Origin of the sequence: Pseudomonas psychrophila (assembly GCF_001043005.1) — a bacterium.
Lineage (GTDB): Bacteria > Pseudomonadota > Gammaproteobacteria > Pseudomonadales > Pseudomonadaceae > Aquipseudomonas > Aquipseudomonas psychrophila.
Genome location: NZ_JYKZ01000011.1, coordinates 115,343 through 163,579, shown reverse-complemented (window position 1 = coordinate 163,579; position 48,237 = coordinate 115,343). Strand labels below are relative to the sequence as shown.

Annotated in this window: 32 protein-coding genes, 1 pseudogene and 1 riboswitch (1 of these 34 running past the window's edge); of the genes and pseudogenes, 11 read left to right on the top strand and 22 right to left on the bottom strand. The window is 59.0% G+C overall.

Going from position 1 to position 48,237, the window contains the following annotated elements; translation table 11 throughout:
- Positions 1-196 precede the first annotated feature (196 nt).
- The 9 genes from TU76_RS19995 to TU76_RS19955 all read right to left on the bottom strand — a co-directional run bounded on the left by TU76_RS19995 (position 197) and on the right by TU76_RS19955 (position 9,567).
- Positions 197-901, bottom strand: coding sequence for a PqiC family protein (locus tag TU76_RS19995; RefSeq protein ID WP_173667385.1), 705 nt, complete (start codon positions 899-901; stop codon positions 197-199).
- Positions 902-1,081: 180 nt separating this feature from the next.
- Positions 1,082-3,346 carry a DNA topoisomerase IV subunit A gene (parC, locus tag TU76_RS19990; protein WP_048352382.1) on the bottom strand — a complete coding sequence of 755 codons (2,265 nt, stop codon included), beginning with the start codon at positions 3,344-3,346 and terminating at the stop codon, positions 1,082-1,084.
- A gap of 11 nt (positions 3,347-3,357) precedes the next feature.
- Entirely contained in the window at positions 3,358-3,879 is a 522-nt protein-coding gene (locus TU76_RS19985; RefSeq protein WP_019826277.1) for a retropepsin-like aspartic protease family protein, read from the bottom strand.
- Positions 3,876-4,859 (bottom strand): esterase-like activity of phytase family protein, encoded by a 984-nt coding sequence (locus TU76_RS19980; RefSeq protein ID WP_403212531.1) that lies wholly within the window; start codon positions 4,857-4,859, stop codon positions 3,876-3,878. The genes TU76_RS19985 and TU76_RS19980 overlap by 4 nt, the downstream gene beginning before the upstream one ends.
- Positions 4,856-6,760, bottom strand: coding sequence for a DNA topoisomerase IV subunit B (gene parE / locus TU76_RS19975; protein ID WP_046809165.1), 1,905 nt, complete (start codon positions 6,758-6,760; stop codon positions 4,856-4,858). The genes TU76_RS19980 and parE overlap by 4 nt, the downstream gene beginning before the upstream one ends.
- A gap of 52 nt (positions 6,761-6,812) precedes the next feature.
- On the bottom strand, positions 6,813-7,421 hold the full coding sequence (locus tag TU76_RS19970; RefSeq protein ID WP_019826283.1) for a YqiA/YcfP family alpha/beta fold hydrolase: 609 nt from the start codon (positions 7,419-7,421) through the stop codon (positions 6,813-6,815).
- A 95-nt stretch (positions 7,422-7,516) separates the two neighbouring features.
- Entirely contained in the window at positions 7,517-8,332 is an 816-nt protein-coding gene (cpdA, locus tag TU76_RS19965) for a 3',5'-cyclic-AMP phosphodiesterase (RefSeq protein WP_048352381.1), read from the bottom strand.
- Positions 8,333-8,506: 174 nt separating this feature from the next.
- Complete coding sequence (locus TU76_RS19960; RefSeq protein WP_019826287.1) at positions 8,507-8,959, bottom strand: DUF1249 domain-containing protein; 453 nt, start codon at positions 8,957-8,959, stop codon at positions 8,507-8,509.
- Positions 8,950-9,567, bottom strand: a complete 618-nt coding sequence (locus TU76_RS19955; protein WP_046809191.1) for an NUDIX domain-containing protein — start codon at positions 9,565-9,567, stop codon at positions 8,950-8,952. Before TU76_RS19955 ends, TU76_RS19960 begins: the two co-directional genes overlap by 10 nt.
- Positions 9,568-9,787: 220 nt before the next feature.
- Between TU76_RS19955 and TU76_RS19950 the strand changes: the two genes are divergently transcribed.
- A complete protein-coding gene (locus tag TU76_RS19950; RefSeq protein WP_048352380.1) occupies positions 9,788-10,534 on the top strand; it encodes an RsiV family protein in 747 nt (248 codons plus the stop codon).
- 53 nt (positions 10,535-10,587) lie between these two features.
- On the opposite strand, the gene cytX is transcribed toward TU76_RS19950, so the two are convergent.
- The gene (gene cytX / locus TU76_RS19945) at positions 10,588-11,850 is read right to left on the bottom strand and encodes a putative hydroxymethylpyrimidine transporter CytX (protein ID WP_151121083.1); all 1,263 of its coding nucleotides are present in this window, start codon (positions 11,848-11,850) and stop codon (positions 10,588-10,590) included.
- Between the two features lie 192 nt (positions 11,851-12,042).
- Positions 12,043-13,932: a phosphomethylpyrimidine synthase ThiC gene (gene thiC, locus TU76_RS19940; protein WP_046809164.1), complete on the bottom strand. Its 1,890-nt coding sequence runs from the start codon at positions 13,930-13,932 to the stop codon at positions 12,043-12,045.
- A gap of 154 nt (positions 13,933-14,086) precedes the next feature.
- A riboswitch (TPP riboswitch) is annotated at positions 14,087-14,192 on the bottom strand.
- Between the two features lie 172 nt (positions 14,193-14,364).
- Here thiC and TU76_RS19935 point away from each other — a divergent pair.
- Positions 14,365-15,801, top strand: coding sequence for a TolC family outer membrane protein (locus TU76_RS19935; RefSeq protein ID WP_048352378.1), 1,437 nt, complete (start codon positions 14,365-14,367; stop codon positions 15,799-15,801).
- Positions 15,802-15,981: 180 nt separating this feature from the next.
- Positions 15,982-20,670 (top strand): dermonecrotic toxin domain-containing protein, encoded by a 4,689-nt coding sequence (locus TU76_RS19930; protein ID WP_048352377.1) that lies wholly within the window; start codon positions 15,982-15,984, stop codon positions 20,668-20,670.
- Between the two features lie 21 nt (positions 20,671-20,691).
- Here TU76_RS19930 and waaA read toward each other — a convergent pair whose 3' ends face one another.
- Positions 20,692-21,969 (bottom strand): lipid IV(A) 3-deoxy-D-manno-octulosonic acid transferase, encoded by a 1,278-nt coding sequence (gene waaA, locus TU76_RS19925; protein WP_048352386.1) that lies wholly within the window; start codon positions 21,967-21,969, stop codon positions 20,692-20,694.
- A gap of 168 nt (positions 21,970-22,137) precedes the next feature.
- Here waaA and TU76_RS19920 point away from each other — a divergent pair, with 168 nt between their 5' ends.
- The 4 genes from TU76_RS19920 to TU76_RS19905 all read left to right on the top strand — a co-directional run bounded on the left by TU76_RS19920 (position 22,138) and on the right by TU76_RS19905 (position 25,639).
- Entirely contained in the window at positions 22,138-22,470 is a 333-nt protein-coding gene (locus TU76_RS19920; protein ID WP_046809161.1) for a DMT family transporter, read from the top strand.
- Between the two features lie 186 nt (positions 22,471-22,656).
- Positions 22,657-23,832: an NAD(P)/FAD-dependent oxidoreductase gene (locus TU76_RS19915; RefSeq protein ID WP_019825399.1), complete on the top strand. Its 1,176-nt coding sequence runs from the start codon at positions 22,657-22,659 to the stop codon at positions 23,830-23,832.
- Complete coding sequence (locus tag TU76_RS19910; protein WP_048352376.1) at positions 23,829-24,641, top strand: aldo/keto reductase; 813 nt, start codon at positions 23,829-23,831, stop codon at positions 24,639-24,641. The genes TU76_RS19915 and TU76_RS19910 overlap by 4 nt, the downstream gene beginning before the upstream one ends.
- 41 nt (positions 24,642-24,682) lie before the next feature.
- Positions 24,683-25,639, top strand: coding sequence for a hypothetical protein (locus TU76_RS19905; protein WP_019825396.1), 957 nt, complete (start codon positions 24,683-24,685; stop codon positions 25,637-25,639).
- 121 nt (positions 25,640-25,760) lie between these two features.
- Here TU76_RS19905 and hldE read toward each other — a convergent pair whose 3' ends face one another.
- Complete coding sequence (gene hldE, locus TU76_RS19900; RefSeq protein ID WP_019825394.1) at positions 25,761-27,182, bottom strand: bifunctional D-glycero-beta-D-manno-heptose-7-phosphate kinase/D-glycero-beta-D-manno-heptose 1-phosphate adenylyltransferase HldE; 1,422 nt, start codon at positions 27,180-27,182, stop codon at positions 25,761-25,763.
- A 151-nt stretch (positions 27,183-27,333) separates the two neighbouring features.
- A complete protein-coding gene (gene msbA, locus TU76_RS19895) occupies positions 27,334-29,142 on the bottom strand; it encodes a lipid A export permease/ATP-binding protein MsbA (protein ID WP_019825392.1) in 1,809 nt (602 codons plus the stop codon).
- Positions 29,143-29,299: 157 nt separating this feature from the next.
- Between msbA and TU76_RS19890 the strand changes: the two genes are divergently transcribed.
- Entirely contained in the window at positions 29,300-31,150 is a 1,851-nt protein-coding gene (locus TU76_RS19890; RefSeq protein ID WP_048352375.1) for a bifunctional O-antigen ligase/aminoglycoside phosphotransferase family protein, read from the top strand.
- A gap of 228 nt (positions 31,151-31,378) precedes the next feature.
- Here the strand turns inward: TU76_RS19890 and TU76_RS19885 are convergent, their stop codons facing one another.
- From TU76_RS19885 to TU76_RS19855, 7 genes are all read right to left on the bottom strand, one after another.
- A complete protein-coding gene (locus TU76_RS19885; protein ID WP_019825388.1) occupies positions 31,379-32,263 on the bottom strand; it encodes a glycosyltransferase in 885 nt (294 codons plus the stop codon).
- A complete protein-coding gene (locus TU76_RS19880) occupies positions 32,260-33,411 on the bottom strand; it encodes a glycosyltransferase (protein ID WP_019825386.1) in 1,152 nt (383 codons plus the stop codon). The genes TU76_RS19885 and TU76_RS19880 overlap by 4 nt, the downstream gene beginning before the upstream one ends.
- Positions 33,408-34,292, bottom strand: coding sequence for a DUF6625 family protein (locus TU76_RS19875; RefSeq protein WP_173667386.1), 885 nt, complete (start codon positions 34,290-34,292; stop codon positions 33,408-33,410). The genes TU76_RS19880 and TU76_RS19875 overlap by 4 nt, the downstream gene beginning before the upstream one ends.
- Before the next feature lie 63 nt (positions 34,293-34,355).
- Complete coding sequence (locus tag TU76_RS19870; RefSeq protein ID WP_048352384.1) at positions 34,356-35,762, bottom strand: PIG-L deacetylase family protein; 1,407 nt, start codon at positions 35,760-35,762, stop codon at positions 34,356-34,358.
- Positions 35,763-35,903: 141 nt separating this feature from the next.
- Positions 35,904-36,800, bottom strand: coding sequence for an antimicrobial resistance protein Mig-14 (locus TU76_RS19865; RefSeq protein WP_046809154.1), 897 nt, complete (start codon positions 36,798-36,800; stop codon positions 35,904-35,906).
- Entirely contained in the window at positions 36,800-37,930 is a 1,131-nt protein-coding gene (locus tag TU76_RS19860; RefSeq protein ID WP_019825378.1) for a glycosyltransferase, read from the bottom strand. The genes TU76_RS19865 and TU76_RS19860 overlap by 1 nt, the downstream gene beginning before the upstream one ends.
- Positions 37,914-39,671, bottom strand: coding sequence for a carbamoyltransferase family protein (locus tag TU76_RS19855; protein ID WP_019825376.1), 1,758 nt, complete (start codon positions 39,669-39,671; stop codon positions 37,914-37,916). The genes TU76_RS19860 and TU76_RS19855 overlap by 17 nt, the downstream gene beginning before the upstream one ends.
- Before the next feature lie 251 nt (positions 39,672-39,922).
- Here TU76_RS19855 and TU76_RS19850 point away from each other — a divergent pair, with 251 nt between their 5' ends.
- The 3 genes and pseudogenes from TU76_RS19850 to TU76_RS19840 all read left to right on the top strand — a co-directional run.
- A complete protein-coding gene (locus TU76_RS19850; protein ID WP_048352374.1) occupies positions 39,923-44,209 on the top strand; it encodes a membrane-targeted effector domain-containing toxin in 4,287 nt (1,428 codons plus the stop codon).
- 164 nt (positions 44,210-44,373) lie between these two features.
- Positions 44,374-46,449: a TonB-dependent receptor family protein gene (locus tag TU76_RS19845; RefSeq protein WP_046809152.1), complete on the top strand. Its 2,076-nt coding sequence runs from the start codon at positions 44,374-44,376 to the stop codon at positions 46,447-46,449.
- A 95-nt stretch (positions 46,450-46,544) separates the two neighbouring features.
- Positions 46,545-46,835: pseudogene (locus TU76_RS19840) on the top strand (TonB-dependent receptor); the annotation flags it as partial.
- Positions 46,836-46,938: 103 nt separating this feature from the next.
- Here the strand turns inward: TU76_RS19840 and TU76_RS19835 are convergent.
- Positions 46,939-48,237: the 3' portion of a lipopolysaccharide kinase InaA family protein gene (locus TU76_RS19835; protein WP_019825371.1), read on the bottom strand. It continues 144 nt past the right edge of the window; 1,299 of the gene's 1,443 nt are visible here — the last part of the coding sequence; its start codon lies off the right edge, out of view; its stop codon occupies positions 46,939-46,941.

Below are 48,237 nucleotides of genomic sequence, written 5' to 3'. Positions count from 1 at the left end.
GTGGGATCTGTACCTTTGCAGCTACCCTTTGGGCAGGCTTGAGCGCGGTGCAAAACGCGTCTCAAGCCTGTAAATGTGTAAACGATGTACCCGGTTAGATGTGTAAAGGATGTACCGGTCTCTACAGTGAGGGGCTTTTGACCTTCCATAAAAAATCCCGCACACATAGGCGGGATTTTTTGTTTTTTGTCAGGGTTTAGAAGCGGAACACTTCCATATCCGTACGAATCGGTGCAGCCATCGGGATCCGGGGCTTCTCGGCGCTCTGTTTGGGTGCAGCCTTGGTCTCGGGCTTGCGCATCTCAACCAGCGGCGGCTGATTGGCCAATGGCTTGAGCGCCACCGCCAACTGCTCACTCAACTGTTGCAGCAGTTGCCCTTGAGCCTTGACCTGATCAGCCGTGGAGCCCGAGTGTGGCTGCTCCAGGTGAACAATGCGGTTGTCACGCACCTGACCGCGACGATCGATCAAACGCCATTGCGCATCCAGTACCGCAGGCAGATTCTTGCCCGAGTCCAGGCGAGTGATCGACAACAGCACCTGCACATCCGGACTGAAGCCCGCAGTGGCCGGCGACAGGACGACACGCTGGCTGTCCAGACGCCACGCCAGCTGGCGCACCAGCAGTTGGTCGATGTCTGAAGACAGGCTGCCAGCCCATCGACCATCGGTGGCTGCACTCAGGCTGCCATCGGGTTGACGTTGCAGCAGTGTTTCACGTTGCAGGTAGTCGGCCACGCTGATCGGGCCAAGCACCACGGCCATGCCGGCGCTTTGCGCGGGCTGGCCTGGGGCGCCGCTGTCCAGCTGGTACAAGGCCGCTGGCTGGTGCGTTGTGCACCCCGCCAGACCCAGCACACCGGTCAGCAACGCAATTATAGGAAGGCGTAGAACGTTCATCATTCCATCCAGGTGGCCGCCATAGGGCCAGCCGCAGTGTGATTCTCGAAAGGTTCGCAAAGCACATTGCCATTAAGCCGTGCCGCAAACGCGGCATATCATCCGCGAATATTGGACCTGACTCCAGCGCTGTCGCGCCGATCTGCGCGTAAAAACGCAGATCGGGCACGCTAAACAGCCTTAATTGGGCGTTTCTACCAACAAGGCATCCACACGCTGGAAGCCACGGGGCAGTTTATTACCCCGACGACCGCGCTCACCCTTGTAGTGTTCCAGGTCATCCGCCTTGAGTGACAGTGTGCGCTTGCCCGCCTGCAATACCAGCGTGGCGTTGTCTGGCAGCACGGCGAGGTCGGTCACGTACTCTTCGCGGTTCGCCACTCGGTCGCCGGGAATGCCGATGATCTTGTTGCCCTTGCCCTTGCCCAGTTGCGGCAAGTCGCTGACTTTGAAAATCAGCAGACGACCTTCAGTGGTCACCGCCGCCAGCCAGTTGTGCTCACGATCCGACACCGGCCGCGGTTGCATCACCTGAGCGCCTTTCGGCAGGCTGAGCAGCGCTTTACCGGCCTTGTTTTTGGCTTGCAGGTCTTCACCCTTGACCACAAAACCGTAACCGGCATCGGAGGCGATAACGTACAGCGCATCGTCTTCAGGCAACAGCACGCATTCGAAGGTCGCGCCCGGCGGCGGGGTCAAGCGTCCGGTCAGCGGCTCGCCCTGGCCACGGGCCGAAGGCAAGGTGTGCGCTGCCACCGAATAGCTTCGCCCCGTGGAGTCGATAAACACCGCAAACTGGTTGGAACGCCCTGCAGCGGCAGTCTTGTAACCATCCCCTGCTTTATAGGACAGGCCGGTAGCGTCAAGGTCGTGGCCTTTACCGCAACGAACCCAGCCTTTTTCCGACAGTACAACAGTGACCGCTTCGGTAGGAACCAACTCGTTTTCCGACAAGGCCTTGGCTTCAGCACGGGACACGATTGGCGAGCGACGGTCGTCGCCATAGGTTTCGGCATCGGCCAGTAACTCGGTACGTACCAGCTTTTTCAGCTTGGTTTCGCTGCCCAGCAAGGTTTGCAGCTTGGCTTGTTCTTTACGCAACGCATCCTGCTCGGTGCGCAGCTTCATCTCTTCAAGGCGGGCCAATTGGCGCAGGCGCGTGTCGAGGATGTAGTCAGCCTGGATTTCGCTTAGGGCAAAGCGTGCAATCAGCTCGGCCTTGGGGTGTTCCTCGGTACGGATGATATGAATCACTTCGTCGAGGTTCAGGTAGGCGGTGAGCAAACCGTCCAACAGGTGCAGGCGGCGCTCGACCTTATCGAGGCGGAACTGCAAGCGGCGGCGTACGACATTGATCCGGAACTCCAGCCACTCCACCAGCAAGGCGCGCAGATTTTTCAGCTGCGGCTTGCCGTCCAGACCAATGATGTTGATGTTGACCCGGAACGTGGACTCAAGCTCAGTCACGGCGAACAAGTGCTGCATCAGTTCGTCGAGGTCGACCTTGTTGTTGCGCGGAATGATCACGATACGGCACGGGTTTTCGTGGTCAGATTCGTCGCGCAGGTCGGTGACCATTGCCAGCTTGGTAGGCTTGGCCTGCATGAGAGCAGCGATCTGCTCCAGTACCTTGGCGCCCGAGACCTGATGCGGCAACGCGGTGACCACAATGTCGCCGTCTTCAACGTGATACAGGGCCCGCATGCGCACCGAGCCACGACCCGTCTGATAGATCTTCAGCAGGTCGGCACGCGGAGTGATGATTTCGGCCTCGGTCGGGTAGTCCGGGCCCTGGATGTGCTCGCACAGCTGTTCAACCGTGGCCTTGGGCTCATCGAGCAAGCGCACGCACGCACTGGCGACTTCACGCAGGTTGTGCGGCGGCACGTCAGTGGCCATGCCCACGGCAATACCGGTGGTGCCATTGAGCAGGATGTTTGGTAAACGCGCAGGCAAAACCGCCGGTTCGTCGAGGGTGCCGTCAAAGTTGGGAACCCAGTCCGCCGTGCCCTGGCCCAGCTCGCTGAGCAAGACTTCGGAATAACGCGACAAACGTGCTTCGGTGTAACGCATGGCCGCGAACGACTTGGGATCGTCCGGCGCACCCCAGTTGCCCTGACCGTCGACCAGGGTGTAGCGGTAGCTGAACGGCTGAGCCATCAGCACCATCGCCTCGTAGCACGCCGAGTCGCCGTGGGGGTGGAACTTGCCGAGTACGTCACCGACGGTACGCGCCGATTTCTTGTGCTTGGAGTCAGCGTCCAGCCCCAACTCGCTCATGGCGTAAACAATGCGCCGCTGTACGGGCTTGAGGCCGTCGCCGATGTGCGGCAAGGCCCGGTCCATGATTACGTACATGGAGTAGTTGAGGTAGGCCTGTTCGGTGAAGTCGGCCAATGACCGGCGTTCTACGCCGTCCAGGCTGAGATCAAGGGAGTCGCTCATGCGGACCTCATTCAATTCGTTGTCTGGCGCAGCAGCATGGTGCCGCCGCGCTGGGTAAATTCAAGTTTTTTGAGCGCACTCATGCCCAACAGCACCTGCTCGCCTTCAAGCCCTGGAGCAGCCACTGCACGCACGTCGCGCAACACAATGGCACCCAGTTGCAGGCGGTCGATGCGGGTCTGATAGCCCTGAGTGCGACCATTGGCGGTGTTGAGTGTCACCGCCAGCCCCTTGGGCAAGGCCAGTTGTCTGGCCAGTTCCATCGGCACCGCCACATCGGTGGCGCCGGTATCGAGTAAAAATTCCACTGGCACGTTGTTAATCCGGCCGCTGGCAACAAAGTGACCCTGCGCGTTACCGAGCAGTTTGACTTCGATGTAACCCTCGCCCTGTTGCGAGGAGACTTCGGTATTGGGGTTTTCCTGACGCTGTTCCCAGCGCCCGAAAAATTGCGCGGCCAGGTACAAACCGGCGCACCAGGCCACAATCATAAAGACTCGACCCACACCTTTACCCGGCGCTTGCTCGCTCATGATTTGGCACTCCAGCCACCTTGCGGGGCAGCAAAGCGCCAGACGATGGGGCGTTTCTCGCCATCGGCGCGTATATGGTTACCGTTATCGACACCGATCCAGGCACCTTGGGCATCCAGGCTCAAGGCCTCGGTATTGCCATAGCCGCTGTTATATAGCCGCGCGTCGGCCAATGCATCATTGGCAAACGACCAGCAACGTTCAATTTCACCTGTGTCCAGGGTACGACGACAAATGCGGTAGGCCATGCGCTCAAGGGTAAACAGCTTGCCCTCAAACAGCGCCAGGTCGGCAAAGTCCTTTTGCTGCGCCTTGGCCTTGAGTTGAGGCGGTGCCTGCTCCAAGCCACCTTCACTCATCAATACACAACCGTTCTCGCAGTCCCACACGCTTTGCTTTTTACGGATGGTCAGCAAACCGCGGCGCTCGCGTTCAGCCGCCAGCCAGATCTGGTTGCCCTGCGGGTTGACGGCGATGCCTTCAAACAGCGCATTGAAATGCAGCAACATGCCGCTGGCTCGGGCCTGACGCACCAATGAAGGGTCGATCTTGAGCCACGCCGGTGCACCCGCCGGTGGGATTTGCAACACCGCCGCATGGGCCTCACTCACCACGTAACGGTTGCCCGCGTCGTCGCAACTGATGCCTTCAAAATCCAGATCGCCACCGCGCAACGGGCTGATGGCTTTACCCATCATGCGCACACCCCACGGCAAACCGCTTTCGGGTGGTGGCGGAGCATCAATGTTCAGAGCCTCGGCTTGCCACTCGGCGTAGCGCTGGTCAAGGCGGTAGATCTGATCATCATCACGATCAGAGACCGCCAACAACTCACCCGAACACAGCGCGAGGCCGGACAGATTGCCACCTCGCATGCCTTCTACCGGATGCTCTGACTGCATGACCAATGCTGGCCACGTATTAGCCATTACTGGCGCAGTACCCAGGCAGAGCAAGCCCAGCAAGGCACTGCGCATCAGGCCAGCACCTGCGCCAGGTTACCTTTGGATTCAAGCCAGGTCTTGCGGTCACCAGCGCGCTTCTTGGCCAGTAGCATGTCCATCATTTCGGAGGTCGCGGCAAAATCGTCCAGGGTCAGTTGCACCAGACGACGGGTGTTTGGGTCCATCGTTGTTTCGCGCAGTTGCGGCGGGTTCATCTCACCCAGACCCTTGAATCGCGTGACCTGTGGCTTGCCGCGTTTTTTCTCGGCGACCAGTCGGTCAAGGATGCCATCACGCTCGGCTTCATCGAGGGCGTAAAAAATCTCTTTGCCCAGGTCAATGCGGTACAACGGCGGCATCGCCACGTAAACGTGACCGGCGTCCACCAGCGGACGGAAGTGCTGAACAAACAACGCGCACAGCAAGGTGGCGATGTGCAGACCGTCCGAGTCGGCGTCGGCAAGGATGCAGATTTTGCCGTAACGCAATTGGCTCATGTCGGCCGCGCCCGGATCGACACCGATGGCGACGGCGATGTTGTGTACCTCCTGGCTGGCCAGGACTTCGCTGCCGTCGACTTCCCAGGTGTTGAGGATCTTGCCGCGCAACGGCAGGATCGCCTGGAATTCCTTGTCTCGCGCCTGCTTGGCCGAGCCGCCTGCGGAGTCACCTTCCACCAGAAACAGTTCAGAACGCATCGGGTCCTGCCCGGCGCAGTCGGCCAGCTTGCCCGGCAAGGCCGGCCCCTGGGTAATCCGCTTGCGCTCGACCTTCTTGCTGGCCTTGAGCCTGCGCCCGGCGTTGTTGATTGCCAGCTCAGCCAGTTGCATGCCCAGCTCGGGGTTGGCATTGAGCCACAGGCTGAAGGAGTCCTTGATTACGCCCGATACAAATGCCGCCGCTTCACGGGAGGACAGACGTTCTTTGGTCTGCCCCGAGAACTGCGGTTCCTGCATTTTCATCGACAGCACGAACGCAATGCGCTCCCACACGTCTTCGGGGGCCAGCTTGACACCACGAGGCAGCAGGCTGCGGAACTCGCAGAACTCGCGCATCGCATCGAGCAAGCCCTGACGCAGACCGTTGACGTGAGTACCGCCTTGAGCCGTAGGGATCAGGTTGACGTAGCTTTCCTGAACGCTGTCGCCGCCTTCAGGCAGCCACAGCAACGCCCAGTCGATGGCTTCTTTATTACCGGCAAGACTGCCGCAGAACGGTTCATTCGGCAGGCGTTCAAACTCGCTGACTGCGTCGACCAGGTAGGAGCGCAGACCGTCTTCGTAATGCCACTCGACCTTTTCGCCGGTGTTTTTGTCTTCAAAACTGACCAGCAGCCCCGGGCACAGTACGGCCTTGGCCTTGAGCACATGCTTGAGGCGGCTGACGGAGAACTTTGGCGAATCGAAGTATTTCGGGTCCGGCGCGAAGTACACGCTGGTGCCGGTATTGCGCTTGCCGACCGTACCGATGACTTCCAGATCGGTCGCTTTATAGCCATCGGCGAAGGTCATCTGGTATTCGTTGCCGTCACGCTTGACCTTGACCCGAACCAGTGTCGACAGCGCGTTGACCACCGAAATCCCCACGCCGTGCAGGCCGCCGGAGAACTGATAGTTTTTGTTGGAGAACTTGCCACCCGCGTGGAGCTTGGTGAGGATCAGCTCGACACCTGACACGCCCTCTTCAGGGTGGATGTCCACAGGCATGCCGCGCCCGTCATCGCTGACTTCCAGCGAGTGATCGGCGTGCAGGATAACTTGCACCGACTTGGCGTGACCGGCCAGGGCTTCGTCAACGCTGTTGTCGATGACTTCCTGGGCAAGGTGGTTGGGCCGACTGGTGTCGGTGTACATGCCGGGGCGTTTGCGCACCGGGTCGAGGCCCGAGAGGACTTCGATGGCGTCGGCGTTATAAGAGCTAGCGCTGGGAGTGGCCATAGGGTCTCGTCGTTAGTCGTAAGTGAAAAATAAGGGCCATTCGACGGGCGCCTTAGAGGGCCGCAAAGTCGATGGTTTGAAACTGTTCGGTGCCAATCCCGGCAAAATTCAGTAGATCAGGCAACTGCTGCGCAAAACCTTGATAACTGTGATCACCGCCCGCCTGAATACGCAATGTACACGCTGCGTAGTACTTTTCAGCGTAGCGGTAGTCCAGGGTTTCATCGCCCGTTTGCAACCACACCTGATACCGCTGAGGGTCTTGGGGTGCTGCCACTTCGAGATCGGCCAGGGCTTGAACGTGATCGTGGGTCAATTCCCAGGTTTGGCCGCTGTAGTGGTTGGTTTGCATGCCCAGATAACCGTCGAACATCCGATGCGGGCTGACGGCCGGGTTGACCAGCAAGGCATTGAGGCCATGTTGTTCGGCCAACCAGGTCGCATAGTAGCCGCCGAGCGAGCTTCCGACCAGCAATGGGCGGCCCAGCTCACTGATTGCGGCCTGCAATTGGGCCATGGCCTCCCGCGGATGATGGTGCAGGGCTGGCACGCGCAGCTGGTCGGCAAGCCCCATGCGCTGCATCACCGAGATCAACTGTGTGGCCTTCTTGGACTCGGGGGCACTGTTGAACCCGTGGATATACAAGATGGAACCCGACATGCAATGACCCCCGAAGACACATTAAGCTGAACACAGCATCAAGAAAGACGCGCAGTTTAGCCTGACTCAAGGGCAATGACTCGCTTCAAGATATTTCAGTAATTGTTGGCGCTGTAATCCGGCTCGAACGTGAAATCAGCCAGGCGCGACACGCCGGTTTGCAACGTGCCATCCGGCTGCAGGCGCAACCAGCGATAACCCGGCGCCTCGTTGCTGACTTTGAACTCAGGACTGGCGACTGCAAACTGGATGCACGTCGAGGGCGATGCCAGCAACCTGACCTCATTGCGCTGCTGATCGAACGCCTGATGAACATGCCCCCAAAGCACCGCCCGGGCCTGCGGATAACGGTCCAGCACCGACCAGAAATCCTTGGCGTTGCGCAGACCTATCGGCTCAAGCCACTGGCAACCCACCGAGACCGGATGATGGTGCAAGCACACCAGGTGATGGCGTTCGGGAGCCTCGCTCAAGGATTGCGCCAGCAGTTGCAGCTGATCCTCTTCCAGATAACCGGGTGTTGAATGGGGCACTGCCGAGTTGAGCAACGTAATGCGCCAATTGCCGACATCAACCACAGGTTCCAGCAGACGGCTTTGCACAGCAGCCTCGCGCATCTGTGGCACTTGATCGTGGTTGCCGGGCAGCCAGCGGGCAAACGGGGCCAGTTGCGCGGTCATCCTGCGAAAGTGCTGATAAGCCTCGACGCTGCCATCCTGGGTGAGGTCGCCGGTGGCCAGCACACCATCGACCCGGGGGTGTTCGGTGCGCACCAGATCAATCACCTGTTGCAGGCTTTGCGCGGTCTTGAGCCCGAGCAGGGAACCGTCTGCATCAGCAAACAAATGGCTGTCAGACAGCTGCACCAGCAGCACCGGATCTTCGGTGGTCAGCGTGGATACATTAGGCAAGGCGACTCTCCCGCAGAGGGCTCAGTGAAGGGCACGATTATGCCACCAGACACTTCAAGTGTAGTGGCAGCTGTATCTATGTCGGTCTATCGGCACAGCTTTCTGTGAGCGTTGGCGTGCTCGCGATTCAGACGACGCGACCGGCCAGGCGGGCAAGCACGGTTTCGACAGATTTCAGCGCACTTCTGCGTACTCATGCCCGCACGCCAGGCAGTGACTGAGCCACTCACCCAGGAACACATTGAGCTGAGCTTTTTCATCGGGCTGGTGCATGGCGATGTTGGGGTAAGGGTAGATACTGCGAAAACGCCGGGCATGCTCGGCGGCGACCACTTCAGCCATGCGGGCATCGTGATACACCTGCACCTGCAACTCGGGCACCGGCAACCAGGGCAAGCTGTGCTCCTGGCGTATGCGAAGGGTGCTGGTGTACGGACAATCGAGGATCACCTCAAGCGTCAGCACGCCCAACATCTGGTCACCCTGAGTCACGGCAATCCGACGCGGGCCGGGTTGCTCGCGCATGTCAGGCAACAAACGCATCAGACGCGCATAGTTGGCCTCGCAGGCAGCCTGCAAACCGATCAGGTCGACTCGATAACGATCGCGAACCCCATTTACGACCATAACCCCCTCACTTCAGCGCGATTAAGCGCCAGCCATTGCAGGGCAATAATGCTCGCTGCATTGGAAATACGTCCATCACGTACAGCTTGCAGCGCATCTTCGTACGCCCATACCGTTACACGAATATCTTCTGCCTCTTCTTCCAGGCCATGCAAGCCCCCCACACCCACGGTGCTGCAACGCCCCAGAAACAAGTGAACAAACTCGGTGCTGCCACCCGGCGAAGGGAAATAGCGGGTGATGGGCCACAGTGACGAAAACGTAATCCCTGCTTCTTCTTCGCCTTCACGGTGAGCGACCTCTTCAGGCACTTCGGCCTTGTCGATCAGCCCGGCGACCAGTTCGATCAACCAAGGTGTTTCGGTCTTGCCCATGGCCCCGACCCGGAACTGCTCGATCAGCACCACTTCATCGCGCTGCGGGTCATAAGGCAGCACACAGACCGCGTCATGACGCACAAACACTTCGCGACTGATCTCACGGCTCATGCCACCGGCAAAGAGTTCGTGACGCAGATGCACTCGATCAAGTTTGTAAAAACCCTGATAACCGTTCTCGCGTTTTACGATCTCAACGGCACTTGGCATGGCCTTGGTGATGTCAGTCATTGCAAACCCCTTACTGGCGAATTTCACCGGGGTGGCCCTCGGCATCGCGCATCCTAACGCGCCTGCGCCTGCGGATGCAGCCTCTTTTATGACGCGGGGATAGACGGATCGCCTGCAAAACAACTCTAATTGACTCTATTGAGCTTAGTGGCGAACCGATGCCTATGCTGGCAGTCGAACCACCATAATTTTCTCTTTCTTTCGACAATGAAGGACGACCATGTCGCTTTTAAAGTTTGCCTCCATGACTTGCATCGCCCTGACCCTGGGCGCTTGCCAAAGCGTGTTTCAACCTTCGGCCCAAAAGCCGCTGGCGTTTACCAATGACGCTTCGGAGCAGGTCAAATCCGGCTGCACCGGCCAGGACTGCCCGCTGGTGAATATCGACACCCTGCACTTTGCCGATGCTCCCAACCTTGACGCGCTGATCGAAAACCGTCTGCTGAAAATGACCGTTAACTCGCCCGACGACAAACTGGCGCCATCGCTCAACGCGTATCGCGAGCAATTCCTGCGCACGGCAGACAGCCGCAACAGCACCTACTTGCAGGCCAAGGTACGCGAGGAGCATGACGGTCTGTTGATTGTCGAACTGTCCAGCTACCTGGACACCGGCGGCGCTCATGGCATGCCGGGGCGCGGTTTTATCAACTACTCGCGCAAGGAACAGAGAGAAGTGACCTTGCAGGACATGCTGTTGCCGGGTCAGGAGCAAGCCTTTTGGGGCGCCGCAAAAGTGGCCCACAACAACTGGCTGATCAACAGCCATTACAGCAGCGATCCGGAATACGTTAAAAACTGGCCGTTCCAGAAAACCCCGCATGTGGCATTGCTCAAGGACAACGTGGTCCTTAAGTACGACGTGTACAGCATTGCGCCGTACTCTGAAGGTCATGTTGAACTGAAGATCCCGTACTCGCGCCTTAACGGGATTCTGAAACCTGAGTGGTTCCCGGCTAAGGGCTAAACCAGAGCGGCCCTCACCCCAACCCTCTCCCAGAGGGTTGGGGTGAGGGGCTTTTAGCGTTTACGTCCCAACACCCACTGCAACACCCCGGCCAGCAGCAACGCCGGCAACGTCGCGCCCACATCGGGCATAAAGTTCGCCAGCAGGTGATAGGTCACCACCCCGCCCAACCAGGCCAGCAAGGTTGGCCAGCGCAGCAGGGTGGGCGCCACCTGAGCACTGCGCTTGCGCAAAATAAAGTGATCCACCAGGACCACCCCGAACAATGGCGCGAACACCGAGCCAATCAGCAGCAAGAAGTTCTGGTACTGCGCCAGCGGCGCAAAGCAGGCAATCAAGGTGCAAAGCACACCGATAGCCAAGGCCAGATGCTCGACTTTCAAACCCAGCAACATCCCACCGGATACCGCCGCCGAGTGAATGTCGGCAAATGCGTTTTCGGACTCGTCGAGCAAGATCAGCAGCAGTGGAATGCCCAGCCCCGCACCCGCCAGCGCCAACAACAGCGCATTGACTTCGCCACTCGGTGCAAATGCCAGGGTGTAGGCCACGCCCAGGCTCATCAACCATACGTTGCCAATAAAGAAGCCCAGCGCCGTGCCGCCGAACACGCTTTTAGCGCGTTTGCCGAAGCGTGAATAATCCGCAATCAACGGCAGCCACGACAGCGGCATGGCAATGGCAATGTCAAACCCCACAGCAAATGGCAGAGAGCCATCGCCCTTTTGGGCCCACAACGCGGGCAGATCGGCCCTGGCCAAGAGGTTCCAGGTCAACCAGATGCACGCCGCCAGCAGCAGCCAGATGCCCCATTTGCGCAAGACCTTGCGCACAAAGGTCAGCGGCCCGCTGACCGCAAGCAAGGTGGCCAGGGCGCCGAAAAACAGCGTCCACACCCAGGGATTACTCAGCACACTGCCTTCGCTGAAAGCCCGGGCACCCAGCAAGCTGGCCGCATCGCGCATCACAATGATTTCGAACGAGCCCCAGCCGATCAGCTGCAACACGTTGAGTACGGCCGGGAGCATGGCGCCCCGGCTGCCGAGGGTAAGTTTCAGCGCAGCCATGGACGACAGCCCGGTATCGCTGCCAATCACACCGACCGAAGCCAACAACGACACGCCCACCAGCGTGCCGAGAAAAATCGCCAGCAACGAACCCGAAAGCCCCAGCCCCGGCGCAAGCAACGCACCGGTCTGCAACACCATCAGGCCAATGCCGAGGGAGAACCACAGGGAAAACAAATCTCGACCGCCGAACGCGCGCCTGTCCTGAGGGACAGCACGGTCGGGGGAATAGGTGCCGGGTGTGTTCAAGGGTTGAATCTCAAAGAGAAGGACAAACACTGACCCGTAGCAGCTGCCGCAGGCTGCGTTCGATTGCGAAGCGATCGTAATTCCTGAGTGCAAGGTGTGCCTGACACACCGTGGTTTCGGGGTTTACGACGGCTACGCCGCCGGACGCAGCCTCGTTCCTTCGGCAGCTGCTACGAGGGATTTCGGTTCACATCACACTTTTTTGTACAGCTGGCTGCCTTCCTGCTTGAAGCGCTCGGCCTGTTCGGCAAGGCCCTTGGCAACCTCCACGTCGATGGCATCGATGCGCTGGTTGGCGGCGTAGATGCGCACTTCCTGAGTGATCTTCATCGAGCAGAATTTCGGCCCGCACATGGAGCAGAAATGCGCGACCTTGGCCGAGTCCTTGGGCAAGGTTTCATCGTGGTACGAACGCGCGGTGTCCGGGTCCAGGCCAAGGTTGAACTGATCTTCCCAGCGGAACTCGAACCGCGCCTTGCTCAAGGCGTTATCACGGATTTGTGCGCCCGGATGGCCCTTGGCCAAGTCGGCGGCGTGGGCTGCAATCTTGTAAGTGATGATCCCGGTCTTCACGTCATCCTTGTTCGGCAACCCCAGGTGCTCCTTGGGGGTCACATAGCAAAGCATGGCGCAACCGAACCAGCCGATCATGGCCGCCCCGATGCCCGAGGTGATGTGGTCGTAACCGGGTGCAATGTCGGTGGTCAGCGGGCCAAGGGTGTAGAACGGCGCCTCGTCGCAGCACTCCAGCTGCTTGTCCATGTTTTCCTTGATCAACTGCATCGGCACGTGACCCGGACCTTCGATCATGCATTGCACGTCGTGTTTCCAGGCAATCTTGGTCAGCTCACCCAGGGTTTCCAGTTCACCGAATTGGGCGGCATCGTTGGCGTCGGCAATCGAGCCCGGACGCAGGCCGTCGCCCAGCGAGAAGCTGACGTCGTAGGCCTTCATGATTTCGCAGATTTCGTCGAAATGGGTGTAGAGGAAGTTCTCTTTGTGATGCGCCAGGCACCACTTGGCCATGATCGAACCGCCACGGGACACAATGCCGGTCACACGTTTGGCGGTCAGCGGCACGTAGCGCAGCAACACGCCGGCGTGGATGGTGAAGTAATCAACGCCCTGCTCGGCCTGTTCGATCAGCGTGTCGCGAAACAGCTCCCAGGTCAGGTCCTCGGCCACGCCGTTGACCTTCTCCAGTGCCTGATAAATAGGCACGGTGCCGATCGGGACCGGCGAGTTGCGGATGATCCACTCGCGGGTTTCGTGGATGTGCTTGCCGGTGGACAGGTCCATGACCGTGTCCGAACCCCAGCGAATACCCCAGGTCAGTTTGGCCACTTCTTCTTCAATCGAAGAGCCCAGTGCGCTGTTGCCGATGTTGCCGTTGATCTTCACCAGGAAGTTACGGCCGATGATCATCGGCTCCAGCTCAACGTGGTTGATGTTGGCCGGGATGATGGCGCGACCGCGAGCGATTTCTTCGCGTACGAATTCGGCAGTGATTTCTTTGGGAATGCTGGCGCCGAAGCTGTGGCCAGGGTGCTGCTGATCCAGCAGACCTGCCGCCCGGGCTTCCTGCAGCTTCATGTTTTCGCGGATGGCGACGTATTCCATCTCGGCGGTGATGATGCCCTGACGCGCATAGTGCATCTGGGTGACGTTGGCACCGGCCTTGGCCCGACGCGGGTTTTTAACGTGGGCAAAACGCAGTTTGGTCAGCTCGGCATCGTCCAGGCGCATTTGCCCGAAGTTCGAGCTCAGGCCCGGCAGGCGCTCGGTGTCGTCACGGTCATCGATCCAGGCCGAACGCACATCGCCCAGGCCTTTGCGCACGTCAATTTGAACAGACGGGTCGGTATACGGACCCGAGGTGTCGTAGATCAATACCGGGGCGTTCACTTCGCCGCCAAAATCGGTGGGGGTGATATCCAGGCTGACTTCACGCATCGGCACCAGAATGTCCGGGCGCGAACCCTGTACGTAGACTTTTTGCGAGCGGGTAAACGGCTTGACCGACTGCTCATCGACCTTGGCCGAATCACTGAGGTTGATCGCGTTTTTTGGTTTTGTACTCATCACGGCTCTCCAGACTGCATCCAGGCGGATTGTCGGAGGGAGAACCTGAAAAATGTACGGATGCACCCAAGGACTGGGTGCTGAGTGGCGGCCTCGAACAACTGATCATTTTTTGACCAATTGATCCCGGACAGCACTCAAGAGGACTCGCCGGGAGACGAGAAATCTTGTTCCCTACGCAGGCGTTAACCTGATCAGGTTCAACGGGATCCGAAATTATTCGATCTCAGCCTCATAGCAAGGCACCCCGACAAGAACCCGGCCAGTCTAGACAAGAGTGAGACAGAACGCCAATCCCACAATTAATGCAGTGATGAAAGGCGCAACAATGGCATTGTTGCAAGGTGCCACCACTACTACACTCGCTACGGCTTGAAACCGCGAATCGGGCTCGGGCACTTATTTTTCGCAACCTTGAACTAGGGATCGCTCATGCTGCGCAAACTATCACTGGCTATAGCCGTGTCTTGGGCGACCAGCGCAATGGCTCTGGATACAACCGCCCCACTGTCCAACCAAAACGGGCTGCTCAGCGTTTACCACGAAGCGGTAGACAACAACGCTGATCTGGCTGCTGCCCGCGCCAATTACGCGGCCCAAAAGGAAGTGGTGCCCCAGGCCCGCGCCGGTTTGCTGCCCAACCTGTCCGGCGGCGCCGAGTCGACCAGCGTGCGCACTGCCATCGACCAGCCGTCATTGACCACGACCCGCAGCGCCATGGTGTATCAGGCCACGCTGGCACAACCGATTTTCCGCATTGACCGCTGGTTCCAGTTAAAAGCCGCCGAATCGGTCAACGAACAAGCCGCGCTACAACTCTCGGCCACCGAGCAAAATTTGATCCTGCAAAGCGCCAACGCCTATTTCTCGGTACTGCGTGCCCAGGACACACTGGCCGCGACAAAAGCTGAAGAAGCCGCATTCAAGCGCCAGCTGGACCAGTCACGCGAGCGCTTTGACGTGGGCCTGTCGGACAAGACCGACGTGCTGCAATCCCAGGCCAGTTACGACACGGCTCGGGCCAACCGGATGCTGGCCCAGCGTCAGGTAGAAGACGCCTTTGAAGCGCTGGTGACCCTGACCAACCGTCAATACAACGCGATTGAAGGCATGCGCCACACCTTGCCGATCTTGCCGCCGATGCCCAATGACGCCAAATCCTGGGTCGACACGGCCGCGCAGCAGAACCTCAACCTGCTGGCCAGCAATTACGCGGTGGATGCCGCCCAAGAAACCCTCAAGCAGCGCAAGGCTGGCCACGCGCCAACCCTGGATGCCGTTGCGCAGTACAAGACCGGGGACAACGATGCCTTTGGCCTGAGCAACCCCAACGCCCTCAACCAACGCTATGGCGGCGACGTATCGCAGCGCAGCATTGGCGTGCAGCTGAACATTCCCATCTACAGCGGTGGGCTGACCAGCTCGCAGGTGCGTGAATCGTACTCGCGCCTGGACCAGACCGAGCAGCAGCGCGAGGCCTTGCGTCGCCAGGTGGTCGAAAACACCCGCAACCTGCACCGTGCAGTGAACACCGACGTTGAGCAGGTGCAAGCGCGCAAACAGTCGATCATCTCCAACCAGAGCGCACTGGAAGCCACGGAAATCGGCTACCAGGTGGGCACGCGCAACATCGTCGACGTGCTCGACGCCCAGCGCCAGCTCTACAACTCGGTGCGTGACTACAACAACAGCCGTTATGACTACATCCTCGACAACCTGCGTCTCAAGCAGGCAGCGGGCACCTTGAACCCAGGTGATCTGGAAGCGCTCTCGCGCTACCTCAAAGCCGACTACAACCCGGACAAGGACTTCCTGCCGCCGGATCTGGCAAAGGCCGCCGAAGCCAATTTGCGCTCACCGGGCAATTGAATAACCCCACACTCCTGCACGCGGTCTCTCAAGTAGACCGCGGCGCACCAAGCGCCACCAAGTGCGCTGCCACAGCGGTGTGATCCACTGATATATCCAGTTAGCACCGTTCCTTGAGAGCACCAGAAGTTAATACGGCATCGGTCGTGTGACCTTTTGGAACTCAACACAGGAACGTTTATGCCTACAGTCCCGGCTCTACGCCTCGCCCCTGCCGAAAACGCAGTACGGGCACAGTTCGCCCACCCACCCGCGCTCGAAGCGAGCGCCCGGCACATGCTCGCCGAGGCCATTGCGCAGCGCTATCCCTCACTCCAGATCGACCTCGAACGCACCCGGCTGGCCGTGCCCAGGCCAGGGGGCGGCTGGACGCTGGAGCCGTTGATGCCCAAGGTGCTGGATTACCTTGGCAGCGCTGCGCAACTTGATTTAAGCCCCGTCAACACACAGCCCTTCTACCTGACCGATAACGCCCCCGAATGGCTCAAGCCAGAGGATGGCGAGCTGGATATGCAGGTCATCGAGACGCTGATAAAGGAGCTCAGCTGGCGCCTGCCCATCGGCCTGCAAGATGCCTTGAACACGTATTGGACACAGAATGCCGATACCGGAATCAGTCGTTGGCAGTGGCTCAGTGATGTACTCAAGGACACTCTGACGATTGGCTCACTCCAGCAAACAGACCTGACACCCAGCGCCCTTGCGGCACTTAATCAGGTCATCACCACCCCGGACCATGAAGAGCGAGTCCGCCTGTTCGCAGAAAACGCCGTTCGCGCCTATTGGCTCCAAGCCACTTTGCTCACTGCGGGCGTGGTCCACTCGGGGCTCAGCTCACGGATTGTTCTGGCAACCCGGGATCAAGTGCTGCTGTGCAGGCCTGATGGCAAGACGCTCCCCTACAAAAATCTGGGCGCATTGAGCCGCGCCTGGGCCAGGCAGATCAGTCGCGCCTTCACCGTCAAGGAAATCCGTTTCAAGCATTTTGAGCTTGAGGGCAATGTTTTCGACGCTGGGGCCGCTGCCATTTTGAACCGGCAACTGGAGCGCACAGGCGCGCTGAAGTTGCCTGCCCATATCGGCTGGCAGGCACTGGAAACGGTTTACCAGGCGATCACCGATACCTCGCAGTTCTTTGTCGGGAGCACTCAAACCGACCTGCACAGCCTTCAAACCCTTCACAGACATCTGCCTACCTGGCTAAGCAACGCTGGCGCTGGCGACAAAGCCCGCTACCGCCAATACAGCCTGGCCCTGTCTACCGCCAAAAAAATCGGCAAAGGTCAGACCTACCTCTCTGGCATCAACGATATTCACGGGTACGCCGTCGATGCGCTGCAGCGACAGATGCGCATCGACCAGCAGCGTTTCGAGCCGGGCGTTCCTGTCCAGGCCAGCGAGGATCTCTTCAATCCCGACGCTATTGAGCTGACTTTTCTGACGGCTGCAGGATTGCCAGGCGCTGCGGGCATTGTGGAGCCCGTCACCATGAGCCTGACCGAACTGGCCCTGAAGAACCTGTTCGGTCGACCCACAGGCAGACTCAGCCTGCGCCATCGTCAGGGCCTTGAGTTGCCCGCCTGGTTGACACGTGACTACATCACCCAACGCGGCGGACTGATCGAAAAAGTGGATATCGGCAAGATGTACCCCAGGCATCTTGAAGACAGGCTGCTGAGCAACACAACCGAGGCGCAAACTCGCGAAAAACTGTTTGCCGTCCACCTCAGCGGGCAGCTTGCGCTGGAAGCGCTGGAGCTGAGCCTCAAACAAGAGAATGGCATGACCGCGCTCGGCGCACGCTATGTGGCAGCAGTGCTGCAGACCAGCGTGGACGCGCAAAAGGTCGAGGGCACGGCGGTGGTCATTCGGCACTTGGCGCTGGTGCGCCACCCGCAAGCGCTGCCTGATAGGGCGAGCAACATGTTCATCATCGAACCTGCCGATGCCGAGCGTGGCCCCCATGTGTTGTACCGTCCGTTTTACTCACCCTCATTGCTGGAATTCACGACCCGCACAGCCCTGCTGGACGCGATCGCCGAACCCTCGCCACTGCAATCCAGCGTACTGACCTGGTTGAGCGACCTTGCCCGCCCGATCTACGACAACGGTGGTTTCAAAGAGCCTCATTACGTGCGCTTTGGCCTGGGCAGTGACTTCGCCCCGATTCAAACACCCGCCCCTGCACAACTGGCAATCAACGCCAGCAGCGACGAATTGCTGCAATACCTGCATAACGGTCGTTTGATGCAGTTTCTGTATGGCAGCAATGCCCGAGCGCTGGTGGAACAGGCGAACATCGACTCGGTGTCCAATCAGGAAAGCCGCTGGCGCGTATTGATCGAAGGGGGCGGCCTGGTTTTCAACGCCTTGTTGCTACTACCTGGCGGGCCTCCCGCCGTCATGCTTACCGCCGGGTTAATGAGCCTGGCCAGCCTTGCCAGCAAGGACATCCCCGCACTCACCAGCAGTGACCCGGCGACCCGCGAACTGGCAGCAGCCGATGTGCTGTTCAATCTGTGCCTGTTGCTGCTCCACCAGTCCCTGACCGTTGTGCAGCCGCTTGCACCTTTGCCCGAAGGGCTGATGGCGCAAGTGCTGAGGCCACGGGCCCCAATCCGTATCCGGGAGGTCTGGCCGGAGCCTTCACCGCCCAATGTTGTTACGGGCATCGCCGCCCTGCCCGGCGAATACCCCGATGCGGACAGCACAGTGCTGGACTTCAGCTTTGCCAACGCCCATGACCGCCTCACCCCCAGCCAGCGCAAGCAGCTGGCGACCTTTGAAGTATTGCAGCCAGCGATCCTGCCTCCCCCTCAGGCCAGTGGCCCGAGCAAAGGCCTCTACCGCATTGGGCAGACTTGGCATGCGTTGATCGAACAGGGCCTGTACCCCGTTGATGTCGCCCCCCCAGGCGTGGCGGTTATCGTTTCAGCTGCCGATATCAACCATCACGGCCCAGGCCTCAAGTCGGACAGCCACGGCAACTGGTCACTGGATCTGCGCCTGCGCTTGCTCGGGGGGATGCCGCCCAAACGGATCGCGGCATTGCAGCAGCACAAAGCGCAGCGCATTCGCGAACTGGAGGCCCAAATGAGTGATTTTTTTCCCCGTGAGGCTCCGCTGCAAAAAACTGTTGAGATTACCCATGCAGCGCTCAAAAGGGCGATGGCGGAGCCTCGCTTCAGTGCTGAGCAAGTCGCCGCCTTTCGCGACAGGCTTGGCACCGCCCTGCATGCTGAATTGAGCGAGTACCAGGCACTGCTGGCCACGGCTCAGGAACGCATCGAGCTGAAAATACCGTTTCACGAAACGATCATAGTTTCGATGCTGGAGAAGGCCTTCTACAACCGCTCAATTTCCTTGTCCATTTCGGCAAGTGAACAGGCGGCGCAGATTGCAAAGTGGCCGCAGTTCACCACTCCGGGGCCGGACCTTGAGGCGGCAGCGGTTGAAGACCCGCAAGGGTTTATAGCGTCCATCCGGGAACAAATAGCCCTCAACGAACACACCATCGAACGTATAGAGCAAAGAGATGGCTATCTGGATCAGTTGTTCAGCCTCGGCGACGCGGGGGTTGCAACTGCCACCGAGCTGGTCCGGGGGCTACCCGTCGGCGGGCACACAAGCCTGACCCTCAAGGGTTTCCAGCTCGACTGCCTGAAACTCGCCAGCTCAAGGCTTGCGGCAGGCAGCCTCATCGAAGACAGCCTCGACAACGCCATCGACCCTCTCAAGGAGCACATCTACACCCACAACCAGCTCAACACCCTAGAGTTCGAGGCCAGCAAACGCCTGGAGATACTGGGTAGCCTCGCTGAGCAGTACGGCCAGGCCCTGGATACGGTGCAGGGCATCGGCCTGCTGTATGCCGATGAACTGGAGCCCGAGTACTTCAATCAACTGCACACGCTCCTGACAGATCTGTACCAGGAGGCGACTAAGCAACTGGCTACCGAGATCAGGCCTCCTGCTAAACCCAGTGGAAAAAACCCCCGTAAACGCATGCCGTCAGCAGCCGGCATGCGTCCAAAAAAGATGATCAGCGTACGCGGCAAGGGCAAATTGATTGGTGAACTAAGACCCGCAGACAGCGAATGGCAAAATGAGGTGATCGAAGTCCGCTCCGATTACGACCGGCAACTGCTGTCGACCTACCTGCAACACGGGGACGAATGGGTCCAGATCAAGACCGAACGTCCTTCGCCGCCTGCCAGTACTCGAGCGCTCAATGTCATCAAGGGGGACGCTCGCAAACTGCTGGCCACGTTCGCGGGGTATCTGGACAAAGCCCGGCAGTACAAGACCCTTTCCCGGCACCCCCAGGAAGTCGAAGAACTACTCACTTACCAGGCTCGCAAGCTCGACAACCTGGCAACCGAACTGCACCTAAGCCTTCAGACCCTGCCCCCGGCCTCACGACTGGCGGACGATCAAACCCTGATGGACACCCTGCGCAGGGCTGCCCGGCAAATGATCGACGAAGGCCGGGCAATGCGCATTCAATTGAGCCTGCAACTACCACCCACACACGGCAACCTGCACTACCTGATTGATCAGGAACGGGTCCAGATCGCCGCTCTCGGCAGGCGCATCCAGTTAACGGGCGAACGTCGGGACTTTATCCAGGAATATGCCATCAACGACCGCAAGGGTTATCCGCTGTGGTATGCCCATTTTCACTATGCCGAGGCAGACACTGCGAAGCAGGACTACACCGTCGCCCACTTGAAAACCAAAGCACAGCGCACGCTCAGTTATTGGTCGCAGCTGGCCAACGCTAAAAGCGGGCAGGCCATTGTCAACGTCCACCGTGGCCAAATCGGCCGGTCACTGGCAGAACGCTGGTTTCTGCCAGTGGCCCAATAACCCGCAGGCTAGAGGGGCCGCTCAGCGCGCTATCAGGCGCGCCAGGCCGTCGAGCAAACGCTGCAAGGCGCCCTGGTTGAGCTGCATCACCTTGAGGCCCGCCTGCGCCATGCGCTGCGCGTCTTGCGGCAACTCAAACAGGCGCTGCACTGCGACGGCCAGACCTTGAGCATCATCAACTTCTTCCAGGGCTGCGGCATCGCGCAGTTTGGCGGCAATTTCGAGGAAGTTGAACAGATGCGGCCCGCTCAGCACGGGCTTGGCCAGCGCAGCCGGCTCCAGCAGATTATGCCCGCCGTTGGGTACCAGGCTGCCGCCAACAAAGGCGCTGTCTGCCAAGGCATATAAAAACAGCAACTCGCCCATGGTGTCGCCCAGCAGCACTTGGGTTTGAGCTTCAACCGACTCGCCACTTGAGCGGCGCACGGTGGCAAACCCTTCGCGCCGACACAGCTCGAATACCGAATTGAAACGTTCAGGATGACGCGGCACCAGAATCAGCAGCGCATTGGGGTAACTGGCCAGCAATTGACGATGGGCCGCCAACACGATCTCGTCTTCGCCCTCGTGGGTGCTGGCTGCGATCCATACCGGACGCTCTTGCGCCTGCCATTGCTCGCGCAGCTCACGGGCCTTGATCAATAGCTGAGGGTCAATGCTCAAGTCGAACTTGATCGATCCAGTGACCTCAACACATTCAGGTCGCGCGCCCAGGAGCCGAAAACGTTCGGCCTCGGCCTCGGTCTGCACGGCGATCAGGCTCATTTCTTCAAGCATTGGCCGGGTCAGCCCGGCAAACCGCGCATAGCCTTTGGCCGAACGTTCGGACAACCGGGCATTGGCCAGCGCCACCGGGATACCGCGCTTGGCGCACTGGTGGATATGGTTGGGCCACAACTCGGTTTCCATGATGACGCCAAGCTTGGGCTTGACCCGCTCCAGAAACCGCGCCGCCGCCCACGGCAAATCGTAGGGCAGGTAGCAATGCTGAATTCGCGGCTCGTTGGCGAACAGGGCCTGGATCCGTTCCGAACCGGTCGGCGTCATGCAGGTCACGGTGATCGGCAACTGTGGATAACGCTTGAGCAGCTCGCGAATCATGGGTGCGGCGGCAATGCTCTCACCCACCGAAACGGCATGCACCCAAATCCCGCCCGGCTGCATGGCCGGCAAGTTCATGGCGAAACGTTCGCCAATGCGCCGGGCATACGCGGGTGCCTTGCGTGCCCGTAACCACAAGCGAATCGCCACCAGCGGCAGCCCCAGATGAAACAGCAAGGTGTAGAGAGTTCTATTCATGGGCACGGAGTTTACTTGAAAACGGTAATCACGATGATGGCACTGCATCACGCCTGCGGTGTCGAAATACCCCCGGCACCTGTCGTAATCGAAACGTACTACACACTTTTACATTCACTAGAATGCCTTACTGTTAAATTGCCCCGCACCACACTCAGGACTCCACCCATGAACGCCTACTACTACTTGGCCATCGCCATTTGCGCCGAAGTGATTGCAACCGTCTCCATGAAGGCGATCAAAGGCTTCAGTACTCCACTGCCACTGATTCTGGTCATTGCTGGCTACGCCACGGCGTTCTGGATGCTGACACTGGTCGTGCGCACCATCCCCGTAGGCGTGGCTTACGCCGTATGGGCGGGCATGGGGATTGTGATGGTGAGCATCGCTGCACTGTTTATCTACGGGCAGAAACTCGACATTCCGGCAATGATCGGCATGGGCCTGATTGTGCTGGGCGTGGTCGTTATCCAGCTGTTTTCCAAAACTGTGGGGCACTAACCCTTCCACCTGTAGGAGCGGGCTTGCTCGCGATAAAATCAACACTGCCTGTCAGGTAAACCGCGTCGCCCGCATCGCGAGCAAGCCCGCTCCCACAGTGCGCAGCCAAGTGAGTGCCTCTACAAGGCCAGTTTGAAGATCAGACTGTATACTTGCGGTCTTTGTCTTTAAACGCTGAGGTCGCTCATGCCATCTGTTATTTCCACCGACGTGCTGATTGTCGGCGCTGGTGTTGCCGGCCTCTGGCTCAATGCCCGTCTTCGACGTCAGGGGTTCTCCACGATTGTGGTTGAACGTGAAAGCCTGGGCGGCGGTCAGAGCGTGAAATCACAGGGCATTATTCATGGCGGCGCCAAATACGCGCTACATGGGGCCCTGACCGGCGCCTCGGAAGCCATCGCCGATATGCCCAGGCGCTGGCGTGAAGCCTTGGCCGGTAATGGCGAGCTGGATCTGAGCGGCGTGCGCCTGCTCTCCGAAGCCCATTACCTGTGGTCGCCCGGTACCCTGGCGGGCAATCTCACCAGCTTCTTTGCCAGCAAGGCCGTACGTGGCCGGGTCGATCAGGTCAAAGGCGACCAATTGCCCCCTGCTCTGCAAGATCCGCGCTTCAAGGGCAAGGTCTATCGCCTGGCAGAGCTGGTGGTCGATGTTCCGAGCCTGATCGAGCGTCTGGCGGAGTTGGCGGGTGACGGCCTGCTGGCTGGCCAGAACATTGAACCCCTGTTTGAAAACAACGAACTGATCGGCCTGCGGGTCGACGGACGCGACATTCATGCCCAGCGCATCGTATTGAGTGCGGGCGCAGGCAATGCCGAGCTATTGGCCAGCGCCGGCATCAGTGTTCCAGCCCAACAGTTGCGCCCGTTGCACATGGTGATGGTCAAGGGCCCAAGCCTCAAGCCGCTGTACGCCCATTGCCTGGGCGGTGGCCCCAAGCCGCGCGTTACCGTGACCACACACCCGGCAGCAGATGGCGAGTGGGTGTGGTACCTGGGCGGTGACATCGCCGAAGCCGATGGGGTTGCCCGCGAACCTGCCGAGCAAATTGCCGTTGCGCAAAAGGAACTGGGCAATTTGCTCCCTTGGGTCGACCTGAGCCAGGCGCAATGGGCCACGTTGCGGGTCAACCGCGCCGAGCCTGCGCAGTCGGGCCTTGTACGCCCGGACAACGCCTACCTTGCGGATCAAGGCCGCCTGATGGTGGGCTGGCCGACCAAGCTGGCATTGGCGCCTGACTTCTCGGATCGTGTGATGCAGGCACTGGAGAACGACGGTATCAAGCCGGGCAATACCCCGGCCTTGCCTGAGTTACCGCGCCCGCCTTTGGGCAAAACAGCCTGGGAGCAACTGTTGTCATGAGCCAGCCAACCCTGCACGCATTTCATCGCCCGCTGGGCAGTACCGGCCTGTTGGTTTCGCCACTGGGCCTTGGCACCGTCAAGCTGGGCCGCGACCAAGGGGTCAAGTATCCCAGCGGTTTTCAGATCCCGGATGATGACGAAGCGCGGATGCTGCTCAAGCTCAGCCGTGATTTGGGCATCAATCTGATCGACACTGCGCCCGCCTACGGCCGCAGTGAAGAACGCCTGGGCCCGCTCTTGCGCGGCCAGCGTCAAGACTGGGTGATTGTCAGCAAAGTGGGCGAAGAGTTCGTCGACGGCCAGTCGAGCCACGATTTCAGCGCGGCTCATACACGGCGCTCGGTGGAGCGCAGCCTGCAACGTTTGGAAACGGATTTCATCGACCTGGTGCTGGTTCACTCTGATGGCAATGACCTTGCGATTCTCAATGAGTGCGAGGTTTACGAGACCCTGTCCGAACTGAAAAGCGAAGGTAAGATTCGCGGCTTCGGCCTGTCAGGTAAAACCGTCGAAGGCGGGCTGAAGGCCTTGGAAACAGGCGACTGCGCGATGGTCACCTTCAACCTCAATGAGCAAGCCGAACTGCCGGTTATCGATTACGCCGCAGCCCACGGCAAGGCCATTCTGGTTAAGAAGGCCTTGGCCAGTGGACATGTGTGCTTGAGCCCGGGGGTTGATCCGGTGCGCGCCAGCTTCGAATTGGTATTTGGCCATCACGGAGTTGCCAGTGCTATTGTCGGTACCATCAATCCGCTGCACCTGGCCCATAACGTGGCGACTGTTGCGCAGGTACTGCGTAAAACCTGAAGCCGCCGATGTGGCCGACCCCGACGCAAGAAGGAGCCGAGATGCCGCGCATGCTGATCCGCAAGAACCCCAGCGACTTCAAAACCCTGCCGTTGTTTGTCGAGGCCACGCCTGAAGGCTTGAGCTATCAAAGCGTCGGGATGCCGCTGAACTTCACGCAAACCCTGCAAAAACGCCGACCGGTGAAAGTGGCTAACAGTGAGCGTTTTTCACTGGAACTGGCGAATCTTGGCGTATCGGTACGCCTGACCTTGCATTGGCAAGGCCGCGATTACTGGGTGTTGGTGCGCCAACGCCGTCAGGATCGGGGCGATGTGGTGCTCAAGCTGATCTCGGGCTATGTCCCCGCCCATGAGGTCAACCTGCCCCTGCACACCGCCATCCAGGAAATTGCCGAAGAATGCTTGCTGGAAACCCCCGAGGGTTGGCTTAGCGGACGCTTCAACGAAACATGGCTACCGGCGCCCTATGCCGCCGCCCTGCATTACCGTGAAGCCCTGCCCTTTCGCCTCACGCCGCTGTCTGGCGCAGCGCGGCCCGTACGCTGTGGCAGCCAGCCCCTGCTCGAGCGGCCACGAACCTACGTGCATTTACCGACGGCGTCACTGCAGCTGATATACGACCTGCGCCTGGAAGTGCCAAAGGAGGCCAAGTCCCTGAGCCTGTTTCATGTCGATGAGCGACTGGAAGGTGATCAACTGGTCGCGCGCCTTGATCGCAAGCGCCCGGACCTGTACCTGATCCCGCTGACCGATGGCCAGCCCTGCGCCGAACTGTACACACTCACCAAAGACCAACTGCACCCCGCAAGTACCCGGGGCGTGCGTCTGGCCGAGAGCTTTGCGCCTCAAGACGGCTGGGTGGTACACGACGAACGGATTCACTGGAAAGATTGGGTCAAGCAGCAAGGCCTGAGCCCGCCGACACCGGAGTCCAGGCTCAAGCGCCTGACCGGTAAGGCGCGGCAGATTTTCAGGAAGGTCGTGAAGAAGGCTTGAGCGCAGCGCTCTGCACATGTGGGAACGGGCTTGCTTGCGATACAGGCGGCTCGGTCTGTCAGAAGAACCGAGTCGATCTCATCGCGAGCAAGCCCGCTCCCACAGTGCATCTGCCGGGTAATTACTGACCGCGGATTTTCTCGACAATCGCCGTGGTCGAGCTGTTTTCAACCAGCCCCAGCACTTTTACCGTACCGCCATAAGCCGCCACGATATCGGCACCGACCACCTGATCGATCCCGTAATCGCCGCCCTTGACCAGCACATCCGGCTTGACCTGGGCTAGCAGGTTTTCCGGAGTCGCTTCAGGGAAGCTGATCACCCAATCCACCGCGCCCAAGCCAGCCAGTACGGCCATGCGCCGGTCAACGCTGTTGATCGGGCGCCCCGGGCCTTTCAGGCGACTCACGGAAGCGTCATCGTTGACCGCCACGATCAAGCGATCGCCCTGGGCCCGCGCTTGTTCCAGGTAGGTCACATGACCGGCATGCAGGATGTCGAAGCAACCATTGGTGAAGACGATTTTCTCGTTGTGGGCCCGCGCATCTTCGATGGCCTGCAACAGCTGATCGAGACTCAGCACACCACGCTCCGAACCTTCGGAACGCTGAATCGCCCGGCGCAGTTCCGGCGCACTGATAGCGGCCGTACCCAGCTTGCCGACCACAATACCGGCCGCCAGATTGGCCAGCGCCACGGCGTGGGGCAGTTCTTCGCCGGCAGCAATGGCTGCGGCCAGGGTCGAAATGACGGTATCGCCAGCGCCTGTCACATCAAACACTTCACGAGCCCGAGCGGGCAAGTGCATGGCCGCAAAGCCCGGACGCAACAAGGTCATGCCATGTTCGCCACGGGTGACCAGCAGGGCCCCCAGATCCAGATCTGCCATCAGCTTGGCGCCTTTGGCCACCAGATCGGCCTCATCGGTACAGCCACCGACGATAGCTTCGAACTCGCTGAGATTGGGCGTGATCAGGCTTGCGCCACGATAGATCGAGAAGTCCTTGCCCTTGGGATCAGCCAGCACCGGAATGCCTCGGGCACGTGCGGCCTGGATCAACACCTGATGGTTTTTCAAGGCGCCCTTGCCATAGTCGGACAGCACCAGCACCTTGATACCTTCGAGCAGGTTTTCAACTTCAGCGCCCAACGCCAGGGCGTCGGTGGCGAACGGCTCTTCGAAATCGATACGCAGCAGTTGCTGGTGACGGCTCATGACCCGCAACTTAACGATGGTCGGCTGATGCGCGATACGCTGGAACAGTGCACGAACACCGGCGCCTTCAAGCCGATTGGCCAGGCTGTCGGCGGCTTCATCGTCGCCGGTCACACCGACCAGTGAGGCAGGCGCACCCAGTGCGGCAATGTTGAGCGCAACGTTGGCAGCGCCGCCTGGACGGTCTTCGATTTGCTCGACCTTGACCACCGGCACCGGCGCCTCAGGGGAAATCCGTGAGGTCCCGCCATGCCAATAACGGTCGAGCATGACATCGCCTACCACCAAGACAGGGGCTTGATCGAATCGCGGCATGGACAACTTCATGGAGATCCCACATACAAAATGAACAGGGGCGCGATATTAACACAGGGTGAACGCAGGTCAGTTCACGGTATTAATCGCAGCGAATGAGAATCAGGCAAAGCGAAAGTGTTGTGTAGCCGCTGCCGAAGTATTCGCCAGCGGCTACACAATGCTAGGCGATATCGCCAGAGGTTTGCGGGGCATCAAGGCCCATTGAGTGAAGACGCGCGTAGTAGCCGTTTAACGCCATCAACTCGGCATGGGTGCCGCGCTCGACAATCTGGCCCTGATCCATGACCAGGATCAGGTCGGCTTTCTCGATGGTTGTCAGGCGGTGAGCGATCACCAGGGTAGTACGACCCTTCATGACGTGGTCGAGGGCTGCCTGGATATGACGCTCAGACTCGGTATCCAGCGCCGAGGTGGCCTCATCGAGGATCAGCAACGGCGCGTTTTTGAGCAACGCCCGGGCAATCGCCAGACGCTGGCGTTGACCGCCGGAAAGCAGCACGCCGTTCTCGCCGACCTGAGTGTCCAGGCCTTGCGGTAATTGCTCGATAAAGTCCATCGCGTAGGCATCACGCGCGGCTTTTTCGATATCGGCACGGGGAGCACCTGCCAGATCGCCATAGGCGATGTTGTTGGCCACGGTGTCGCTGAACAGGGTCACATGCTGAGTCACCTGGGCAATATGTCGACGCAGGTTAAGCAGGCGGTAATCTTCGATATCAACGCCATCGAGCAGAATTTCGCCCGACGTGTGGTGATAGAAGCGCGGGATCAGGTTCGCCAGTGTCGACTTGCCGCTGCCGGAACGCCCCACCAGCGCCACCATTTGCCCCGGCTCGGCCGTGAAAGTCACGTCCTTGAGCACCTGACGGTCTGTGTCAGGGTAGGTGAAGTTGAGGTTACGCACGTCAAGACGACCGCTGACGTGGTCGCGCTCAACAGTGCCGGTGTCGACTTCAGGTTGTTCGTCCAGTTGCTCAAAGATGCTTTCAGCGCCGGCCACACCCTTCTGGATTGTCGAGCTGACTTCAGACAGCTGACGAATCGGCTTGGGCAGCAAACCTGCCAGGGTGATGTAGGCAATCATGTCGCCTGCCGAGGCATCGCCGCGGAGGTACAGCACCAGGAACATCAGGACGCCCATGGCCACGTAGATGACCAGTTGCAACATCGGGGTATAAATCGCCCCGGTGCGGGTCATGCGCAGTTGCTTGTCAGTGTTGCTCTGACTGGCTTCCAGAAAGCGTTTTTGCTCGTAGGCTTCACCACCAAAGCTGCGTACAACGCGATAACCCTGGATGGTTTCCGAGGCGACGTGTGTCACGTCGCCCATCGCCACCTGGATTTTCTTGCTTTGCTTGCGGAATTTCTTGCTGGCCGTACTCACCATGACTGCAATCAGCGGCAGGATCGCAACCATCACCAGCGTCAGGCGCCAGTTCATCCACAGCAACGAGCCAAACAGGAACACAACGGTCATGCCTTCACGGATAACGACCTTGATCGCATCGGTGGCAGCGCCAGTAACCATGGTCACGTTGAAGGTGATACGGGAGATCAGATGGCCGGAGTTGTGCTTGTCAAAGTAGCGATTGGGCAGTACCAGCAGGTTGTTGAACAGCTGGACCCGCAAGTCATGCACCAGGCCCAATGACACCTTGGCCAGGAAGTAGTTGCCCAGGAAGGAGCCCAGGCCCTGCCATGCGGCGATCAATACGATCAGTATCGGCACGACCTGCAACAGGCGCAGATCACGCAAATAAGGAATAGTGGGAAACAGCACTGCGTCCGGATTGGACAGGCCATCGACGAAATACTTGAGGATGTAACCAAGCATTGGCTGGGTCGAAGCGAAAATAAGAAACCCGAGGATGCTCAGCAGGAACAGGCCGACATAAGGCCGGACATAGCTGAGCAGGCGCAGATATATCTTCAAGCTCGATTCGCTTGTGCTGGGGCTGGATTCGGTCATATCACGCGGCGGTTAGTAAAAAAGGAAGCTGACTTTATCACAGCTTCTCTGGTGTACTGACTGCCGCTTGAAGCCCGGCCTCGCAGGGCAGTAAAAACGACACTTCAGGGCCAGTACGCTAGTATGGCCGTCCAAAACCTGGAATGAACCTTTCAGCATGCAATTCAGTTACTTAAATTATTCAAAGCAGCGGGTGTTTGATTTCATCTGCCTGTGGCTACTCCCTGTCGGCCTTTTATTACTCCTCTCCGACCTTTATTTCCTGCCCGGGCGCAGTCTGCATCACAAGTTGTATTACGGCCTGTTCAGTATTCCGACCCTTATTGCGATTATCTTGCGGCCCAGGGAGCTGAAAGAAATCCTGCGTGACCCGATAGTCCTCGGCTTCATGCTATTTGCCGCCTGGGCGATGGCCAGCCTGATGTGGACTAACGGCGAAGAAGACTTCCTGGGCTCGCTCAAGCCGGCCCTGCACCTGCTGATGCTGTTCTGGGGCTGCACGCTGCTGACCCGATACCGCAGTGAAAGCCTGCAGCCGGTGTTCTTCGCGGCGGCGATCATCGCCTTGGTCGCGACCGTCTATAACCTGTACATGTTTATCAGCCATTTCGCCCCGCAAGATCGGATGGTGGGGGCGGGAGCGTTCGACAATCCACTGCTGAGCTCCCACGCTTTCGGCTTTTTCTGCATTTACTGGCTCACCCTGGGCATGACCTGCAAACGCCCGCAGATCCTGTTTATCGCGATCCCTGCTTTTACCATCATGTTCGCAGCACTGCTGGCCACCGGTTCCAGAACCCCCCTGGTGGCAGTGGTCATGGCCATGGTGTGGTTGAGCTTTATCTGCTGGAACCGTCGCTCATTGGCGTTGATGAGCATGCTCATCGCGGGTGGAGTCGTGGTGATAGCACTGTTCTCCGAGATGATTATGAGCCGCGGCAGCTCATTCCGTTTTGAGCTGTGGCAACTGGTGCTTGAGCAGATCAAGCTGATGCCCTGGATCGGGCATGGTTACGAATCGACTCTGAGCCTGGATCCGGGTGCGGGCTTACTGTTGAGCGAACCTCACAACTTCGCCCTGGGTGTGCTTTATTACACCGGCATTCTGGGCTTCACGCCCTGGCTGTTCATGCAGGTCTGGGGGCTGTACAGCAGTTGGCGCCATCGCGTGCAACCGCTGTTCATCCTGGCGTCTGCCTGGCTGGTGTACGGCATCGGGGCCGGCCTGACTGAAGGCGGCGGCATATTGCCAAGGCCCAAAGAACACTGGTACCTGCTGTGGATTCCGCTGGCCCTGATTGCTGCACTGAGCATCAACCAGCGCTTCAAGACCCTGCGTGACCGGCCTGTTCGCAGCCTCTCCCGGGCAGCTCTGGACACCCTTCAGGCCCATGCACACGTCATTGAAGAAGATGGTCTGGGGCCAAAAGTCCTGCGCCTGGAAAACGGTAACTTCCTCAAGCTGTTCCGCGGGCGTCGCTGCTACACGTCCGGCAGCTTTAACCCGTACTCCGAGCGCTTTGCCGTAAACAGCGAGCGCTTGCAGGACATGGGGATTGCAGCACCTAAAATCCTGGACCTGTATCAACTGACTGACGGCAGCACTGCTGTGCTCTATCAGCCGCTACCGGGCCAAACCCTGCGTCAGGTGATGCAATCGATGGGATCGCCTGCGGTTCGCCAGGCACTGGTTGAGCGTTTCGGCAAGTTCCTGGCGGTCCTGCATGGCAAGGGCGTTTACTTCCGCTCGCTGCACTTGGGTAATGTGTTGCTGATGGACGATGGTGAATTCGCCCTGATCGATATCGCCGACATGCACATCTACCCTTCATCGCTCCGGATCGCCTTGCGCAAGCGCAACCTGCGCCACATGCAGCGCTATCCTGAAGATCGTCGCTGGTTGTTCGAAGAACAGCTGCAGGCGCTACTCGACGGCTATGCCAGCTTGGCTGATCCTGTGGCCGTTAACAGCCTTAGCCAGCAGATCAAGGTACAAGCGGCAACCTGATGCATCAGGGGGAGCACCTTCAGGTGCTCCTGACCAGAACCGTATACAGCTCTACATCATGCGTGACCCATCGTTACACCCGACAGCAAGATCCTGTTGGAGCACAGCCACCCATCACTGCCCACCACCCCATCCCCACGGATGCCGTTCTAAACGGTTAGGTCATGGACAGATCGCACGCTTCGCCCAACATCGTTCAATCCAGCCCTAGACGCACGCCCTCCCGTCTCAGTCTTTTTCCAGCGGCGAAAAATACAACCGTCCCAAGCCTCGCCAGGTCTTACCCGTCCAGTGCTTGAACGGAATCTGGGCCAACAACTCACGGGCCAGCGCACGATTGCGATTGGCCGTTTTCAGGAACATGGAGTTGAGAAACTTGTAGCGCACCTCGTCATACAGCGGGTGATCACTGAACAGTGCATAGATACGCAAAATACTGTCGATCATGAAGCGATGGTTCTTGTAGGAGTTGGTGGCGTGCTTGCGATAGCGCGCCATCACCACGTTCAGACCGTCGATAAAGTACCCGGCATGGGTAATCTTCAGCTCGATGTACAGGTCTTCAAGGCGAATGCTCGGGTCAAACCCCCCCACCTTGTCCAGCGCTTCGCGGCGGATCATCAGGGTGGGCGCTGGCGGATACGGTTTGCGCTCAAGGAACATGTCATCGAAATCCAGACGCCTGAACGGCACATCCCGGCGCTGGCGCTTCTCCGGGAAGGGGTTGCCCTGGGCATCGATCAACTCGATATTGCCCGCGCAAATACCCACCTCGGGCTTGCCATCCATATACGCGACCTGCACCGCAATGCGGTCCGGCATCATGATGTCATCGGAGCCGAACGGCACAATCAGACTGCCCTTGGCGCGGGCAATAGCGCCGTTAAGGGTATTGGTCAGCCCCTGATTCTGCTGTACCCGAAAGTCGAAACCATGCACCGCCTGCAAGCGCTCAATGCGCTCCACGCTGTCATCGGGCGAGCCGTCATCGATCACCAACAACTCAATATTGGGATAGGTCTGGTCCAGAACACTCTGGATGCTCTGCTCGATATAAGGCCCGTGGTTATAAGAGGCGATGATCACCGTTACCAAGGGTTGCGAATCTGTCATGGGTGCTCCTTGCGTGCCTGGCTCAAGCCAGAGTCGATCAAATCCAGATACTGTTGACGGAACACTTCAATGTCGTGGTGCTCCTGCAAGTAGCGATATGCCTGTTCGCCCTTGGCCTGCAGTGCCTGATCCGACAAGGCCAGGTATTCATCCAGCGCGGCGGTCAGTGTTGCCACATCGCTGGGCTTCACGGCCAGGCCACCGGCGCCTTCAATCAGCGGCAACATCGCCGGCACATGGGTTGCGATCACCGGCAAATGCCCGCTCATGCCTTCAAGCAATGCCAACCCCAGGCCTTCAGCCAGCGAAGGCATGGTCCAGATGTCAAAGGCGCGCACGTACTGCAGTGCGTTCTCTTGAAAACCCAGAAGATGCGCACGGCCATTGAGGCCCAACTGCTCGATCTGGTCGCGCAAGCGCGACTCTTCACGCCCGGCGCCGATGATTGCCAGCTGCGCGGTCGGGTATTTGTCTTTCAGGGCGGCGAAGGCTTGCAGCAAGAAACGATGGCCCTTGATCGGGACCAACCGTCCAAGTGCCCCAATCATCCGGGCATCCTGGTCCAGACCGAGTTTTTCACGGGCCTGCTGGCGTGGCAGTTGCAGGGCTTCAGCTTGTTCAATGTCGATAGCATTGGTGATGGCCACGGTATTTTGCTCGGTGAAACCGCACTTGCAGTCGAGCAGATACTGTTTGACCGCAGGCGACACGCCGACAAAGCGCCATGCCTTGTCGATCAGGCGCTTGGCCTGGCTGCGACGATAGAAGCGGTCGTACTCACCAAAGCCGTGTGAAATGCCCACGCACAACGGGATCTTCAGCCAGCGGTTGAGTTGCAGCATCATATTTACCGGCTTGAAGCGGTTGCAAATCACCACATCAAACTGCTCTTTACGGCAAAACTTATACAACGCCCACATGGCGCGCAGACGCATACCCTTGAGCGATTTGTCGCTGAATTCGAAATACACCGAGTGATCAGCCTTGCTCACCGGCTCACCCGGACCCGGACGCCCACGCAAAAAGGCCGCCGTGATTTCGTAGCGCTCACGGGGGAGCGCGCGCACGATCTGCTCGGCGAGATCGGCAAAGTCATGGGATTTGACGTTGTAATCGGGCTGCAATTGCAAAACCTTGGAACGCTTCATAAGTCTCCCCGGTGAAACCCGGTGGCATCAATAACCCAGGTCGGCTCTGCAGCAAGACGCTGGATTGCAACTGGATCAGGAGCAGGCAGCTTCGCCCACTCATTACGCTTCCAGCACACGAAATGAAAATAAGGAAAGGTATGGTCGCCGTCACGATCATTTTTCAATTTGCCGTTGATCCAGAACCACTTGCCCGGGAAGTTCTCAGTACCGTCATGCCACTTGATGCACCCGCCCGGGGTGCTGAATGCCTCGGTGAATTCGCTGGTACGGCGTAGTGGATTAAATTGGCCCACCAGCTCGAACAGCGGTTTTGGCAGATTTTTGCGCCACAGGAAAATCCGGCTGAAAGCCCCTTCGTCCAGCGCATGATGCTGGTCATCCGTAAAGCGCTGCTGCCAGTCCTTGATCCTCATGAACAGTTCGCGCTTGCAAGCCGTATTGCGCAGCAAGCACAAATGGCCAGCCACTCGGCGCTCATGGGTGGAAAACAGGTCATAACGCGCCAGACGCTCGGCGGTGAAATAGCTGCGCAAATCCCCGTAGATCAGATCAATGTCGCCAAAGGCCCAGAAGTCGTAGCCCTGCAGGCGGTCTTCATGGATATAGCCCAGCGCCGGTTTGATATCACACAGCTTATAGGCGTCTTTGGGCGAGAAATCGATCTTCAGGCGCTCCGACACCTTATGGCAATAATCGGCAAAACTGATGGGTTCAATGGTCACGTTGGCCGGCAGGTTTTCAGGTACCCCACAGTCACTGAAAAACAGCCAGTCAATATCAGGATTGTGCCGACAACTTTCGAGGAAAAAAGGGATCCAGAACGGCCATCGGCCGAAGTAAGGGATCACAAATAAAATACGCGGTGATGGTTTTATCACGAGGAACTCAATGTAAAGGTCGAGATTAGAACCAATGCTATGGCCCTGCTTACTGTGTTCTTATTATTTGAGTCGCCAAAACAGTTCATGACGCCGAACCGCTTTGCGAAAGAATTCATTTTCGCCATAAGGTGATGGCGTTCTGCCTGCCAAGAGCTGCTGTATCGACCGCCGCAGCCTGCGCTTGAGTGCGGCTCGGGGCTGCAGGTCATGCATCATGCCCAGCGCCATGGCCTTGTCTCGCTGCTGCTCCAGGTTCAGCGCCAGACTGCAAGGGCGCAGGCTGAGGGAGGCATCGAACACCGGCGGCAAGGCAATGCCATCCCCGCTGTTGCCCATCGGCCAACGATCGTTGTCATGCAGATGGTTGGCGTAGCCAAGCACGGTGGTCGGCTGCCACGCCAGGCCCTCAAGGGCTTCTATGACGGCGGCGTGGGCACAGATATGGTCTGGATGCGGATCGATTGCCGGATGCGGCAGCACGACCACTTCTGGGCGAGCGCGCAGGATCAACGCCCGCAGGTCCGCCAGCAGATTATTCCAGGTCGGTGCGCCATCCAGATCACCGGGCAGCGGGAACGGGTTGAACTGGCGGAACACGCGTGTGTCGCTCAAGTCAGCCTCTCGCGAAGCCATCGGTTGATCGGGGGCAGCCCGCATGGCGGGCAATTGCAGGCAAAAATACCCCAGTTGCGCGCAACGGCCTTCAGGCACACCGGCCCAACGCGGCACAACCATACTGTCCCAGGCACGCAAGCGGCCTTTGAGACGTGCGGCGGCGGCGCGCTCCAGACCCATCTGTTGATAATGTTCGGCTTCGATCTCACCCGCGGTCAGGGTCACAATCCAGGCTTCCCGGGCCTGACTGTACAACCCGAAAGCAGCCAGTTCAGCGTCGTCGGCGTGGGGGGCGATCACCATCACGCGCTGATCGCGATAATCGGGCTGGCGGAAAACCCAGAGTTCAGGCTGACCCAGGGCGCGGCAAAAACGACCGCGAACATGCAGTCTCCCACCGACCAGAGCCGAGCCGCAGCCGCTTAAATTCAGATAGCGCAGACCGTTGACGCCACGTTCAAAGGTTTGCCGGTCTGCTGGCTCTGCGCCCGACAGCTGTACATACGGATCGAAAAAACGCCCCAGCCAGCCACTTTTAATCTTGATTGCCAGAATCAGGGTTTCATCGCCATCGAGCATCAGCGGCTGATCAACAACCAGCTTGTCACCCACAAGGCGAACCACCGGGTGCTCAGTGTCGGGCGCAAAGTTGTACCGGTAATCGTCCTGGGCCGAATAGAACAAGTGATCGGCAAACCAGGCTTCGTGAGCCACCCAACCCAGCACCGCCAACACCGGCGCCAGCCACCAGGCCAACACCACACCACTGGCAATCAGCACCAGCAGGCCAATCAGCAGGCTAATACGCTTGTTGCGCCGGTGACGCTTGAGGAGCTGTTGCTTGCGACTCATGGGCTGGCTCATGACTTGGCTCTTGTGATTGAACGCCCGTGGGCGGGCCTGCTCGCGGTGCAGGCACTACGACATGTAAAAAAAATCGCAGTAATACCATCGCGAGCAAGCCCGCACCCACAAGGTTTATGTGCGTATGTTTCAGACTTTGAACACAGGCACCGGGTTACACCAACGCTCTTTGTACTCGCGATCGGCTCGGCCAAACGAGAAGCGTAAAGGCTTGTTGACGCTACGGGCCTGCTCCCAGGCGGCTTGGGTATTGATAAAGCTCAACACGCTGCCGGGGCTGAATTCCCGGGTTTCAGGGTCGACGCCACCATTGACGTACTCGACGCTGATCCACTCTGGCGACTCGGCCCGGTACACCAGTTGAATGGCTATCGGCGCATCATTGAGAAAAATCACCGAACCGATCAACAGTTCACGCAACAGCTCGATCACTTCGGCCATGCGCTCCGCACCGGTGGCAACAAAACCCCAGCGCCGCAGGAATAAATCGCAATAAATGCTCGCCAGCTCTGCACTGGAAAACTCAGAAACCGGGCGCACAACGCCGCCAGCCTCTTCCAGCAGACGCAGCTCGCGGCGCTGGTTATAGCGGAATTTTTTCGACAGCTCTTCGGGTGTGCGGGCCATGGCCAACTGCTCGGCCTGAGGTTTGAGCGTACTGAAACGGCCCTCATTGAGTTGGGACAGATAACGCCCACGATGTCGCAAAGGCGCTTGAGCATCCGCAGCAGCGGGCAGGATCAGCTCGGCATTGCCCAGGTCGAACAGGCCTTTTTTACCGTGACGCTTGAGCACATCCTTGGACAAGGCGAGATCGCGTCCCCAGGTCGGGATCGCCGCTTTCAGCTCGCCGTCTTGCTCCCAGGCCAGATACCGCACCGGGATACCCGCCAACTGCGCCAGGCGCTCAACCACCAGCGGATGGGTGGCAACACTGCCACCAAAGCGCTGCCAGGCATTGGCATAGGTGTCAGCATCGACAACGCTCCAGCTGCGCTCGCGCCAGCCTTGAAATCGATTGAGCATCAGGACTCCGCAGTCAGATCGGTGACTTGCGCCAAGCGCCAGAAGGTATCGCGCACCGCTTCATCGCTGAAACGCTCATGCAAGCGTGCCAGCATCAGCTCTGCGCACGCCAGGCGCTGCTCATCATTGAGTTGCGCCAAGTGTTGCAGGCCTTGGGCCAGATGCTCAGCATCGCCCAGTGGAAACAGGATACCCACACCCTCGACGACTTCTTTTGCACCGCCACAAGCCGTCGCCAACAACGGCACGCCTGCCGCCATGGCTTCAAGCAGCACCATGCCGAACGGCTCGTGATCGGAGCTCAACGCAAACACATCAAAGGCCCGGAAATAACGCCGTGCATCGGGCACCTGGCCCAAAAACAGCACCTGCCCGCCGACCCCGAGTTCGTGGGCCAGTTCTTTGAGATCCTGCTCCAGACGACCCTTGCCCATGATCACCAACTGACTGTCAGCAGGCAGGTTGGGCAATGCACTGGCAAAACCACGAATCAGCGTAGCCTGGTCCTTGTCCGGATGCAGACGGCCGACGTTACCGACAATAAAACCGTCAACCGACAACCCCAACGCTTCACGCGCCGGAGTGCCAGACAACTGGTCGGCTTGTACGGTATCGATATCGATGCGGTTATAGAGCGTGTTGATACGGCCAGTCGGCCACTTGGGCAAACACTTGCGCATGTCGTCGCGCACCGCGTCTGACACACCGAGCAGGCTCAGGCGCTTGCGAAACAGGTGAGCGAACAGTTTGCGACTGCGCCGCTCATAGTCGCCAAATGCGTGATGTACGCCAATCACCGGCAAACCAGTGGCCAACAAGGCGATATATATCGGCTTGAAGCGGTGGGCGATGCAAAAACTGAAATTGCGCGAAGCTGCGATCTTGCGCAGCTTCGCGATGGCGCCCAGCTTCAGGCCACGAATGGCCTTTGAGCTGAACTCCATAAACAGCACTTCATCAGAATCGCAGCCTGCTGCCACTTCAGGGTCGGCCGCCCCGGTCAAAAAGACCGTGGTGACCTTATACCCGGTGCCGGAAAACAGGCTGGCGTACTGGCGCGCGCAGTCCAGGAACGGCCCGTCATAGCCGTGACAGAACTGCAGCACATGACGCTCAGTCGAGCGATTCATAAGTCTCGGCGCCGTCTTTAACTACCAAAATATCTTCCATGATCAGGTACTGCAGATCGGAACCGAAGAACATGTTCAGCGCGTCGGTCGGCGAGCAGACCATCGGTTCGCCGCGACGGTTGAGCGACGTGTTCAGCGACACACCATTACCGGTCAGCACTTCGAGCGCCTTCATCATGTCGTAGTAACGCGGGTTGTATTCGCGCTTGAGCACCTGGGCACGGGAAGTGCCATCTTCATGGACAACCTCTGGCACGCGGGTTTTCCATTCGTCAGACACTTCAAAGGTGAAGGTCATGAACGGTGCCGGGTGATCGACCTTGATCATCTGCGGGCCAACGGTGTCGAGCATGGACGGGCAGAAAGGCCTCCAGCGCTCGCGGAACTTGATTTGTTCGTTGATGCGGTCAGCCACGCCTTCGCTGCTCGGGCAACCGATGATCGAACGACCGCCCAATGCACGCGGACCGAACTCCATGCGGCCCTGGAACCAGGCCACCGGGTTGCCGTCGACCATGATCTTGGCGATCTTCTCCGGGGTGCCCTCGATCTTGCGATACGCAGGCTTGCCAGGGTGACGGGCACAGGCTGCGATCACGTCTTCGTTGCTGTAGGCAGGGCCGAGGTAGACGTGTTCCATCTTCTCGACCGGCACGCCGCGAGCGTGAGACACGTAAGCAGCGGCGCCGACAGCGGTGCCGGCATCGCCGGAGGCAGGTTGAACGAACAGCTCTTTGACTTCAGGACGGGCGATGATTTTCTGGTTCAGCTTCACGTTCAACGCGCAGCCGCCCGCAAAGGCCATCTTGCCGGTTTCTTTAAGAATGTCGCCCAGGTAGTAATCGATCATCTGCAGCGACAGTTTTTCAAACAGCGCCTGCATGCTGGCCGCGTAGTGGATATACGGCTCGTCGGCGATATCGCCTTCGCGCTTTGGTCCCAGCCACTCGATCAGTTTTGGCGAGAAGTAGAACCCCTTGCCTTTCTCTTTGTAGCGACGCAGGCCGATCACGTTGGCGTATTCGGTATTGATCACCAGCTCGCCGTTTTCAAATGAGGCCAGGCGCGAGAAATCGTATTTGCTGGCGTCGCCGTACGGCGCCATGCCCATGACCTTGAACTCACCGTCCAGCATCTCGAAACCGAGGAACTCGGTAATCGCGCCGTACAGGCCACCCAGGGAGTCCGGATCGAAGAACTCCTTGATCTTGGTGATCTTGCCGTTTTCGCCGTAGCCGAAGAACGTTGTGGCGTACTCGCCCTTGCCGTCGATACCCAGGATCGCGGTTTTCTCTTTGAAACCCGAGCAGTGGTAGGCGCTGGAAGCGTGGGCCAGGTGATGCTCAACCGGTTCGATCTTGATTTTCTTCGGGTCGAAACCCAGTTGCTCAAGGCAGAACACGATTTTGTTGCGATAGCGTTTGTAGCGACGGTTGCCCATCAGGATCGCGTCAAGGGCGCGGTCCGGGGCGTACCAGTAGCGCTTGGCGTAATGCCAGCGTGCCTTGCCGAACAAGCTGATCGGCGCGAACGGGATCGCCACTACGTCAACGTCGGAAGGTTTGATACCCGCCTGCTCAAGGCAGAATTTCGCGGACTCGTAGGGCATGCGGTTCTTTGCATGCTTATCACGCACGAAGCGTTCTTCTTCAGCCGCCGCTACCAGCTTGCCGTCGATATAGAGGGCTGCGGAGGGATCATGGCTGAGGGCGCCGGACAGGCCAAGAATCGTCAATGCCACAGGTTGGGCCTCTTTTGAATGCAGGCAGGCGGCGGGCGCCTGAAAAATTAATGCGTCCCCCGCAAGGCGAGAAACAGCTAAAGAGCGGGATTATAGCGTAAAGACACCGCAAATGACCCAGCGCGATTTGCCACGCCTCACACCAGAGTCCGCCAACAACCAATTCTAGATCTATGTAAGCCCAGCCCCTGAACGTTTGGGGGTTTCCTGTGATTACACCGACGTACGCGTCAACTCACAGGACATACAAGATGCCTACCCCCCTCGAAAACCTGACAAATGCAGCACACGAACTGCTTTTGCTGCGCAATGCCCTCCCCAACCTCGATCTGTCACTGGATCACCGCTTGCGGATGTTTTTCCCGCACCTTCCCGCTGACACTTGCACAGACTTTCTCTTTCTCAATGCACAAGCAGTGCCCGAACCCGGGCAGCTTCCGACCATCGTCAGCCAGTCCGTGACCGCCCTCATAGACCAGTGTTATCAAACCGCAAAGGTTCCGACCTTCGTCCAGGGTTCGTCGCGGATTTACACAGACGCCTACACCCTGGACGACCAGGACCTTGCCAGCGGCATCACCATCCCGGAGCTTGAAAAGTACCTTGAGTTTGTAGTCCGCTCCCCAGAACTGTGTGTGAGGGATGCCTTGAATGACTTCTGGCGAACGCCTCATGACGATCTCAACGCGCTGACCCCGAAAGACTGGCTGGCTCAATTGGCCCAAAAACTGATCCGGGCCGAAGCTACCGTACGCCACACAGACACCACCCTTAGCCCCAACGCGATGGAAGCCATTAACCAGCTCTTACCTGATACCAACTTGCCATCCGCGCAACAAAGCCCCAGCGCCTACGGCTTTTATACGCTGGCATTCACCGGCCCTGCCCCCCAAAACCCCAGCCCCCTTCATGGCGCATTCGTGATCACCCGCAGAAATCTCCCCCTGGGTTCTGCCGACCCCCGGGACATCCGTGCGGTTCAAGACGCCAGCCCGCACACCGTCGTGTTTTACCTGCCCAACAGCGGTCTGCAAGAGTTCGACTCAATCGCCGCGCTTACCCATGAACTGAGCGCCCGGCTCAAAGACCCTTACCAGCGCGAGGCGCTGCTCGATTGCGTACTGGCAGAGCAGCGCATGTCGGCCATGGCTCATGAGGACGTGAGCTACCACCCGGTGGAGGACCATGACGTACCCACCTTCTACTGCAATCAATTGATCCACAAACAAGAACACGACCTGCGCCATGCCTGGTCTGTGGCACGCACCCTGAAGCAAAACGCGTCTCTCGATCTGTTATCCGAGTCTATCGACCAGTCACTGAACTCAAGCCTGCCCCTCAATCCAACCAATATTGTGCGAAACCGCTACACCCGACTGGTGGAAAGGCAATTGCCCGACTGGTTGAAAAACGCCTCGGAGGAAGACAAAACCCAATGGCGGCTGGCGGTTGAGCGTTTGAACCACCAACGCCAGGCGGCCGAGACCGACGACGCCCGCCCCCTGGGTGAAATCGGGCGTAAACACACATTGCTAGGTTATGCCCGCCTTGAGTTGCGACAACAGATCAAAAAAGACCACGGTATGGACGTAGACCCCGACGATATTTTTATCTCGACCACAGAGGCCCAACGCACCGGCCCGCTGATCAACCCCACTGGCGGCTCCGGGTTTGCTGCCGGGGTGAGCCTGGACAGGACGGGACCGGCCATCAGCTACCACACCACCCGGCGCAGCCTGAGCGAATTGGCGTTGTCCAACGTCGGCATCTGGGATCTGACCTTCGCCCTGACTGCACAGGTCAAGGATGGCGCGGGCAACAGGCATCCGGTGCTGAACAGCAGCTACCTCAAAGCCCTGGTGCGCCAACTGGACATCGGCGAGCACTACAAAAAAAGGCTCAACGACCTGCTGGTCAACTCCAGACAGGCCCAGTGGCGCAAGGAGCGTTACGTCGCCTTCAAGCAAGCACAGCTGAGCCTGGACCTGCTCGAAGCCAGACTGTCGGGCACTCTGAGCGCCGATCAGGCGGCGTGGGTCAGGGCCGCGCTGGAGCACCCAGCAGAAAGCAGCCGCCCGCGTGTCAACGGTGCGCAGGTCAAAGTCCATCTGCTGATGCTGCGCTACAAACCACTGCCGGGGGTCCTGGTTTTCAGTTCAACCGGCTCGCAACAATTGCTGTGCTACACCCCCGACGCCTCAGAGAACCGCTGGTTCCTGATCGCCAACTCACGCAATGAGCTGGGCCAGATGCTGTCACGCCCTCAATGGCGCAGCTACCTGCTGCGTCGCGTAACGGCAGCACAACAGGCCTATATCAAACCGCTGCTCATCCAGGGCCTGACCGACAGCCACCTGCAACTGCAGGCCATCAGCCCTAACCTGTTCGAAACGTCTTACGACACCGAAGCCCTGCATGCCATTCACGATGCCGACGAGCAGACAACCTCGACCTGGGAAAGCAACGTCAGCACCGCAACCGACGCAGCGCTGACGGCAATCGATATCATCTCGTTCGCGCTACCGATCAAGGTGTTGCTGCCCATCGTACTGGCGCGGTTTATCCATCAGATCCTCAGAGGCCTCGACGCCCTGCAACGAGACGAAAAAAACGAAGCGTTGCTGCACTTCTTAGAGTCCATCACTCACCTGACTGATGCAGCGTCAGACTTCACCGGCTCTGCAATATTCGGCAAAACGATCCGCCAGCGTATCAAGCAGCCCTCCCCCTCATTGAGTCCAGGGGGCGCCAGCACAGCCCCTGGTGTCGGGCTAAGGCTGCGTACCGGAGACACATACGGTGCCGGGGTCTACGAGGCGCTCGCCAGCAATGGACAGACCACCCACTACACCAAAGACTCCCACGGCAATCTTTACCGTAGCCGGTACGACAACCTCGATGAACTCTGGCGCGCCGTGGATGAACGCAAACCTGACGCGCCGTACCGCATCCCCCTGCGCCAACTCTCGGCAGGCCTCTGGGATGCCGACCTGACCGCACCCTTGCTCAAGCAAAAACCTGGAATTGAACGCGTCATAGAGCGCGCACGAATCAGTGGCGTCGACCTCAGCCGTCACACCCCTGACGAGCAAGGCATCTACCGGCTGAGCAACATGCGTTACATCCAACAAAACGGCATTGTATTTGAGGTCTATAGCGGCTGGCTGGGGCGCACCTGGTACTTGCAACTACCACGGGGCTCGCACAGCGAAGCCAGCGCAACTTACAAGGTGCGACGCACCGCCGGGCGCTGGGAAATCAAGCACACACTGGCGGACAACAGCAAGCGCTGGGAGCCATTGGTCCGCGATCATACTGGGCTGGCTATCGACCCGCCTGCGGTCAAATACAGCGACTACGACATGCCGGGTGAATACAGGGAAACACTGGGCGACATCATCGCCAACTACCGCGCCGCCCTGGATGGCGACTACGCATTTATGGATGTCACCTCCCATCACAGCGCGGCGAATCGGGCGTTCATCAACCTGAGGGTCAAACTGCTGGCGGATGCAAAAGCTTGGTACCTGACAAAACCTGCAAAACCCCGCGTCACTCGCCCGGTACTGGCAGGCAACGTCACGCAGCAAGATCTGCTCAAGTACTTGTTCGAGCATTCGGATGGCATCGTCTGGGGTGAAACCCACGCCCATCAATCGGGCAAAAAAATCTTGATTGAACACATGGCCCAGTTGTCCGCGAGCGATGTAAAAACACTCTACATGGAACACCTGCAAAGCGACTTGCACCAAAGCCTTCTGGATGACTACTTCCAAACCGGAAAAATGCCCTTGAAGCTGGACAGGTTTCTACAGAGTCAGGACCTAGGCCATCGCCTTGATCCCAACAGCACCTACACATTCAGCCAACTGGTGCGTGAGGCCAGACAGCATGGCATCCAGATTGTCGCCATTGATTGCTCGGCCAGTTACTTCCCTAAAGGCACGCCAAGCGAAACGCCTTGGCTGACCCGCTATGAAACGTTCAGCTACTTTGCGTCGCGCACGATTCGTGCCCATCAGGCACGCACCGGGGAGCACAAATGGGTTGCCCTCACGGGTAATTCTCATGCCAACACGTTTGAAGGCATTCCGGGGCTGGCCGAACTCGAGGGCGTTGTGGGTGTGCGGATTTCGGATACGGCTCCGGGCACCAGCCTTGGCTTGCGTCAGGACATAGGGGAAATCATCCCGCCGGTCATGGCACATGACAATTACGTGTTTTTGAAAAATGACTACTGGCTGCAAATCGATACACCGGGCAGACAGCCCAAACGCCCTGCGCTCTCTCTGGCGCAAACCACTACCCGGCTCAAAGACCCGGGCTATTTCCGGTTTGAGAATGCTTCAACCAACGGCGCGCAGTTGATTCATCGCTCCAGCAGCCACGAAATCATTCACACCCCCTTGCAGACCGACCCCGGGGGGCAACTGTTTATCGAGCGCGACAGTTGGCCGACCCTCCATCAAAAACGTTATGACACGCTCAAAGACCTGATCCATGCCTTGCAAGACATCAACATGACGCACGTGCAGTAACGCGACGTCTCAGACTCAAAACTCCCAAGCATAAGGATGCCCTGGCATGTCCTTGTGCTTGTTTTACTGGATATCCCCACCTCAGCCGCTAAACTGCGCGCCCTCTGCTAGCCTCATCCCCGTTGCCCTGGACGGGTCGCGTCACACGGAACCCCGATTTGCCCATGAAATATTTCGTACCCGCTCACCTGGCCCTGCTGCCAGGCCTCTGCCTGACGCCCCTGGTCCATGCCGAAACCCTGGAACTGGACCCCAGCGTCATTACCGGCTCGCGCAGCGCCAGCCCCAGTTTTGACCTGCCGTACTCGGTCGACAGCATCAATCAGGAACACATCAAGGATGGCCAGTTAGGCATCAATGCTTCCGAAGTGCTGTCCCGCGTACCAGGGCTGGTGGTGCAAAACCGTCAGAACTACGCCCAGGACCTGCAAATATCATCCCGGGGCTTTGGCGCCCGCTCGGCGTTTGGCGTACGTGGCATCAAACTGATTGCCGATGGCATTCCCGCCAGCACCCCGGACGGTCAGGGGCAGGCTGCGACCTTCAACCTCGACACGGCCGAACGCATTGAAGTTCTGCGCGGCCCGGCAGCCACCTTGTATGGCAGTAACGCCGGGGGCGTGATCCAGATGTTCTCCCGTGACGGCGAAGGCCCGCCGCGTATTGGCGCCGAAACGCTAGTCGGCAGCGACGGCCTGAGTAAAAACCACCTCACCGCCGAGGGCGCCACCGATGACGTGGGCTTTGTGCTTGATGCCTCGCGCATGGACACCGACGGCTACCGCGACCACAGCGCCGCCCGCCGTGACCAGACCTTCGCCAAGCTCAACCTCAAACCCGATGAAGACAGCAAGCTGGCGTTGATCTACAGCAGCCTTGAGCAGAACGGTACGCAAGACCCGCTGGGCCAAAGCTGGGCCGCCTACAAGGCCGACCCGCGCTCCGTGACGCCCAACGCCCTGACCTACAACACCCGCAAAAGCATCGACCATCAGCAGTTGGGAATGAACTACGAGCGCTATATCGGCGACGCGACCCTGCAGGTCAATGCCTACACCGGCACCCGAAGCGTGATTCAGTATTTGGCGATTCCTAAAGGCACACCAGGCAACGAACAGGGCGGTGGCGTCGTTCAATTCGATCGCAAGTTCTACGGCGGCAGCCTGCGCTGGATGCAACCGGTGTATGGCGTGCCGGGTGACCTGACCTTGATCGGCGGCCTGGACTTCGACCAGAGCCAGGACAGCCGTCACGGATACAACAACTACATTGGCAACCAATTGGGGGTCAAAGGTGCGCTGGTGCGCGACGAAGTGGACACTGCCCGCAGCCTAGACCCGTATGTGCAGGCCAACTGGGCGCTGGACAACTGGACCGTGCAGGCCGGATTGCGCTACAGCACCATGGAGATGGACGTCGATGATCAATTTTTGAGCAACGGCGACGACAGCGGCACCAAACGCTATGAGAAAGCCACGCCGTCGATGAGCGTGATGTACGCCTTCACTCCTGAGCTGCATGGCTATGTCAGCGCGGGCAAGGGCTTTGAAACGCCGACCCAGGCCGAGTTGGCGTACTCGCCCAGTGGTCGGGGCTTTAACTTCGGCCTCAAGCCCTCCGAAAGCACTCAATACGAGATGGGCCTGAAAGCCCAGCTAAACAACACACGAATCAATGCGGCGGTATTCCAGATCACCACTGAAGATGAGCTGGTGGTTGCAAGCAATACTGGCGGTCGTACCACTTACCAAAACGCCGGCCGCACCTTGCGCCGCGGCTTTGAGCTGGGCATCGAAAGCCAGCTGGCCGAGCATTGGACCTCAACCCTCGCCTATACCCGCCTGCAAGCGACCTACGACAGTGACTTTGCCAGCACCAAAGGCACGGTCGACAAAGGTAATTACCTGCCCGGCGTACCACAGACCACACTGTTTGCCGAGGTCAACTGGAAGCCGGTTGATTGGCTCAGCACCGCCGTCGAAGGCATGTATCGCAGCAAGGTGTATGTCGAAGACACCAACTCCGCCAAGGCGGCACCGGCGTACAGCGTGTTCAACTGGCGGGCCAAGTTTGAGCAGAAGGTCGAGCACTGGACCTTTCACCAGACGTTGCGTCTGGACAACCTGCTGGATCGCCAATATGTGGGTTCGGTGATTGTGGCGGACGGCAACAGCCGCTTCTACGAGGCCGCGCCAGGACGGTCGTGGTATGCCGGAGCCGGGGCGCAGTACAGCTTCTGAAACCATAACACCATCCCTGTGGGAGCGAGCCTGCTCGCGAAAAGCATTCGCGAGCAGGCTCGCTCCCACAGACAATACCCCCACAGAAAGTCTTGTGGCCGGTTGATTGGCTCAGCACCGCCGTCGAAGGCATGTATCGCAGCAAGGTGTATGTCGAAGATACCAACTCCGCCAAGGCGGCACCGGCCTACAGCGTGTTCAACTGGCGGGCCAAGTTTGAGCAGAAGGTCGAGCACTGGACCTTTCACCAGACGTTGCGTCTGGACAACCTGCTGGATCGCCAATATGTGGGTTCGGTGATTGTGGCGGACGGCAACAGCCGCTTCTACGAGGCCGCGCCAGGACGGTCGTGGTATGCCGGAGCCGGGGCGCAGTACAGCTTCTGAAGCCATAACACCATCCCTGTGGGAGCGAGCCTGCTCGCGAAAAGCATTCGCGAGCAGGCTCGCTCCCACAGACAATACCCCCACACAAAATCTTGGTTACGCTTCAGCCAAGGTCTTTGGGCAACCGCCCCTCTATCACTTGATACAACGTACTGCTCACCGGCCAATTGCGCATGAAGCGCGCTCGGTCACGGGCGTACGCGGTGGCGAAACTCTTCAGGCTGGCGTGCTGGCACATGGAGTCCAGATCGATCAGCGCCCAGCGCCCCTCGTCCCAGAACACGTTATGCCCCTTGAGATCACCGTGACTGATGCGCTCGCGGATCAAGTCGGCAAATAACTGATCCAGCGCCTGCAATTCGGATTCCGGCGCGTCACCTTGCTCAACATACGGCGCAAAACGCTCGATGATGTCAGGGCCCGGCAGATACTCGGTGACCAGATACGCTTTGGAGCGCAACCACAGAAAACGGGTTTCCAGCAGTGCCAGCGGTTTAGGCGTAGCAATGCCCAGCAATGCCAGTCGATTGCCCTCACGCCATGAATGCCACGCACGGCTCGGACGCCAGAAGCGTTTGAGCCAGTGCGCAAAGCCCTTGATGTTGTACCGCTTGACCACCAGAGTGCGGCCCGCCACTTCAACCTTGCCGACACTGGCTGCACCGCCGGTTTTATACAAATGCCCCTGATCCAGCAAGGCATCGGCATTAGCCAGTACAGGCAGCATCGCGGCCTCTTCTTCACGGCGAATCGCACGCAAGACGAAGGCGTTACGCTGAACGCTGAACAGCGAGCAGTCGCGACCGACTTTGTTCAAAAAATCATTGAGCCGCCAGGTACGAACCTTCTCGATCTGCTTGAGCAGTGCCTCTAGCGGCAAGGCGTGTTCACCATTGCTCAACAGGTAATGCACCAGCAATTCTTCGATAAACGGCTCAAGGCTTTTCGGCAATTGAGCAAAAAACACCCCGAGGTTTTCCAGGACTTTTTGCCGCGACAGTGGCTTGCCCGCTTCTTCGACGCAAATACCCGCGCCATCGATCAGGTACAGCTTGCCGTCCTGACGCAGCAGGTTGTCGAGGTGCAGGTCTTCCTGCCACAGGCCCTTGAGGTGCATCTGACCAATAGCGGCCAACGCCTGGGCCAGTACGGCCACTTGTTCGTCCGCCAGAACCGGCAACGACTCCACCGCGCCCCAAGCGTCACCCAGGCTCTGGGCATGCTCCAGAAACTCGAACAGCAACCAGCCGCCCTCGCCTTCCTGTAAGCCATCGGCCAGCAGCTGCGGCGTGGTCAAACCTTGATCAGCCAGCAGGCGCACACCCGTCAGTTCTCGCTGAAAGTTACGCGCAGCCTTGCTACCCACCATCAACTTGGCCAGCACTGTACGCCCGCGCCACAC

Coding starts and splice junctions, on each gene's coding strand:
- TU76_RS19995 (WP_173667385.1), bottom strand. CDS start 901: ATGAACGTTCTACGCCTTCCTATAATTGCGTTGCTGACCGGTGTGCTG.
- parC (WP_048352382.1), bottom strand. CDS start 3,346: ATGAGCGACTCCCTTGATCTCAGCCTGGACGGCGTAGAACGCCGGTCA.
- TU76_RS19985 (WP_019826277.1), bottom strand. CDS start 3,879: ATGAGCGAGCAAGCGCCGGGTAAAGGTGTGGGTCGAGTCTTTATGATT.
- parE (WP_046809165.1), bottom strand. CDS start 6,760: ATGGCCACTCCCAGCGCTAGCTCTTATAACGCCGACGCCATCGAAGTC.
- TU76_RS19970 (WP_019826283.1), bottom strand. CDS start 7,421: ATGTCGGGTTCCATCTTGTATATCCACGGGTTCAACAGTGCCCCCGAG.
- TU76_RS19960 (WP_019826287.1), bottom strand. CDS start 8,959: ATGGTCGTAAATGGGGTTCGCGATCGTTATCGAGTCGACCTGATCGGT.
- TU76_RS19955 (WP_046809191.1), bottom strand. CDS start 9,567: ATGACTGACATCACCAAGGCCATGCCAAGTGCCGTTGAGATCGTAAAA.
- TU76_RS19950 (WP_048352380.1), top strand. CDS start 9,788: ATGTCGCTTTTAAAGTTTGCCTCCATGACTTGCATCGCCCTGACCCTG.
- thiC (WP_046809164.1), bottom strand. CDS start 13,932: ATGAGTACAAAACCAAAAAACGCGATCAACCTCAGTGATTCGGCCAAG.
- TU76_RS19935 (WP_048352378.1), top strand. CDS start 14,365: ATGCTGCGCAAACTATCACTGGCTATAGCCGTGTCTTGGGCGACCAGC.
- TU76_RS19930 (WP_048352377.1), top strand. CDS start 15,982: ATGCCTACAGTCCCGGCTCTACGCCTCGCCCCTGCCGAAAACGCAGTA.
- waaA (WP_048352386.1), bottom strand. CDS start 21,969: ATGAATAGAACTCTCTACACCTTGCTGTTTCATCTGGGGCTGCCGCTG.
- TU76_RS19920 (WP_046809161.1), top strand. CDS start 22,138: ATGAACGCCTACTACTACTTGGCCATCGCCATTTGCGCCGAAGTGATT.
- TU76_RS19915 (WP_019825399.1), top strand. CDS start 22,657: ATGCCATCTGTTATTTCCACCGACGTGCTGATTGTCGGCGCTGGTGTT.
- TU76_RS19910 (WP_048352376.1), top strand. CDS start 23,829: ATGAGCCAGCCAACCCTGCACGCATTTCATCGCCCGCTGGGCAGTACC.
- TU76_RS19905 (WP_019825396.1), top strand. CDS start 24,683: ATGCCGCGCATGCTGATCCGCAAGAACCCCAGCGACTTCAAAACCCTG.
- hldE (WP_019825394.1), bottom strand. CDS start 27,182: ATGAAGTTGTCCATGCCGCGATTCGATCAAGCCCCTGTCTTGGTGGTA.
- msbA (WP_019825392.1), bottom strand. CDS start 29,142: ATGACCGAATCCAGCCCCAGCACAAGCGAATCGAGCTTGAAGATATAT.
- TU76_RS19890 (WP_048352375.1), top strand. CDS start 29,300: ATGCAATTCAGTTACTTAAATTATTCAAAGCAGCGGGTGTTTGATTTC.
- TU76_RS19885 (WP_019825388.1), bottom strand. CDS start 32,263: ATGACAGATTCGCAACCCTTGGTAACGGTGATCATCGCCTCTTATAAC.
- TU76_RS19880 (WP_019825386.1), bottom strand. CDS start 33,411: ATGAAGCGTTCCAAGGTTTTGCAATTGCAGCCCGATTACAACGTCAAA.
- TU76_RS19870 (WP_048352384.1), bottom strand. CDS start 35,762: ATGAGTCGCAAGCAACAGCTCCTCAAGCGTCACCGGCGCAACAAGCGT.
- TU76_RS19865 (WP_046809154.1), bottom strand. CDS start 36,800: ATGCTCAATCGATTTCAAGGCTGGCGCGAGCGCAGCTGGAGCGTTGTC.
- TU76_RS19860 (WP_019825378.1), bottom strand. CDS start 37,930: ATGAATCGCTCGACTGAGCGTCATGTGCTGCAGTTCTGTCACGGCTAT.
- TU76_RS19850 (WP_048352374.1), top strand. CDS start 39,923: ATGCCTACCCCCCTCGAAAACCTGACAAATGCAGCACACGAACTGCTT.
- TU76_RS19845 (WP_046809152.1), top strand. CDS start 44,374: ATGAAATATTTCGTACCCGCTCACCTGGCCCTGCTGCCAGGCCTCTGC.